This is a genomic window from Roseomonas gilardii subsp. gilardii (assembly GCF_023078375.1).
GTDB lineage: Bacteria > Pseudomonadota > Alphaproteobacteria > Acetobacterales > Acetobacteraceae > Roseomonas > Roseomonas gilardii.
Map to the genome: position 1 here is coordinate 1,662,501 of NZ_CP095554.1, position 57,358 is coordinate 1,719,858.

The 57,358-nt window shown below is 69.6% G+C and carries 44 protein-coding genes, 2 rRNA genes and 4 pseudogenes (2 of these 50 only partly in view); 23 read left to right on the forward strand and 27 right to left on the reverse strand.

Going from position 1 to position 57,358, the window contains the following annotated elements:
- The 3 genes from MVG78_RS07470 to MVG78_RS07480 form a co-directional block, all read left to right on the forward strand.
- Nucleotides 1-2,276, forward strand: a 23S ribosomal RNA gene (locus MVG78_RS07470) (it extends 466 nt beyond the left edge of the window).
- A 196-nt stretch (nt 2,277-2,472) separates the two neighbouring features.
- Nucleotides 2,473-2,587, forward strand: a 5S ribosomal RNA gene (gene rrf, locus MVG78_RS07475).
- A gap of 208 nt (nt 2,588-2,795) precedes the next feature.
- Entirely contained in the window at nt 2,796-3,704 is a 909-nt protein-coding gene (locus tag MVG78_RS07480) for an IclR family transcriptional regulator (protein WP_247559577.1), read from the forward strand.
- Here the strand turns inward: MVG78_RS07480 and MVG78_RS07485 are convergent.
- From MVG78_RS07485 to MVG78_RS07495, 3 genes are read right to left on the reverse strand one after another with little or no spacing between them, the layout of a single operon-like run.
- Nucleotides 3,628-4,350: an ABC transporter ATP-binding protein gene (locus MVG78_RS07485; RefSeq protein WP_247559579.1), complete on the reverse strand. Its 723-nt coding sequence runs from the start codon at nt 4,348-4,350 to the stop codon at nt 3,628-3,630. The genes MVG78_RS07480 and MVG78_RS07485 overlap by 77 nt on opposite strands.
- A complete protein-coding gene (locus MVG78_RS07490; RefSeq protein ID WP_247559582.1) occupies nt 4,347-6,155 on the reverse strand; it encodes a branched-chain amino acid ABC transporter ATP-binding protein/permease in 1,809 nt (602 codons plus the stop codon). The genes MVG78_RS07485 and MVG78_RS07490 overlap by 4 nt, the downstream gene beginning before the upstream one ends.
- A gap of 5 nt (nt 6,156-6,160) precedes the next feature.
- Nucleotides 6,161-8,386 (reverse strand): ABC transporter substrate-binding protein, encoded by a 2,226-nt coding sequence (locus MVG78_RS07495; RefSeq protein ID WP_247559584.1) that lies wholly within the window; start codon nt 8,384-8,386, stop codon nt 6,161-6,163.
- Nucleotides 8,387-8,687: 301 nt separating this feature from the next.
- Between MVG78_RS07495 and MVG78_RS07500 the strand changes: the two genes are divergently transcribed.
- Nucleotides 8,688-9,500: an SDR family NAD(P)-dependent oxidoreductase gene (locus MVG78_RS07500; protein ID WP_247559587.1), complete on the forward strand. Its 813-nt coding sequence runs from the start codon at nt 8,688-8,690 to the stop codon at nt 9,498-9,500.
- Here the strand turns inward: MVG78_RS07500 and MVG78_RS07505 are convergent.
- Nucleotides 9,445-9,825, reverse strand: a pseudogene (locus tag MVG78_RS07505) (IS701 family transposase); the annotation flags it as partial. The gene MVG78_RS07500 and the pseudogene MVG78_RS07505 sit on opposite strands and share 56 nt — an antisense overlap.
- A gap of 26 nt (nt 9,826-9,851) precedes the next feature.
- Here MVG78_RS07505 and MVG78_RS07510 point away from each other — a divergent pair.
- The 3 genes from MVG78_RS07510 to MVG78_RS07520 are packed head-to-tail and all read left to right on the forward strand — an operon-like array spanning nt 9,852 to nt 13,473.
- Nucleotides 9,852-10,544, forward strand: a complete 693-nt coding sequence (locus tag MVG78_RS07510) for an EthD family reductase (RefSeq protein ID WP_247559589.1) — start codon at nt 9,852-9,854, stop codon at nt 10,542-10,544.
- On the forward strand, nt 10,544-11,728 hold the full coding sequence (locus tag MVG78_RS07515) for an NADH:flavin oxidoreductase/NADH oxidase (RefSeq protein WP_247559591.1): 1,185 nt from the start codon (nt 10,544-10,546) through the stop codon (nt 11,726-11,728). Before MVG78_RS07510 ends, MVG78_RS07515 begins: the two co-directional genes overlap by 1 nt.
- On the forward strand, nt 11,725-13,473 hold the full coding sequence (locus MVG78_RS07520; protein WP_247559593.1) for an FAD-dependent oxidoreductase: 1,749 nt from the start codon (nt 11,725-11,727) through the stop codon (nt 13,471-13,473). The genes MVG78_RS07515 and MVG78_RS07520 overlap by 4 nt, the downstream gene beginning before the upstream one ends.
- 396 nt (nt 13,474-13,869) lie before the next feature.
- Here MVG78_RS07520 and MVG78_RS07525 read toward each other — a convergent pair whose 3' ends face one another.
- Together MVG78_RS07525 and MVG78_RS07530 are read right to left on the reverse strand one after the other, a co-directional pair.
- The gene (locus MVG78_RS07525; RefSeq protein WP_247559595.1) at nt 13,870-15,105 is read right to left on the reverse strand and encodes an MFS transporter; all 1,236 of its coding nucleotides are present in this window, start codon (nt 15,103-15,105) and stop codon (nt 13,870-13,872) included.
- Between the two features lie 235 nt (nt 15,106-15,340).
- A complete protein-coding gene (locus MVG78_RS07530; RefSeq protein ID WP_247559598.1) occupies nt 15,341-16,054 on the reverse strand; it encodes a pyridoxamine 5'-phosphate oxidase family protein in 714 nt (237 codons plus the stop codon).
- Between the two features lie 75 nt (nt 16,055-16,129).
- On the opposite strand from MVG78_RS07530, the gene pdxR reads away from it, so the two are divergent.
- A complete protein-coding gene (gene pdxR / locus MVG78_RS07535; RefSeq protein WP_247559600.1) occupies nt 16,130-17,563 on the forward strand; it encodes a MocR-like pyridoxine biosynthesis transcription factor PdxR in 1,434 nt (477 codons plus the stop codon).
- A gap of 72 nt (nt 17,564-17,635) precedes the next feature.
- On the opposite strand, the gene MVG78_RS07540 is transcribed toward pdxR, so the two are convergent.
- The 4 genes from MVG78_RS07540 to MVG78_RS07555 form a co-directional block, all read right to left on the reverse strand.
- Complete coding sequence (locus MVG78_RS07540; protein ID WP_247559602.1) at nt 17,636-17,848, reverse strand: hypothetical protein; 213 nt, start codon at nt 17,846-17,848, stop codon at nt 17,636-17,638.
- Nucleotides 17,845-19,569 carry an acetate and sugar kinases/Hsc70/actin family protein gene (locus tag MVG78_RS07545; protein ID WP_247559604.1) on the reverse strand — a complete coding sequence of 575 codons (1,725 nt, stop codon included), beginning with the start codon at nt 19,567-19,569 and terminating at the stop codon, nt 17,845-17,847. The genes MVG78_RS07540 and MVG78_RS07545 overlap by 4 nt, the downstream gene beginning before the upstream one ends.
- Before the next feature lie 4 nt (nt 19,570-19,573).
- Nucleotides 19,574-19,897 (reverse strand): L-rhamnose mutarotase, encoded by a 324-nt coding sequence (locus MVG78_RS07550; protein WP_247559606.1) that lies wholly within the window; start codon nt 19,895-19,897, stop codon nt 19,574-19,576.
- Nucleotides 19,898-20,022: 125 nt separating this feature from the next.
- A complete protein-coding gene (locus MVG78_RS07555) occupies nt 20,023-20,826 on the reverse strand; it encodes a DeoR/GlpR family DNA-binding transcription regulator (protein ID WP_247559608.1) in 804 nt (267 codons plus the stop codon).
- Nucleotides 20,827-21,022: 196 nt separating this feature from the next.
- On the opposite strand from MVG78_RS07555, the gene MVG78_RS07560 reads away from it, so the two are divergent.
- From MVG78_RS07560 to MVG78_RS21715, 4 genes and pseudogenes are all read left to right on the forward strand, one after another.
- Entirely contained in the window at nt 21,023-23,149 is a 2,127-nt protein-coding gene (locus tag MVG78_RS07560) for a bifunctional rhamnulose-1-phosphate aldolase/short-chain dehydrogenase (protein ID WP_247559610.1), read from the forward strand.
- A 30-nt stretch (nt 23,150-23,179) separates the two neighbouring features.
- Nucleotides 23,180-24,496: an L-rhamnose catabolism isomerase gene (rhaI, locus tag MVG78_RS07565; protein WP_247559612.1), complete on the forward strand. Its 1,317-nt coding sequence runs from the start codon at nt 23,180-23,182 to the stop codon at nt 24,494-24,496.
- Between the two features lie 145 nt (nt 24,497-24,641).
- Nucleotides 24,642-24,734 (forward strand): annotated as a pseudogene (locus MVG78_RS07570) (thiamine pyrophosphate-binding protein); the annotation flags it as partial.
- Nucleotides 24,711-24,956 (forward strand): GMC oxidoreductase, encoded by a 246-nt coding sequence (locus MVG78_RS21715; protein ID WP_345892879.1) that lies wholly within the window; start codon nt 24,711-24,713, stop codon nt 24,954-24,956. The pseudogene MVG78_RS07570 and the gene MVG78_RS21715, both read left to right, overlap by 24 nt.
- A 39-nt stretch (nt 24,957-24,995) precedes the next feature.
- On the opposite strand, the gene putA is transcribed toward MVG78_RS21715, so the two are convergent.
- Entirely contained in the window at nt 24,996-28,670 is a 3,675-nt protein-coding gene (gene putA, locus MVG78_RS07580) for a trifunctional transcriptional regulator/proline dehydrogenase/L-glutamate gamma-semialdehyde dehydrogenase (RefSeq protein ID WP_247559614.1), read from the reverse strand.
- Nucleotides 28,671-28,932: 262 nt separating this feature from the next.
- Here putA and MVG78_RS07585 point away from each other — a divergent pair.
- The 6 genes and pseudogenes from MVG78_RS07585 to MVG78_RS07610 all read left to right on the forward strand — a co-directional run bounded on the left by MVG78_RS07585 (nt 28,933) and on the right by MVG78_RS07610 (nt 37,390).
- Nucleotides 28,933-30,083: pseudogene (locus MVG78_RS07585) on the forward strand (mandelate racemase/muconate lactonizing enzyme family protein).
- Between the two features lie 273 nt (nt 30,084-30,356).
- Nucleotides 30,357-31,385, forward strand: coding sequence for a mannonate dehydratase (locus MVG78_RS07590; RefSeq protein ID WP_247559616.1), 1,029 nt, complete (start codon nt 30,357-30,359; stop codon nt 31,383-31,385).
- A 156-nt stretch (nt 31,386-31,541) separates the two neighbouring features.
- Nucleotides 31,542-33,509 carry an ABC transporter substrate-binding protein gene (locus MVG78_RS07595; protein ID WP_247559618.1) on the forward strand — a complete coding sequence of 656 codons (1,968 nt, stop codon included), beginning with the start codon at nt 31,542-31,544 and terminating at the stop codon, nt 33,507-33,509.
- Nucleotides 33,510-33,556: 47 nt separating this feature from the next.
- On the forward strand, nt 33,557-34,543 hold the full coding sequence (locus MVG78_RS07600) for an ABC transporter permease (protein WP_247559620.1): 987 nt from the start codon (nt 33,557-33,559) through the stop codon (nt 34,541-34,543).
- 7 nt (nt 34,544-34,550) lie between these two features.
- Nucleotides 34,551-35,666 carry an ABC transporter permease gene (locus MVG78_RS07605; protein ID WP_247559623.1) on the forward strand — a complete coding sequence of 372 codons (1,116 nt, stop codon included), beginning with the start codon at nt 34,551-34,553 and terminating at the stop codon, nt 35,664-35,666.
- Nucleotides 35,663-37,390 (forward strand): ABC transporter ATP-binding protein, encoded by a 1,728-nt coding sequence (locus MVG78_RS07610; protein ID WP_247559624.1) that lies wholly within the window; start codon nt 35,663-35,665, stop codon nt 37,388-37,390. The genes MVG78_RS07605 and MVG78_RS07610 overlap by 4 nt, the downstream gene beginning before the upstream one ends.
- A 51-nt stretch (nt 37,391-37,441) precedes the next feature.
- Here MVG78_RS07610 and MVG78_RS07615 read toward each other — a convergent pair whose 3' ends face one another.
- The 10 genes and pseudogenes from MVG78_RS07615 to mdcA form a co-directional block, all read right to left on the reverse strand.
- The gene (locus tag MVG78_RS07615) at nt 37,442-38,977 is read right to left on the reverse strand and encodes a tripartite tricarboxylate transporter permease (RefSeq protein WP_247559626.1); all 1,536 of its coding nucleotides are present in this window, start codon (nt 38,975-38,977) and stop codon (nt 37,442-37,444) included.
- The gene (locus tag MVG78_RS07620; RefSeq protein ID WP_247559628.1) at nt 38,977-39,462 is read right to left on the reverse strand and encodes a tripartite tricarboxylate transporter TctB family protein; all 486 of its coding nucleotides are present in this window, start codon (nt 39,460-39,462) and stop codon (nt 38,977-38,979) included. The genes MVG78_RS07615 and MVG78_RS07620 overlap by 1 nt, the downstream gene beginning before the upstream one ends.
- 361 nt (nt 39,463-39,823) lie before the next feature.
- Nucleotides 39,824-40,756, reverse strand: coding sequence for an acyltransferase domain-containing protein (locus MVG78_RS07625; protein WP_247559630.1), 933 nt, complete (start codon nt 40,754-40,756; stop codon nt 39,824-39,826).
- Nucleotides 40,753-41,595 (reverse strand): triphosphoribosyl-dephospho-CoA synthase MdcB, encoded by an 843-nt coding sequence (gene mdcB / locus MVG78_RS07630; protein WP_247559632.1) that lies wholly within the window; start codon nt 41,593-41,595, stop codon nt 40,753-40,755. Before mdcB ends, MVG78_RS07625 begins: the two co-directional genes overlap by 4 nt.
- Nucleotides 41,592-42,101, reverse strand: coding sequence for a malonate decarboxylase holo-[acyl-carrier-protein] synthase (mdcG, locus tag MVG78_RS07635; RefSeq protein WP_247559634.1), 510 nt, complete (start codon nt 42,099-42,101; stop codon nt 41,592-41,594). The genes mdcB and mdcG overlap by 4 nt, the downstream gene beginning before the upstream one ends.
- Nucleotides 42,050-42,250, reverse strand: a pseudogene (locus MVG78_RS21995) (hypothetical protein); the annotation flags it as partial. The pseudogene MVG78_RS21995 and the gene mdcG, both read right to left, overlap by 52 nt.
- Nucleotides 42,243-42,971: a biotin-independent malonate decarboxylase subunit gamma gene (gene mdcE / locus MVG78_RS07640; RefSeq protein WP_247559636.1), complete on the reverse strand. Its 729-nt coding sequence runs from the start codon at nt 42,969-42,971 to the stop codon at nt 42,243-42,245. The gene mdcE and the pseudogene MVG78_RS21995, both read right to left, overlap by 8 nt.
- A complete protein-coding gene (locus tag MVG78_RS07645; RefSeq protein ID WP_247559638.1) occupies nt 42,958-43,884 on the reverse strand; it encodes a biotin-independent malonate decarboxylase subunit beta in 927 nt (308 codons plus the stop codon). Before MVG78_RS07645 ends, mdcE begins: the two co-directional genes overlap by 14 nt.
- On the reverse strand, nt 43,881-44,198 hold the full coding sequence (mdcC, locus tag MVG78_RS07650) for a malonate decarboxylase acyl carrier protein (RefSeq protein WP_247559640.1): 318 nt from the start codon (nt 44,196-44,198) through the stop codon (nt 43,881-43,883). The genes MVG78_RS07645 and mdcC overlap by 4 nt, the downstream gene beginning before the upstream one ends.
- Before the next feature lie 12 nt (nt 44,199-44,210).
- Nucleotides 44,211-45,857, reverse strand: a complete 1,647-nt coding sequence (gene mdcA / locus MVG78_RS07655; protein WP_247559643.1) for a malonate decarboxylase subunit alpha — start codon at nt 45,855-45,857, stop codon at nt 44,211-44,213.
- A 257-nt stretch (nt 45,858-46,114) separates the two neighbouring features.
- Between mdcA and madL the strand changes: the two genes are divergently transcribed.
- The 5 genes from madL to MVG78_RS07680 all read left to right on the forward strand — a co-directional run bounded on the left by madL (nt 46,115) and on the right by MVG78_RS07680 (nt 50,616).
- A complete protein-coding gene (madL, locus tag MVG78_RS07660) occupies nt 46,115-46,525 on the forward strand; it encodes a malonate transporter subunit MadL (protein ID WP_247559646.1) in 411 nt (136 codons plus the stop codon).
- Nucleotides 46,518-47,285, forward strand: a complete 768-nt coding sequence (gene madM, locus MVG78_RS07665) for a malonate transporter subunit MadM (protein WP_247559648.1) — start codon at nt 46,518-46,520, stop codon at nt 47,283-47,285. Before madL ends, madM begins: the two co-directional genes overlap by 8 nt.
- Nucleotides 47,286-47,287: 2 nt before the next feature.
- Entirely contained in the window at nt 47,288-47,998 is a 711-nt protein-coding gene (locus MVG78_RS07670; RefSeq protein ID WP_247559650.1) for a GntR family transcriptional regulator, read from the forward strand.
- A 399-nt stretch (nt 47,999-48,397) separates the two neighbouring features.
- Nucleotides 48,398-50,404, forward strand: coding sequence for a sensor histidine kinase (locus tag MVG78_RS07675; RefSeq protein WP_247559651.1), 2,007 nt, complete (start codon nt 48,398-48,400; stop codon nt 50,402-50,404).
- A complete protein-coding gene (locus MVG78_RS07680) occupies nt 50,290-50,616 on the forward strand; it encodes a response regulator (protein ID WP_247560345.1) in 327 nt (108 codons plus the stop codon). The genes MVG78_RS07675 and MVG78_RS07680 overlap by 115 nt, the downstream gene beginning before the upstream one ends.
- A gap of 7 nt (nt 50,617-50,623) precedes the next feature.
- On the opposite strand, the gene def is transcribed toward MVG78_RS07680, so the two are convergent.
- The 6 genes from def to MVG78_RS07710 all read right to left on the reverse strand — a co-directional run.
- On the reverse strand, nt 50,624-51,184 hold the full coding sequence (gene def / locus MVG78_RS07685) for a peptide deformylase (protein ID WP_247559653.1): 561 nt from the start codon (nt 51,182-51,184) through the stop codon (nt 50,624-50,626).
- Between the two features lie 102 nt (nt 51,185-51,286).
- A complete protein-coding gene (locus tag MVG78_RS07690) occupies nt 51,287-52,759 on the reverse strand; it encodes a M81 family metallopeptidase (RefSeq protein ID WP_247559655.1) in 1,473 nt (490 codons plus the stop codon).
- Between the two features lie 11 nt (nt 52,760-52,770).
- Complete coding sequence (locus MVG78_RS07695; RefSeq protein ID WP_247559657.1) at nt 52,771-54,375, reverse strand: ABC transporter substrate-binding protein; 1,605 nt, start codon at nt 54,373-54,375, stop codon at nt 52,771-52,773.
- 76 nt (nt 54,376-54,451) lie between these two features.
- Nucleotides 54,452-55,465, reverse strand: coding sequence for an amino acid ABC transporter substrate-binding protein (locus MVG78_RS07700; RefSeq protein ID WP_247559659.1), 1,014 nt, complete (start codon nt 55,463-55,465; stop codon nt 54,452-54,454).
- Between the two features lie 35 nt (nt 55,466-55,500).
- A complete protein-coding gene (locus MVG78_RS07705; protein ID WP_428480775.1) occupies nt 55,501-56,829 on the reverse strand; it encodes an aspartate aminotransferase family protein in 1,329 nt (442 codons plus the stop codon).
- Between the two features lie 44 nt (nt 56,830-56,873).
- Nucleotides 56,874-57,358, reverse strand: the 3' portion of a protein-coding gene (locus MVG78_RS07710; protein WP_247559663.1) for a MurR/RpiR family transcriptional regulator. Its footprint extends 400 nt past the window's final position; only the last 485 of its 885 coding nucleotides appear in the window; its start codon lies beyond the right edge, outside the window — the gene reads right to left on this strand; it ends in the stop codon at nt 56,874-56,876.

The window sequence follows — 57,358 nt, forward strand, 5'->3', positions numbered from 1 at the left end:
ACCCCGACGAGGGGAGTGAAAGAGACCTGAAACCGAGCGCCTACAAGCAGTCGGAGCACCCTTGAGGTGTGACGGCGTACCTTTTGTATAATGGGTCCGCGAGTTTCTGTTGGCAGCAAGCTTAAGCCGAGAGGTGTAGGCGCAGCGAAAGCGAGTCTGATAAGGGCGCTTGAGTTGCCGGCAGAAGACCCGAAACCGAGTGATCTAGCCATGGCCAGGTTGAAGGTGGGGTAACACCCACTGGAGGACCGAACCCACGCCTGTTGAAAAAGTCGGGGATGAGCTGTGGCTAGGGGTGAAAGGCCAATCAAACTCGGAAATAGCTGGTTCTCCGCGAAATCTATTGAGGTAGATCGTCGTCCGATTACCTTCGGAGGTAGAGCACCGGAAGGGCTAGGGGGGCCCAAAGCCCTACCAAACCCTACCGAACTCCGAATGCCGAAGAGTACAGGACGGCAGACAGACAGTGGGTGCTAAGGTCCATTGTCGAGAGGGAAACAGCCCAGACCACCAGCTAAGGCCCCCAAATCGTGGCTAAGTGGGAAAGCATGTGAGACGGCCAAAACAACCAGGAGGTTGGCTTAGAAGCAGCCATCCTTTAAAGAAAGCGTAATAGCTCACTGGTCTAATAGCTGTCTTGCGGCGAAAATGTAACGGGGCTCAAGCCACGTGCCGAAGCTGTGGATGCATGCGCAAGCATGCGTGGTAGCGGAGCGTTCCGTAGGCCTGCGAAGGCAGACCCGTGAGGGCTGCTGGAGGTATCGGAAGTGCGAATGCGGACATGAGTAGCGATAAACAGGGTGAGAACCCCTGTCGCCGAAAGTCCAAGGGTTCCTGCGCAAGGTCAATCCGCGCAGGGTGAGCCGGCCCCTAAGGCGAGGGCGAAAGCCGTAGTCGATGGGAACCAGGTGAATAGTCCTGGGCCTGACAGACGTGACGGCTGCGAAATTCCGTCATCCCTTATCGGATTGGGATGGCGGCTGGAGCAGCCCAGGAAATAGCGCTGTCGATAAGACCGTACCCGAAACCGACACAGGTGGACTGGTTGAGAATACCGAGGCGCTTGAGAGAACCATGCTGAAGGAACTAGGCAAATTACTCGCGTAACTTCGGGATAAGCGAGACCCGCCGCTGGGCAACCAGAGGCGGGTGGCAAGACCAGGGGGTAGCGACTGTTTAGTAAAAACACAGGGCTCTGCGAAATCGAGAGATGACGTATAGGGTCTGACACCTGCCCGGTGCCGGAAGGTCAAGGGGAGATGTGCAAGCATCGAACCGAAGCCCCGGTAAACGGCGGCCGTAACTATAACGGTCCTAAGGTAGCGAAATTCCTTGTCGGGTAAGTTCCGACCTGCACGAATGGTGTAACGACTTCCCCACTGTCTCCAGCATGGACTCAGCGAAATTGAATTCCCCGTGAAGATGCGGGGTACCCGTGGTCAGACGGAAAGACCCTATGAACCTTTACTGCAGCTTCGCAGTGGTGCCAGGAAGGAACTGTGTAGGATAGGTGGGAGCCATCGAAACCCGGGCGCCAGCTCAGGTGGAGGCAACCTTGAAATACCACCCTGTTTCTTTCTGGCATCTCACTGAGCCCGGTCAGCCCGGGCCAGGACCCTGCGTGGTGGGCAGTTTGACTGGGGCGGTCGCCTCCCAAAGTGTAACGGAGGCGCGCGATGGTGGGCTCAGGCCGGTCGGACATCGGCTGTTGAGTGCAAAGGCATAAGCCCGCCTGACTGCGAGCGCGACAGCGCGAGCAGAGACGAAAGTCGGCCTTAGTGATCCGGTGGTCCCGCGTGGAAGGGCCATCGCTCAACGGATAAAAGGTACTCTAGGGATAACAGGCTGATCTCCCCCAAGAGTCCACATCGACGGGGAGGTTTGGCACCTCGATGTCGGCTCATCGCATCCCGGGGCTGGAGCAGGTCCCAAGGGTTCGGCTGTTCGCCGATTAAAGCGGTACGTGAGCTGGGTTTAGAACGTCGTGAGACAGTTCGGTCCCTATCTGCCATGGGTGTTGGAGACTTGCGAGGATCTGTCCCTAGTACGAGAGGACCGGGATGGACGCACCTCTGGTGCACCGGTTGTGGCGCCAGCCGCATCGCCGGGTAGCTAAGTGCGGAACGGATAACCGCTGAAGGCATCTAAGCGGGAAACCAGCCTCAAAACCAGGTCTCCCCAAGGGCCGTGGAAGACCACCACGTCGATAGGTCGCAGGTGGAAGTGCAGCAATGCATGCAGCCGAGCGATCCTAATCGCCCGATCGAACTCCATCTCCCCCACACCGCAGCCCCCCTCAACAAGGGGACACCGCGCGCAGCACCAAAGCGCACCCGCTCACCACACACACTCACACACCCACCCAACACGCCCCCTCAGAGCAGCCCGCACGCCACAACAGCAGCCTGCCCCAGATCCCCCCATCACCCCAGCATCTGGTCGTACACACTACACCCGGTTCCCATCCGGTGGCCTGGTGGCCCTAGCGAGGCTGCCACACCCGATCCCATCCCGAACTCGGCCGTGAAACGCCTCAGCGCCCATGGTACTGCGTCTCAAGACGCGGGAGAGTCGGTCGCCGCCAGGCCGCCCGATGGGAACCCAATCACAACTTACGACCAGTTCAGCACACTCAGCTCAATGACTCCCCATCCTGTCGGCGGCACCGCCTTCGGGCAGGTAGCTCTCGCCGCAATGCCATGAGCTGTGCCCCGGCCGCAAAGACCTCCCGGACGGTGTATCGGACAGGCCTTCCCATCTATGATGGGGTCTTCGATATCCCGGAAAGGCGCTGCATGCAGGTCGAAGGACGAGGCGTACAGTCCATCGAAGTGGGCGGCCGGCTGTTGCAGGCGCTGGTGACCTTGCCTCAACCGGCCATGCTGCGCGACCTGGCCACAGCGGCGAACCTGACGCCAGCCCAGGCGCACGCCTATCTGGTGAGCTATCGCAAGCTGGGCCTCGTGGAGCAGGACCCGCTGAGCGGGCGCTATGCCCTGGGGCCCTTCGCACTGCAACTCGGCCTCGCCCGCATGCACGCCTCCGATCTGCTGCGCATGGCATCACACGCGGCGGCGGAGATGATGGAGCAGTTGGGGCTGATGGTCACCATCGCCGTCTGGGGCACGCATGGACCTACGATCATCCAGGTCCAGGAATCCAGCATGCCGATCCATGTGAACCTGCGCGCGGGCTCGGTCTATACCATCACCGGCACGGCCACGGGGCGGCTCTTCGCGGCCTTCCTGCCGGCGCGGCAGGTGCGTCCCTTGCTGGAAGAGGAACTCGCCCTCGGCTCGCGCAGCCGCAAGATCGGCCGCGCCACCTCCCAGGCGGAACTGGACCGGCAGATCGCCGAGATCCGCGCACTCGGCTACGCCGTCACGGAAGGCATTCCGGTGCCGGGTATCAATGCGGTGGCCGCGCCGGTCTTCGACCATACCGGGCAGATGCAGTACGCCATCACCGCGATCGGCAATGCCGGCATGCTCGACGCTTCGCCGCGTAGCCAGCAGGCGGAGGCGGTGCTCGCCTTCGCCCGCCGCCTTTCCGCGGAACTGGGCCACTCGTTCACGCGGGAGGCCGAAACATCCCCGGACACGAAGTGCGACACCGGCAAGGAGCCGGTCAGTGCCCCGCGCCGAGGTAGGCCGCGCGCACCTGCGGGTGCCGCAGCAGGGCCGCGCCTGTCCCGGAAAGGGTGACCTGGCCGGTCTCGAGCACATAGGCACGGTCGGCCACGCCGAGAGCAAGGTTGGCCATCTGCTCAACCAATAACACGGTCATGCCACGGCTCCGTAGGTCGCGGATGATGCCGAAGATCTCGCGGATCACCAGCGGCGCCAGGCCCAGCGAGGGCTCGTCGAGCAGGAGCAGGCGCGGCTGGCTCATCAGCGCGCGCGCGATGGCCAGCATCTGCTGCTCCCCGCCCGAAAGCGTCACGGCCATCTGTGATTGCCGCTCGCGCAGGCGTGGGAACAGCGCGAACTGCTCCTCCACCGCCTCCGCCATCCGCGCGGGGGAAAGATCGCGCGACCAGGCGCCGAGCTCCAGGTTGTCGCGCACGCTCTGGTCCGGAAAGACGCGCCGCCCCTCGGGCGACAGCGCGATGCCGGCACCAACGCGGCGATGCGGCGGCAGAGCGGTGATGTCGCGCCCATCGAAGCGGATCATGCCGGACTGCAGCGGCAGCAGCCCCGCGATGGCTTGCAACAGCGTGGTCTTGCCCGCGCCATTGGCGCCGACGATGGCCACGACCTCGCCCGTTTCCACGCGGATGCTGGCATCGCTCACCGCGCGGATGGGGCCATAGCCGATGCAGGCGCCGTCGACCTCCAGCATCGCGCTCATGCCCGCAGCGCCAGGACAGGCTCGCCGGCCTCGATCTCCGGCGCTTCCTCCGTGCCGAGATAGGCAGCGGTGACGCGCGGGTCGGCCTGCACATGCGCGGGCGTGCCCTCGGCGATGGTCTCGCCGTAATCGAGCACGATCACGTGGTCGGAAATGGCCATGACGAGATCCATGTGATGCTCCACGAGGAGGATGGTGATCCCGCGCTCCCGGATGCGCAGCAGGATCTGGCCCAGCTCCGCCGTCTCCTGCGGGTTGAGGCCGGCCGCCGGCTCGTCGAGCAGCAGGAGTTGCGGTTCCGTCGCCAGGGCGCGGGCCAGCTCCGTGCGGCGTTGCAGGCCGTAGGGCAGGGAGCCCGCCGGCTCATCGGCCAGCGGCGACAGGCCAAGGAAGCGCAGGATCTCCTCGACCCGGCGCCGGGCGGCGGCTTCCTCCCGCCAAGCCAGGGGCAGGCCAAGCAGCGAGGACAGGAAGCCGTTGCGCATGCGCGCGTGCTGGCCGAGCAGGACGTTGTCGCGCACCGACAGGTCACGGAACAGGCGCAGGTTCTGGAAGGTCCGGGCGATGCCGCGGTCGCAGATCGCATGCGTCCCCGCCCGGCCGATGCCACGGCCCAGGAAGCGGATCTCGCCGGAATCCGGCTGCACCACGCCGCTGAGCATGTTGATGAAGGTGCTCTTGCCGGCACCGTTCGGGCCGATCAGCGCATGGATATGCCCGCGCGTGAGCCGGACATGGATGTTCCGCGCCGGATGCACGCCGCCATAGGACTTGCTCAACCCCTCGGCCTGCAACAGGGGCACGGAAGCGGCCACCGATTCCGCGTCGCGGATGGGAAGGGGCGCCGAGGCATCGGGCGCGGCGGCACGCCGCTCCCCGGAGCGGGCCGGCTGCCATAGCCCGCCGAGCACACCGGCGAGGCCCTTCGGCATGACGTAGAGGGCGAAGAGCAGCAGCGCGCCCTGCACGAAATGCTCGATCCAACTCCAGCGCGCCACCAGGGCGGAGATCACCGTCAGCGTCACCGCGCCCAGGATCGGCCCGGCCAGAGAACCCGCACCGCCGAAGAGCACCAGCAGCAGGATGAAGATCGACAGGTTGAAGTTGATGAAGTCGGAATTGATGTACTGGTTCTGCTGTGCGACCAGGGCACCGGCGAGGCCGCAGGTGGCAGCAGCGATCACGAAGGCCAGGATCTTGTAGCGATGCACCGGCACGCCCACGGCGCCCGCCGCGACCTCGTCCGCCTGCAGCGACAGGAAGGCGCGGCCGAAGCGCCCCGTGAGCAGGTTGCGCAGCAGCAGGTGCAACCCGAGCCCGAGCAGGATGCAGAGCCAGACCCATTGCCGCATGTCCAGCGCCTCGCCGCCGAAGGTCAGCGGCTTGATGGCATAGATGCCCATGGCCCCGCCGAAGATGTCGGATGCCTCGGTGACCAGTTTCTCCACCACGATGCCGAAGGCGAGCGTGACCATGGCGAGGCTGGGACCGCGCACGCGCAGGGACGGGGCGGCGATCAGCACGCCGGCGGCGGCGGCGATGCCCGTGGCGAGCAGCAGCGACAGCCAGGGGCCGAGGTCCCAGCTCGTGGTCAGCAGCGCCGCGCCATAGGCGCCGGCGGCGAAGAGCCCGGCCTGGCCCAGGGATTTCTGCCCGGCGAAGCCGAGCAGCACGTTCATCCCCGAGGCGCAGAGGAAGTAGATGCCGATGTTGAAGAGGATGCGCAGGTAGAAGTCGTTGGTGACGAAGGCCACGGCGAGTGCCGTCGCGCCCGCCAGCAGGATGGCTGCCAGGACATGCCGCATGGGCGTCACACCTTGTCCAGGGCGCGGGCGCCGAACAGCCCGTTCGGGCGGATGGCGAGCACCAGGATGATCAGGAGGAAGATGACGATCTCGCGCCACTGCGCCTGCCAGAGCGCCACGCCGGCCTCCAGCAGGCCGAGCGCGAAGCCGCCGAAGATGCAGCCGCGCGGGTTGTCGAGCCCGCCCAGGATGGCGCCCGAGAAGGCTTTCAGCGCGATGCCCATGCCCATGAAGAGCGAGGCCGAGGCGATCGGCGCCACCAGCACGCCGCCCAGCCCCGCCAGGCCGCTGGACAGGGCGAAGGCCCCGAGCATCACCGCGCCGACATTGATGCCCATCAGCGCCGCGACCTTCGGGTCATGCGCCACGGCGCGCATCGCCTTGCCCAGGCGCGTGCGGCGCAGCAGCAGGTCGAGCGCGGCCATCAGCAGCACCGCCACCACCAGCACCGCGATCTCCTGCGGCCGCACCCCGGCCCCGCCCAGGCGCAGCACCTCGTCGCCGAAGGGGGAGGGCATGTTGACCGGCGCCGGCCCCCAGACGGCGAGGCCCAGGCTTTGCAGGATGATGCCGAAGCCGATGGTGCTCATCACCCAGGACATGCCCGGCTTGCCGGCGAAGGGCCGGATGGCGGCGATGAAGAGGAGGAGGCCGAGTGCGCCCATCGCCGCGCCCGCTGCCATGGCCGCCGCCGGATAGCGGAATCCCGCCGAGGCCGCCGGCTCCAGCGCGGCGAAGCCGCCGCCATCGTTGCCGGCGAACAGGTAGAGCGCGGTGACGCCGAGGAAGGCGCCGACGCCGATGAACTCGCCCTGGGCGAAGTTCAGCGTGCGGGTGGTGGTGAAGGTGATGCTGAAGCTCAGCGCGATCAGCGCGTAGACGCCGCCGATCGCGAGCCCGCTCACCAGCGCCTGCAGATAGGTCGCCAGCACGGAATTCCTCCCTCTTCCCTTTCCGGGACTCAGCCGCCCGGACTCAGCCCTTGAAGTCGCCTTCCTGAGGTTCTGCACCACCTCGTCGCGATAGGCGGCCAGCTTGCCGTTGCGCCAGCAGGTCCAGCGCTGGTCGGCGGCCGTCAGTCCCTCGTGCTCCGTGCGGCTGAAGGGACGCTCGTAGGTCTTGGCATAGCCTTCGACCTTCTCCTTCAGATCCTCCAGCGCCGCGCGGATGGCGGCGCCGTCGGTCTTGCCCGCCTGCTTCATCGCGGCGGCGAGGAGGACCGTGGAATCATAGCCGTGCACGGCGAAGGAGAAGGCGGAATCCGCGTCCAGCTTCGGGCGGATCCGGTCGAAGAAGGCCTGCTGGTGCGGCGTGCGGTCCTCCGACACGGTCCGCAGGAAGATCGGCTTCTCCGCCAGTTCCGGGCCGGCGGCGTTGATGAAGCTGAGATTGTCGGCCGCCCAGCTCGTCAGCACGGTGGGGAAGTAGCCGATCTTGTCCATGCTGCGCATGAGCTGGCCGATCGGCGTGCCCTGGGCCCAGACCAGCGCCGTCTCCACCCCGGCGGAGCGCAGCTTGGCGAGCTGCGAGGTCATGTCCGTGTCGCCGACGTTGAACTTCTCGCTGGCCACGGCGGTGAGGCCCTGGGCCTGCGCCACCTCCTGGAGGTCCTTCAGCCCGCCCTGGCCATAGCCCGTGGTCTCGGTGAGGAAGCCGATCTTGCCGGTGCGCGGGTTCTTCCTGGCATAGGCCATGAGCGTGACGACCTGGATGCGGTCCACGCTGCCGATGCGGAACATGTAGTTGTCGGCGCCCTCGCGCACCGGCTTGGTGATGTCGGTGGCCGAGCCGATGCAGCCCATGACCGGGATGCGCTTCTGGTTCGGGATATGCCTCCAGGCCAGGGCATTGCCCGAATTGGTCGGCCCGAACACCGCGACGACCTTCTCGTTGTCGATCAGGTCGCTCATGTTCTGGATGGATTTCGGCGGCTGCGAGAGGTCGTCGCGGACCGTCAGGCCCAGCGGGCGCCCGAGCACGCCGCCGGCCTTGTTCACGTCCTCCATCGCCGCCTGGATGCCGACCACGGCGGCGCGGCCGGACTGGGCGGAGGGCGAGGCCGAGAGGTCACCGTTGAAGCCCAGGCGGATCGGCTCCGCCTGCGCCAGCGCGGCGCGGTGCGGCAGGGCCAGGGCGGGGGCGGCGAGCAGTGCCACGGCGGCACGGCCGAAGCCACGGCGCGTGGGGCCTGTGGCCATGGCGGCCTCCGGGCGGGGGGTCTTTCCTGTCATCACGCTCCTCCTCGAGCCTTTGGGCGCAGCGGCCAGGAGGAGGTGCGGAGGACGGCCTGCGCCATCGTCTCCCCGTTTCCGTCCCGCCCGTTCCGTGCCGGGTCTTGCCGACCCTTGCTTGGCCCGGAGGCTATGGCTTGGCGAAGCGTTATGCAATGAACAAATCGTCTCCAACGAGATGATTTGTCCCTTGCGAATGAATTCGTTCCGTGTTTGCCTTTCCGCAACCCCGCCCGGCCCTCACTGGCGCCCCACAGGCGCCCTGGCCCGGAGCGGTCATGGAACAGGTCAGGAAACTCCAGTGCTTCTTGCAGGGCATCTCGCACTCGTCACCGGCGCGGGTCAGGGCAACGGCGCGGCGATCAGCCTGGGGCTTGCCCGGCATGGCGCGGTGGTGGTGGCCATGGATCTCGATGGCGATGCTGCGGCGCACACCGCGGAGCGAATCCGGGCGGCGGGCGGCACGGCCCATGCCCACGCGCTGGATGTCGCCGACCTGCCCGCCTGCCGTGCCCTGGCCACGCGCCTGACGGAGGAGGTGGGCGACGTGTCCGTGCTGGTCAACAATGCCGGCATCTGCCCGCGCCATTCCATCGACGACGAGGCGCTGGATGCTGCCTGGGAGGCCGCCATGGCGGTCAACCTGCGCGGCACGCTGAACGTCACGCGCGCCTTGCTGCCCGCGCTGCGCCGCAGGCGCGGCAGCGTGGTGAACATGGCCTCCATCGCGGCCTTCGTCTCCACCGCCACCTCGGTCAGCTATCCCGTCTCCAAGGCCGGGGTGCGCGCGCTGACGCAGAGCCTGGCGCAGGAACTCGCGCCGGATGGCGTGCGGGTGAACGCCGTCGCGCCCGGCACCTTCGCCACCCGCATGACCGAGGCGACCCGCTCCAACCCCGAGCGTTCGGCCCGCTTCCTGGCCCGCATCCCCATGGGCCGGTATGGCGAGCCGGAGGAACTGGTCGGCCCGGTCGCCTTCCTGGCTTCCGACATGGCGAGCTACGTCACCGGCACGGTGCTGGTGGTCGATGGCGGCTACCTAGCACTACCTGGGCACTTTAGGTTTGATGGGCGGCAGGAATCGTCGTCTGCAATGTGGACATCGCACGGGTGATGCGAGGTGAGCAAACAGCCGTGCGGTGATGGCCTGTCGCACGGCAGGCAGGCTCGGGTGCGGCGGCGGTCCCGGAACGGTGGGCAGCATTTTTCCCCCGGCTCGCCTGGCGGTGCTGGGCGAGGCGCAGGTGCTGCAGGTAGGCGAAGGCGATGCAGGTCATCAGCGCGTGTCGGTGCAGGCCCGTCCACGAGCGGCCCTCAAAGTGGCCCAATCCCAGTTCCTGCTTGAGCTGCTGGTGTGCCTGCTCGCACACCCAGCGCGCCTTGATGGCCGCCGCCAGCCCGCGCAGCGACGTGCGGGGCGCGAGATTGCTCAGGTAGTACTAGCGCTCTGAGGGGGATGCCGGTCATGCTGCGCATGGGTCTCCTCACCCGCCGGCCGGATACGTCGCCGGAGGGCTTCGCCCGCTACTGGCGGGAAACGCACGGCCCGCTCGCTGCACGCCTGCCGGGCCTGCGGGGCTACACACAGAACCTCGTGACCGACCGCTCGCAACTCGCCGTCGACCATGCGCGCGGCGACTGGGCGATCGACGGCATCTCGCAGCTCTGGTTCGACGATACAGCGGCGATGCAGGCGGCGGTGGATTCCCCGGAATTCGCCCCGATCCCGGAAGACAACGATCGCTTCGCCATGCTGCGCGGCGTGCTGCTGGCCACGCCCAATCCGGTGGTGCCGGTGCAGGAGCCCATGCAGGACGGGCAGCTGATCAAGCGCATGTCGCTGCTGCGCCGCCGGCCCGACCTGGATGCAGCGCGGTTCCGCGAGGAATGGTTCGGCTTCCATGCCGAGGCAGTATGGAAGTTCCCCCGCATCGCCGGCTACACGCAGAACCTGGTGGTGCAGCGCGGCGGCGATCCGCGCCACCCGCTGCCCTATGAGGCCCTGCCCGTCGATGGCGTGGTGGAGATGTGGTTCCGCAGCCGCGAGGATCTCGAGGCTGCCTTCGCCTCCCCGGCGGCCGAGGTGTCGCAGCGCCACGCCCTGGACTTCATCGCCGAGATCACGACCTTCCTGGTCGATCCGCGCCGGGTGCTGTGATGGCGCCGCTGCTCTTCTCCCCGCTGCGGCTGCGCGGCCTGACCCTGCCCAACCGCGTGGTGATCTCGCCGATGTGCCAGCATGCGGCGGAGGAAGGCTGCGCCACCGACTGGCATCTGGTGCATCTCGGCAAGTTCGCCCTGGGCGGCGCCGGGCTGATCCTGACGGAAAGCACTGCCGTCTCGCCGGACGGGCGCATTGGCCTCGCCGATCTGGGCCTCTGGGCGGATCATCAGGTGGAGCCGCTGCGCCGCGTGGTGCGCTTCGTCCACGAACAGGGCGGCGCCATCGGCGTGCAACTCGCCCATGCCGGGCGCAAGGCCGGCAGCGCGCCGCTCTGGGAAGGGGGCCATGCGCTGGGCGAGGCGGATCTGGCGGCGCATGGCTGGCGGCGCCTGGGCCCGAGCGCCATCGCCGCCGGCCCCGCCTGGAGCCACCCCGAGGCGCTCGACACGGATGGCATCGCGCGCATCACCGGGGATTTCATCGCCGCGGCCCGGCGTGCCGAGGCCGCCGGCTTCGATGTGCTGGAATTGCACTTCGGCCATGGCTACCTGGTCGCGAGCTTTCTCTCCCCGCTCTCCAACCGGCGCGAGGATGCCTATGGCGGCGACCTGGAAGGCCGCATGCGCCTGGCGCTGGAGATCGCGGCACGGGTGCGCGAGGCCTGGCCCGCCACGAAGCCCCTCTTCTGCCGCCTCTCCGCCGTGGACGGGGCCGAGGGAGGCTGGGGCCTGGAGGATTCCGTCATCCTGGCCCGGCGGCTCAAGGCGCTCGGCGTCGATGTGATCGACGTCTCCTCGGGCGGGCTGACCGAGGAGACACGGCGCCTGGCCGTGCCGCGCGGCCCCGGCTTCCAGTGCGGCTTCGCCGAAGCCATCCGGCAGGGCGCGGCCATCCCCACCCAGGCGGTCGGCATGATCCTGGACGGGCCACAGGCCGAGGCGGTGCTGCAAGCCGGGCAGGCGGATCTCATCGCCATCGCGCGCGAGGCGCTGCGCGACCCCTACTGGCCCCGCCGGGCGGCGGAGCAACTGGGACTGGACGAGGACTATGCGGGCTGGCCGGAACGCCATGGCGTCTGGCTGGCCAAGCGGGAGCAGAACATGGGCGGCCTCCTGCGCCGGCGGCGCGCCGAACTGGCGCGGGCCATGGCTGCCACGGTGGGAGGAGAACAGGAATGAGCGACATGATGGAATGCGACGTGCTGGTGGTCGGCTCCGGCGCGGGCGGCCTCTCGGCGGCGGTCAGCGCGGCGGCGCGCGGCCTCTCGGTGATCGTGGCGGAGAAGGAGCCCTGGGTCGGCGGCACCACGGCCCTCTCCGGCGGCTTCCTCTGGGTGCCCAACAACCCCGTCTCGCGCCGCGACGGCATCGAGGACAGCATCGAGGCCGCCCGCACCTATCTGCGGCATGAGGCGGGGAACCACTTCAACGCACCGGCGGTGGATGCCTTCCTGGAAACCGGCGCGGAAGCCGTCGCCTTCTTCGAGCGCGAGACGGCGCTGCAGTTCGAGGCTGCCTCCGCCTTCTCCGACTACCACCCCACGGCGCCGGGCGGACGTCCGGGCGGGCGCTCGATCAAGGCGCGCGACTTCCGCGCGCAGGAACTGGGCAGCGAGCTGAAGCGCCTCCGCCCACCTTTGCCGGAACTGACCTTCGCCGGGCTGATGGTGGGATCGGGGCCGGAGCTGAAGCACTTCTTCAACGCCACGCGCTCCCTGACTTCCGCCGCCTATGTGGCGCGGCGGCTCAGCGCGCATGCGCGGGACCTCGCGCTGAACGGGCGCGGCATGCTGCTGACCAATGGCAATGCCCTGGCGGCACGCCTCTTCCGCAGCGCATTGGACCGTGGCGTGCAGGTCTGGACGGAGGCACCCGTCCTCCGGCTGGACCGGGTGGATGGCGCGGTGCGCGGTGCCGTCCTCCGCCGTGGCGGGCAGGAGCAGCACCTGCGCGTCCGCCGGGGCGTGGTCCTCGCCGCGGGCGGCTTCCCGCAGGACCTGGACCGGCGCCGGGCGATGTTCCCGCATGACGGCACCAACCAGGGACATTTCTCCCCGGCCCCGAAGGGCAACACGGGCGACGGGCTGCGCCTCGGCGAGCAGGCCGGCGGGGCGGTGGAGGAAGGCTATCCGAACGCGGCGGCCTGGGTCCCGGTCTCCCGCGTGCCGCGCAAGGATGGCGGCTGGGGTGTCTTCCCGCATTTCATCGACCGGGCCAAGCCGGGCCTGATCGCCGTGCTGCCGAACGGACGGCGCTTCGTGAACGAGGCGAATTCCTATCACGACTTCATCCAGGCGCTCTTCGCCGCGACGCCGCCGGGCGAGCGGGTGCGGGCCTTCCTGGTGGTGGACCAGCCCTTCCTGCGCCGCTTCGGCCTGGGCTTCGTGAAGCCCTTCCTGGTGCCGGTGGGGCCGCAGATCCGCTCCGGCTACCTGAAGGCCGGGCGCAGCCTGGCCGATCTGGCGCAGAAGGCCGGGATCGACCCGCGCGGGCTGGAGGCGACGGTGGCGGAATGGAACCGCGACGTCGCCACGGGCGAGGACCGGGCCTTCGGCAAGGGCTCGACCGCCTACAACCGCTTCAACGGCGACCCGGAATTCCAGCCCAACCCCTGCCTGGCTCCGATCGCCAAGGGGCCCTTCTACGCCGTGGAGGTGGTGGTGGGCGATCTCGGCACCTTCGCCGGACTGCGCACCGACGGCGACGCGCGGGTGCTGGACGAGGATGGGCGGCCCATCCCCGGCCTCTATGCCTCGGGCAACGACATGGCCAGCATCATGGGTGGCAACTATCCGGGGGGCGGCATCACCCTCGGGCCCGCTTTGGTCTTCGGCTATATCGCCGCGCGGCATCTGGCGGAGGGGCGGGCGGAAACCCGGCGGCCCGAGGTGGCCCTGGCCGGTGGTGCGGCCGGGTTGCCCTGAGCGTTCCGCTTCGTGGCGGCCCGCCGTGGGAGAGGCGCCGCCTCTCCCACACCCACTCCGCCCATGACCAGGATGGGGGACCGAAGCCGGTCCCCGGACCCCGGGCTTTCGTTGGCGCCTGTGGTTACCGTTGCTCCGCAGCCCGATCCCTGGGGCGGGTGGATCAGCGGGGCTCCCGAAGAAGATGAAAACCCTGCCCGTGCTGGTGGTGCCCGCAGTCGCCGGAGAGCCATGTTCTCCGGCGCGATCCGGCCGCAGCAGGCGCCAACGAATGGGGGCCAGGGCGCCCCATGGGACCCTTGGGCGTCCTGGCGGATAGGGGGCGCGGGGGGTCGACGCACTGCGTCGACGGCGGAGCCTTGTCCCCCGAGGATAGCGGGACGTCGGACGTAACGCTCAGGCCAGTTCCGCTCCCCGGCGTTCCGGGATGAGGAACCACATGGCCAGGATGTCGAGGATGTAGAGCAGCGCCAGCAGGGCGATGGCGGTCTCGAAGCCATAGGCGGCTGCCACGGCGCCGACGGCCACCGGGCCGAAGCCGCCCACCGCGCGGCCGATGTTGAACAGCACGTTCTGCGCCGTGGCGCGTGCGGCGGTGGGGTAGAGCTCGCTCATCAGCGCGCCATAGCCGCCCAGCATGCCGTTGACGAAGAAGCCCATCACCGCCCCGCCGATCAGCAGCGCCGCCGGGTCGGTCAGCTTCGAATAGACGACGACCATGATCGCCGCGCCCAGCATCCAGCCGAAGAAGGCCGGCTTGCGCCCGACGCGGTCGGCCACCTGCCCGAAGGCATAGATGCCCACCGCCATGCCCAGGATGGTCACCGCGGTCCAGGTCGCGGACTGGGTGAGGCCGAAGCCGAACCGGCTGGACAGGTAGTTCGGCAGCCAGATCATGACGCCGTAATAGCCGAAATTCTGCACCGAGCAGAGGATCACCAGCCCGAGGCTGCTGCGCCGGGCCTGGGTATCCGCCACCAGCAGCCGCAGCGGCGAGGCGGCTGGGGCCTTGGCCGAGCGCTCCACGAAGACATCCGGCTCATGCAGGCTGCGGCGGATGAAATAGGCAGCAACGGCCGGAAACAGGCCGACCGCGAACATCCCCCGCCAGCCGATGACCGGCAGCAGCATCGGCGTCACCACCGCCGCGAGCAGCACGCCGGCCTGCCAGCCCAGCCCGACATAGGAGGAGGCGCGGGCGCGTTTCGAGGCAGGCCAGGCCTCCGCCACCAGGGCCATGCCGATGCCGAACTCGCCGCCCAGGCCGATGCCCGCGATGGTGCGGTAGATCAGCAGGTCCCAGTATCCCTGGGCCAGGGCGCAGAGGCCGGTGAAGACGGCGAAGAGCATGATGGTCCAGGTCAGCACCCGCACCCGGCCCAGCCGGTCGGACAGCATGCCGAAGCCCACGCCGCCGACCACCGCGCCGACCAGCGTGGCCGTGACCAGGGAGGCGGCCTGGGCCGGGCTCAGCCCGAGATCGGCCGAGATGGCCCGCAGCATGAAGCCCAGGATCAGAAGGTCGAAGCCATCCATGGCATAGCCCAGGGCGGAGCCCCACAGCGCCTTCCGCGCGGCGGGCGTGATCCTGTCCTGCTCCGATGTTGCGAAGGCTTTGGCTGGTTCCGCCATAGGGCCACCCCGTTCCCGAAAAATCCGGCGGCTTGTGTCACCTTGTCGCGGGCCATGCCAGACGGTTCCGGCCGGACGGAGCCAGGGAAATGACGCGGGCGGGACGATTTTTCCCGGCTGTTTCCTTCCGGCGATCTCCCGGGATGGGATGCGGACGGCCGGGGCTGCGCGCAACGTGCCGGGCGGAAGAGGGAATCCCGCCCGTGCCCATGCCCACCCGTAGCCCAGGGGAGCGTCAGTCGCGATAGACCTCCGCATGCGCCTCGGCCAAAGCCTCCTCCAGCGGCCGCCCGGCGCGGTAGCCTGACAGGTCCTCCGGCCGCCCGACGCCCGGCTGCAGGCGGGGGCAGGGTTCCGGCGCGCCGATCACCGTGCGGATGGGCAGGCGCTCGGCATAGATCGGCAGGTCGTAATCCTCCTCGTCATCGGCCACGCCCTTGGCGCGGATCTTGGCCGAGGCGGTCTCGATCTCCATGACGACGACGGCGGTGGCCTTGATCTCCTGCTCCGTGCTCTGGCGCAGCCCGGCGGTGCGATGGGGGAAGAAGCGGTCCACCATCATCACCAGGGCCTGGCGCTTCTCCTCCGGGTCGGTCACCAGCCTCGCCTGGCCGAAGGCCATCACGGAGCGGTAGTCGGCGGAATGGTTGAAGCCGCAGCGCGCCAGGACGAGGCTGTCGAAATGTGTGACGGTCAGGCAGGCCGGCTGCCCCTCGGACAGGTTGCGCAGCATGCGGCTGGCGCTGCTGCCATGCCAGTAGAGCCGCGTGCCCTCGCGCCAGAACAGGGTCGGCGTGCAATAGGGCTGCCCATCCACGACATAGGCGACATGGCAGAGGGCCGCGGCATCGAGCAGGCGGTGGACGGTCTCGTGGTCGTAGAAGCCGCGGTCGTGCCGCCGCTTGACGCGGTTGCGCGCTTCCACGGGATAGGTCTGGGTCTCGGACATCGGAAGGGCCTCGATTGACGCCGCCATCATGGAGGCACGAGATTGGTTGCCGCGAGGGCCAATCCGGAGCGCGAGATGCCAACCAATTCCCGGCACAAGCCCGGGCTGCTGGACATGCCCCTGCTGCTGGACGGGGCGGGCAGCCAATCGGGCCGGCTGCATGCCGGGCTGCGCGCCGCGATCCTGGGCGGGCGGCTGGCGCCCGGGCTGCGCCTGCCCTCCAGCCGGGACCTCGCCGCCCAGCTCGGCTTGCGGCGCAATGCCGTGGTCACCGCCTATGAGCAGCTTCTGAGCGACGGGCTGGCCGAGGCCAGGGTCGGGGCGGGCACCTTCGTGGCCGCCCGGGTGCCGCGCGGGCCGGGGGCCGCGGCGCCGGCCCGGGCCAGCATCCCCTTGCCGGGGCAGGCGCCCTTCGCGCTGGGCCGCACCCAGGCGGACCCGGCGCTGCTGCGCCGGTTCGGGCGCCTCATCCGGCGCCATCTCGCGGCCGATGCGGCGCATTTCGGCTATGGCGACCCGCGCGGCGGCGAGGCGCTGCGCGAGGCCATCGCGGCGCATCTGGCGGCCACGCGCGGCATCGCCTGCGATCCGGGGCAGGTGCTCGTCACCAGCGGCACGCAGCAGGCGCTGCGCCTTTGCGCCGAGGTGCTGCTGCGCCCTGGCGATGCGGTCTGGATGGAGGACCCGGGCTATCCCTCGGCGCGCCGCATCCTGGAGGCCCGCGGCGCCCGGCTGGTGCCCGTTCCGGTGGACCGTCATGGGCTGGATGCGGAAGAGGGGCGGCGCATGGCCCCTGCGGCGCGGCTGGCCTATGTCACGCCCTCCCACCAGTTCCCGACCGGCGTGACGATGAGCATGGAGCGGCGCCTTGCCCTGCTCGACTGGGCGCGGGAGGCGGGAAGCTGGGTGGTGGAGGATGATTACGACAGCGAGTTCCGCTACGCCGGCCCGCCGCTGACCGCCCTGGCCGGGATCGATGCGCGGGAACGGGTCATCTACCTCGGCACCTTCTCCAAGACACTGTTTCCCGGGCTGCGGACGGGGTTCGCGGTGCTGCCGGGGGAGCTCCTGGAACGGGTCACCGCCGCGCGGCTGGTCAGCGACCGCTTCCCGCCCAGCCTGACCGGCGGGGCCCTGGCCGAGTTGATCCGGGAGGGCGGCTTCGCCGTGCATGTGCGGCGCATGCGCTCCCGCTACCGGATCGCCCGGGACCTTCTGGCAGACCTCCTGCCGCGCGCCTCCGGTGGCCTGCTGCGCGTGGCGGTGCCGGATCAGGGGCTTTCCCTGTTGGCCCTGCTGCCGGAGGACTGGCCGCCCGGAACGGCGGCGCGCATCCGGGCGGCAGCCGGGATCGAGGGCTGGCTGCTGTCGGAAACCAGGCTGGTGCAGAAGGGGCCGGATGGCTTCGTGCTGGGTTTCTCCGGCCATTCCCTGCCGGCGCTGCGGCGCGCGGCAGAGCGGCTGGGCGAGGCGGTGCGGGCCTGCGCCCCCGGTGCCTTGGCCGCCTGAACCCCCAGCGGGATCGGCGGTCGGGCATGATCCGCGGGCGGAGGCCGGCGGATCATGCCCTGGTGCTCCGGCTCAGTGCTGCCGGCTGTCCCGTTCCGCCGCCGTGTCCGCCTCGTCCTGTCGCGGCCAGAGCGTCCGGTTGACGGAGTGCATCAGGCGCTGGACCCGGCCGAGGCGGCCCTGGTTGACGCTCAGATTGGCGCGCCCCATGACGCTGGCGGCCGTATGGGCCCGGGCTTGCCGGAGATTCTGGCGCAGAACGCGAAGATTGTCGGTCGCGGTCAAGTCTTCCTCCTTTGTTTGGTGCGGTGGAGGATCGTGCGCGGCCGCAGGAAGTCCTGATCCGGCGGCGTCCCCCATTCTTGTTGACCGCGGAGGTCCGTGCGGAACCGCCACGGCGCGGGTTGCCCCCCACCTGCGGGGGAAGCTAGGCAGTTGGGAGCGGGGTGCCAAGCCGGGGTGCACGAATTCCTCCCATGCCACCGCTTCCAGGGGGGCGGGTCAGGCCATCCCGCCCGGTGCCGTGGGAGGGGCGGATTCGGGCAGGATGCTGGCGATGCCGTGCCCGGTGGGAATGGCCACATTTCCCGGCCCGGTCGCCGGGATGGCCGCCAGGGCCCGCCGCCAGTGCCGGCGCGCCATGCGGACCCGGATCGCCCAGGCGGGGGAGGGATCTCGTCCAGGACGGGCGGTGGCGCCTTCCGGCCGAGGACAAGGCAGCGCGCCCCCGCGACCGGCCCCGCGCTGTCCCGGCAGCGCAGGAGGCGCGATCCCGGCCGCAGCGCGGCGAGAAGGGCCGGGTAGAGCGGATTCCGCGCCAGGGGGCCATCCACCACCACATCCCCGGCGGCGCGCAGCAGGTCCAGCGACAGGTCCGTCAGCAGGGCCAGATAGAGGCTGGCCAGGGCGCTGCGGCCCGCGCCATCCAGCCCCTCGGCCCGCAGGATTACGCCATGGCGCCCCGGAAAGGCACCGCCCCCGGCGAAGCCCGGCAACACGCAGGCCCCTTCATCAAGGGCCTGGAACAGGCCCTCCTCGCCAGGCGGCGGGGCATCCGGGCCGGCCACGGCGCGGTATTCCCGCCCGCCCATGAAACGGGCGGTGCCGACCAGCCCGCCCCACACATCGACATTGGCCAGCATGTCCCGTTCCGGCCGCAGGGCCGAGGCCGGGGTGCCGCGTGCCATCAGCACCGTCCAGGTGCCGGAGGACACGACGGCGAAGGGTTCCGCCGCCGCGCGATGCGTCAGATGGGCCAGGTAGGAGGCATTGGAATCATGGAGGCCGCAAAGCACCGCGCAATCCCCCGGCAAGCCGCAGCGGGCGGCGAGGGCGGGCCGCAGCCGGCCCAGCACGGCACCGGCGGGCCGCAGCGGGGGGAAGAGCCTTTCCCAGCCCTGGCGGAGGGCCATCCCGGAGAAGCGGGCCTGCGCCGGTTGCCACAGATCCGTGTGGCAGCCGAGCGAGGTGACCTCGCTGGCCGCGACGCCGCAGAGGCGGTGGGCCCAGTATTGCGGATAGGGCAGGATCGCGGCGGTGCGCGCGAAGACCCCGGGCAGGCGGCGCTGCACGAAGTGGATCTGGCGCCCCAGGTTGAGCCCCGCCGGCAGGGCCGGGGAGAGGGTGGCGCCGAAGGGGGCGCGCAGGGCCTCGTAGGCGGCATCCTCCTCCGACAGGACCGGGTCCTCGTAGTCGGGCGCGAGGAGGGGCTCACCGTCATCATCGAGCAGCACGGCCGCCGCGCCATGGGCCACCGGGAGGATGGCGGCGATGCGGCTGCGTTCCGGCAGTCCGGCGAGCGTTCGCAGCAGCCAATCCTCCAGACCGGGCAGGTCGAGCTGGCGCAGCGGGCCATCCTCGCGCGGCGCGTTCGGCTTCTGCCGGAGGGCGAGTTCCTCGCCGCTCAGCGGATCGAGCAGCAACAGCTTGGCATTGCTCTTGCCGATATCGAGCACGGCCAGCAGCCGGCCCGGGGTCCATTCGCCAAGGGGCCATTCACTGGGCATGGGCTCAGTCCATGTGGAACATCAGCGGCAGGGGCTCGGCGAGCGGCGCACCGCTGGCATCCGTGGCCATGATATCGGCCATGTGCCGCCACCAGCGGCGCATCACATCCTCCTCCGGCAGGTGGTCGGCGCGATGCCCCGGCGCGCGGCGCATCACCGCGAAGAGGCTTTGCGTCGGCTCGTGCAGGAAGATGCTGTAGTCGCTGATGCCCGCCGCCCGCAGCAGGGCCGTGAGTTCCGGCCAGATCGCGTCGTGCCGCGCCTTGTAGGACGCCGCCTGTCCGGGATTGAGCTGCATCCGGAAGGCGATCTTCCCGCCACCGCTCATGGCCGCGTCCCGCGCCATCCGGCGTGGCGGATTCCCGCCGCGTCGTCCATCATGGTTCCGTTCCCTCCCCGCCCTGTTTCCCGGGGCGGCCGCTCTGCCGGCGGCCTGCCCCTTCGCCGGTCCCGCTAGGCCACCCGCCTGATCCCGTCCTGTTCGCCCTGTTCCGCCTGGATGACTTCGATGCCCATGGCCCGGAAGGGTTCCAGCTCCTCCGGGCGGGCCTCCCAGTCGGTGATCAGCGTGCCGATCCGCTCCGGCTCCACCACGATCATCGAGGATTGCTGGCGCAGCTTGCGGCTGTCGGCCAGCACCACCACCGTCTCGGCGCTGGCCATCAGCCGGATCTGCGACTGCACGATCAGCGGGTCGTTCTCCATCAGGCCGAAGCGGTTCAGCCCGTAGCAGGAGGTGAACATCCGCTCGCCCCGGAAATGCCGCGCCACGTCGCTCTCGAAGGGGCTGAGCACGATCCCCTGCTCGCGATAGACGGGACCGCCGGGCAGGGTGATGCGGTTGCGGCTCTGGGCGACGAGATGGCTGGCGAGCGGGAAGGAGCTGGTCAGGATGTCGAGGCTCATCCCTTCCAGGAATTCCGCCAGGCAATAGGTGGTGCTGCCGGCGCCGATGATGATGCTCTCGCCGCGCCGCATCATGCCGGCCGCCACGCGCGCGATGGCGCGCTTCTGCGGAGCCTGCACCTCCTGGCTCACGGCGAAGGGGCGGCCGACCAATTGGGGCTGGTAGCGCGGCTCCAGCGCCTCCACGCCGCCCCGCACGCGGCGGATCTCGCCGCGCTCGGCCATGGCCACGATGTCACGGCGGATGGTGGCCTCGGACGCGCCGAGCAGGTCGCAGAGATCGGTGACGCTGACCACGCTGCGCTCTTCCGCGGTCTTGAGGATCAGCCGCTGACGTTCCCGCTCCAGCACCCGCCGGTCCTTCCCTGGGAGGTGGAGCGCACAGCTAAGGGCGCGGCCGGAAGGGCGTCAAGGGAGTTCGATCAAAATCGGTCGGATAAGATTGGACTTGATCGTATCTGATCGATATGGAAGCCTCCCCATGAAGGCGGACCGGCTGGCCCAAGGGCTCGCGCCCGTGATCCGGCCAAGCGTCCAGGGAGGCTCCATGAACACCGTCACCCCCATCATTCCCCTGCTGGAGAACCGCTGGGACGCCGCGCGGGCCGCGACGCTGACGCCGGAGGAACTCCTGCTCTACCGTTCGAACCTCCTCGGTTCCGACAAGCGCGTCACCAACTACGGCGGCGGCAACACCTCCTCGAAGATCCCGATGCGCGATCCGCTGACGGGCGAGGCGGTGACGGTGCTCTGGGTGAAGGGCTCGGGCGGCGATATCGGCACGATGAGGCTCGACGGCTTCGCCACGCTCTACCAGGACCGGCTGCTGCGGCTCCAGGAGCTCTACCGGGGGCCGGAGCAGGAGGATGCGATGGTGGGTCTCTATCCCCACCTGACCTTCAATCTGAATCCGCGCGCCACCTCGATCGACACGCCGCTGCACGGGCTGATCCCCTGGCCGCATGTCGATCACGTCCATCCGGACGCGATCATCGCCATCGCCGCCTCGGCCGACGGCCAGCGTCTGACGCGGGAGATCTTCGGTGACACGATCGGCTGGCTTCCCTGGCGCCGTCCGGGCTTCGAACTGGGCCTGTGGCTGCAACGCTTCGTGTCGGAGAATCCCCAGGCGAAGGGCGTGATCCTGGAGGCGCACGGACTCTTCACCTGGGGCGGGACGCAGCAGGAGTGCTACGAGACCACGATCGGCACGATCAACCGGGCGATCGAATGGCTGGCGCTGCAATCCCAGGGGCGGCCCGCCTTCGGCGGCGAAAAGGTGGCCGCCCTGCCGCGGGAGGAGCGGCGGACCCTGGCGGCGGCGCTGATGCCGTGGATCAGGGGGCTGATCGCGGGGCGCGACCATGGAGGCACCACGACCACCCGCATCGGGCATTTCGACGACAGCCCGGCGGTGCTGGAATTCGTGGGCTCGCAGGCCCTGGCGGAACTGGCGCCGCTGGGCACCTCCTGCCCTGACCATTTCCTGCGCACCAAGATCGCGCCGCTGGTGGTGGCGTTCGATCCGGCGCGCGAGGGGCTGGAGGAGTTGCTGCCACGCCTGGAGCCGGCCATCGCCGCCTATCGCGAAGGCTATGCCGCCTATTACGAACGTTGCAGGCGCCCGGACAGCCCGGCGATGCGCGACCCGAATCCGGTGGTCTATCTGGTGCCGGGCATCGGCATGATCACCTTCGCCGCCGACAAGGCGACGGCGCGCATCGCGGGCGAGTTCTACACCAACGCCATCAACGTGATGCGCGGCGCCTCCACGGTCTCCAGCTATCGCGGCCTGCCGGAGCAGGAGGCCTTCGACATCGAGTACTGGCTGCTGGAGGAGGCGAAGCTCGCGCGCCTGCCGAAGCCGAAGGCGCTGGCCGGCAAGGTGGCGCTGATCACCGGCGGCGCGGGGGGAATCGGCATGGCCACGGCGCGCCGCCTGGCCGATGAGGGCGCCTGCATCGTGCTCTGCGACATCGACCGCGACGCGCTGGCGGAGGCCGAGGCGGCGCTGCGCCGCAGCCATGGCGCCGATGCCGTGGCCTCGGCCTGGGTGGATGTGACGCGGGAGGAAGCGGTCCAGGCACTCTATGCCGAGGCCGCCCTCAGTTTCGGTGGCGTCGATCTCTGCGTTTCCAATGCCGGCATCGCCTCCGCCGCGCCGATCGAGGAGACCAGCCTCGCCCTCTGGGACCGCAACATCTCGATCCTCGCCACCGGCTATTTCCTGGTGACGCGGGAAGCCTTCCGGCTGATGCGGATGCAGGGCACGGGCGGCTCCATCGTGCTGGTGGCTTCCAAGAACGCCATGGTGGCCTCGCCGGGCGCCTCGGCCTATTGCGTCGCCAAGGCCTCGGAACTGCACCTCGCCCGCTGCCTTGCGCTGGAAGGCGCACCGCATGGCATCCGCGCCAATGTGGTGAACCCGGACGCGGTGCTGCGCGGCTCGCGCATCTGGCAGGGGGAATGGGGCGATCAGCGTGCCGCCTCCAACGGGACGACGCGGGAGGATCTGGAGAAGGTCTATATCCAGCGCTCGCTGCTCAAGCGTGGCGTCTATCCCGAGGATATCGCCGAGGCCATCGCCTTCTTCGCCACGGAGGCGCGCTCCGGGAAATCCACCGGCAATATCCTGAACGTGGATGCGGGCCACGCGCCCGCCTTCACCCGCTAGAGCAGGACGGTGTGGAGGGAGGATACGGGCATGAACCAGATCACGAGAATCCGCCCGGTGGACGAGGCGTTCCGGGCGGAGTGCAACCGCGGCCTGGAGGCCGAGACGGCGCGCGACTATGCCTGGCTGGGCGGGAAGCTGGCGGCGCGCGGCATCGACATCGAGGCGGTGGCGGAGCGGGTCGCGGGCTTCGCGGTGGCGCTGCCCTCCTGGGGCACGGGCACGGGCGGCACGCGCTTCGCGCGCTTCCCCGGAGGAGGCGAGCCGGCCAGCCTGCGTGACCGGCTGGAGGATTGCGCGGTGGTGCAGGCGCTGACGGGCGCCACGCCCGGCGTCTCGCTGCACTTCCCCTGGGACGAGGTAACGGACCATGCGGGGCTCCGGGCCGAGGTGGAGGCGCTGGGCCTGTGCTTCGACGCGGTGAACTCGAACACCTTCCAGGACCATCCGGATCATCCCGATCACCCGCTTTCCTACAAGTTCGGCAGCCTGTCGCATACCGATCCGGCGGTGCGCGCCCAGGCCGTGGCGCACAACATCGCCTGCATCCGCGCGGGCGAGGCGCTGGGCAGCAAGGCGCTGACGATCTGGATCGGCGATGGCGCCAACTTCCCCGGGCAGTCGAACCTGCGCGGGGCCTATGAGCGCTATATCGGCAGCGTCCGGCAGATCGCCGCCGCGCTGCCGCCGGACTGGTCGCTTTTCCTGGAGCACAAGCTCTACGAGCCCGCCTTCTATGCCACGGTGATCCAGGACTGGGGCTCCTCGCTGCTGGCGGCGCAGGAGATCGGACCGCAGGCGCGCTGCCTCGTCGATCTCGGCCACCATGCGCCAAACGTGAATATCGAGATGATCGTGGCGCGGCTGGTGCATGCGAAGCGCCTCGCCGGCTTCCATTTCAACGATTCCAAATATGGCGACGACGATCTGGACAGTGGTTCGATCGACCCGTTCCGGCTGTTCCTGGTTTTCAACGAGCTCGTGGATGCCGGGATGGCGCAGGCCTTCGACCGTCCGCCGGCCTATATGATCGACCAGTCGCACAACGTCACCGACCCGATCGAGAGCCTGATCGGCTCGGCCATGGAGATCCAGCGCGCCTATGCCCAGGCCCTGCTGGTGGACCGTGCCGCGCTGGCCGCGCATCAGGAGGCGAATGATGCGCTGATGGCCCATCGCCTGCTGAAGCAGGCCTTCCAGACGGATGTCTCGCCGATCCTGGCCATGGTGCGGCATCGCAAGGGGGCGGCGATCGATCCCATCGTGGCCTATCGCGCCAGCGGCTACCGCCAGGACCGTGCCGCCCGCCGCCCCGCCCGGCGTGGCGGCGGGGGCGGCATCGTCTGAACGGCCCGGATCGTCGCGCTGCGGTGGCGCGGGATGCTGCGCCACCGCATCGATGGCCGCTGGCAGGCAACAGATCCCGCGCCGGCACGTTCAAACGCCGTATTTCGCGGCGTCACCTTCCCGTTTCGCCGCAGAAATTTCCAGAAATCATGCCAAGTTCACCGGCGAGGCCGGCGTCTGCATCGCCACCTCCGGCCCCGGTGCGGTGCATCTGCTGAACGGACTCCACGACGCGCGTGGTCCACCAGCCGGTGCTGGAGCAGAAGACCGATACCTCCTGGCGCGACACGATCGAGAGGGACGTACCCGACGGCGGTGCTGGGACACTCGCAACCTGCGGGTCTGCGACAGCTCGCTCTTCCCCACCAGCGGCGGCGTGAAGCCCTCGCTCACCATCCAGGCCCTGGCCTGCCGGATGGCGGACCGCATCCGTGCCATGGCCCGGCTGGAGCGCGGCTGACGGCCGCGCCTCCTTCGGGCCATCCGCCGGGGCGGCCGCTCAGCCGAGCATCATCAGCTTCGCATTGCCGCCCGCCGCCGCGGTGTTGGTGCTCACCGAGCGTTCCAGCAGCAGGAATTCCGCTGGAGTGCCGCCCTCCGCGCCGATGGCATGGACCGGGACGATGGGGCCATCGAGCGAGGCGAGGTGCCGCGCCAGGGCCTTCAACGCATCCTCCGTCCCGCCGAACAGCACGGCCTGCACCTCCGGGAGCGCGCCGGGACCGGCCTCGCGCACCCAGCCGGCCAGGGCGGGCGGCAGGGGAGCTTCCAGCCTCGCTCCACCGGCGGCGATCAGGGCCTGGTTGCCGGCGGCCAGCGCCGCGGTGATGGCGCGGTGGAGCGTCGCGGCATCGGCCGCATGGCACAGCACCTTGCCGCGCGGCCCGGTGGCATAGGTGTTCCGCTCGCCCACCGGCCCGGGGAGTTCGAGCGAGAGGCCGGCGGGCGTGGCGGCGCAGAGGGCTTCCGCTTCCGCCGCCGCACCGGCCTGCCCCTGCGCAGCCAGCCAGGCCACCCAGGCGCGGGCTGGTTCAGGCACCATGCCCGGCGGCAGACCGGTCGCCACGGGCCGGGCAGCCAGCAGGCGGCGGAGGTAGAGCGGCCCGCCTGCCTTGGGCCCCGTGCCGGAGAGTCCATGCCCGCCGAAGGGCTGCACCCCGACCACGGCGCCGATCAGGTTGCGGTTGACATAGATATTCCCCGCATGAGCCAGGGCGGTGACACGCTGGATGGTCTCGTCGATCCGCGAGTGCACGCCGAAGGTCAGGCCATAGCCGGTGGCATTCACCGCGCGCATCAGCGCCTCGATCCCGTCACGGCGGAAGCGCAGCACATGCAGCACCGGGCCGAAGACCTCCCGCGTCAGGGCCTCCAGGCTGTCGATCTCGATGATGGTGGGCGGCACGAAGGTGCCGTGGCGGCACTCCTCCGACAGTGCCGGCTGGTGCACTGGATGCCCGGCCGCGCGCATCGCCTCGATATGCGCCAGGATGCCGTCCCGCGCCTCGGCGCTGATCACCGGCCCGATATCGGTGGAAAGCCGGTCCGGGTTGCCGGTGGAAAGCTCCGCCAGGGCGCCGCGCAGCATGGCGAGCACACGCTCCGCCACATCCTCCTGCAGGCAGAGCACGCGCAGCGCGGAGCAGCGCTGCCCGGCGCTGTCGAAGGCGGACATCAGCACATCGCCGACCACCTGCTCGGTCAGGGCGGAGGAATCCACGACCAGCGCGTTCTGCCCGCCGGTTTCCGCGATCAGTGGCACCGGCGCGCCGCCGGGGTTCAGGCGCTTCGCCAGTTCCGCCTGGATGCGCTTCGCCACATCGGTGGAGCCGGTGAACATCACGCCACGGATGCGCGCATCCGCGACCAGGGCCGCCCCCACCGTGCCATCGCCCGGCAGCAGTTGCAGCGCCCCGGCGGGGATTCCGGCCTCGTGCAGGATGGCCACGGCCTGCGCGGCGATCAGTGGCGTTTCCTCCGCCGGCTTGGCGATCACCGGATTGCCCGCGGCGAGCGCCGCCGCGACCTGGCCGGTGAAGATGGCGAGCGGGAAGTTCCAGGGGCTGATGCAGAGCACCGGGCCGAGCGCGCGATGCGTGTCGTTGCGGAAGTCCCGCCGCACCTGCGCGCCGTAGTAGCGCAGGAAATCCACCGCCTCCCGCACCTCCGCCACCGCATTGGCGAAGGACTTGCCGGCCTCGCGCACCAGCAGGCCGAGCAGCACCGGCATCCGCTGTTCCAGCAGGTCGGCGGCACGGAACAGGCAGGCGGCACGGCTTTCCGGCGATTCCGCGGCCCAGGGTCCGGCGGCCCCGGCGGCGATGCGCAGAGCGCTCTCGATCGCCTCCGGCGAGGCTTCCACCACCATGCCGACCCGGTCGCGATGGTCGGCCGGATTGGCCACCGGGCGCGGCGTGCCGTGGCCCGCCGCACCGGCCAGGAGCGGTGCTGCGCGCCAGTCCCACGCCGCGCTCTCGCGCAGCGCCGTGGCGAGCCGGGCCAGTTCGGCCTCGTTGCTCAGGTTCAGCCCGGCGGAATTCGGCCGTTCCGCGCCGAAGAGGTCGCGCGGCAGGGCGATGCGCGGGTTCGGCGCACCGGCCGGTGCCTCCGCCGCCACCTGTGCGGCTGGATCGGCGACCAGATCCGCCAGCGTGACGGCGGGGTCCTGGATACGGTTCACGAAGGAGGAATTGGCGCCGTTCTCCAGCAGGCGGCGCACGAGATAGGCGAGCAGCGTCTCATGCGTGCCGACCGGTGCGTAGATGCGGCAGGGGCGGTCCAGCTTCCCCGGCCCCACCACCTCCTCGTAGAGCGGCTCGCCCATGCCGTGCAGGCACTGGAACTCATGGTCGCCGATGCGGAAGGAATCGCCGGACAGGGCGTGGATGCTGGCCAGGGTCTGGGCATTGTGCGTGGCGAATTGCGGGAAGACGGCGTCGCGCGCCTCCAGCAGCTTCCGCGCGCAGGCGAGATAGGAGACATCCGTGTGCCGCTTGCGCGTGAAGACGGGGAAATCCTCCAGCCCGTCGATCTGGGCACGCTTGATCTCGCTGTCCCAATAGGCGCCCTTCACCAGCCGGATCATCAGCCTATGGCCGGAACGCCGCGCGAGGTCGATCACGAAGTCCAGCACGAAGGGCGCGCGCTTCTGGTAGGCCTGCACCACGAAGCCGATTCCGTCCCATCCGGCAAGCGCGGGGTCGAAGCAGAGGGCCTCCAGGATGTCCAGTGAGAGGTCGAGCCGGTCAGCCTCCTCGGCATCGATGTTCAGCCCGATCTCGTAGCGCTTCGCCAGGCCCGCCAGCATGGCCACGCGCGGCAGCAGCTCCGCCATCACCCTGTCCCGCTGCGCGCGCGAATAGCGCGGGTGCAGCGCCGAGAGCTTGATGGAGATGCCCGGCCCCTCATAGATCCCGCGCCCCGCCGCCGCCTGCCCGATCGCGTGGATCGCCGTCTCGTAGTCGCGGGAATAGCGTTCCGCATCCGCCGCGGTGGTCGCGGCCTCGCCGAGCATGTCGTAGGAATAGCGGAAGCCCTTCGCCTCCATCTTCCGGGCGCGGGCCAGGGCCTCGGCGATGGTCTGGCCGGTGACGAACTGCTCTCCCATCATCCGCATCGCCAGATCGACGCCCTTGCGGATCACCGGCTCACCCCCGCGCGCGATCAGGCGCGTCAGCGCGTGGGACAGCCCCGTCTCGCTGCTGGTGGTGGCGAGCCTGCCGGTGACCACCAGCCCCCAGGTGGCGGCGTTCACGAAGAGCGAGGGCGAATGCCCCAGATGCGAACGCCAGTCCCCACCGCCGATCTTGTCGCGGATCAGCGCGTCGCGCGTGGCGGTGTCGGGAATGCGCAGCAGTGCCTCCGCCAGGCACATCAGCGCGATGCCTTCCTGCGAGGAAAGCGAGAATTCCTGCACCAGCCCTTCGACCGCCCCGCGCGTGCCCTTGCGGCGCAGCGCTTCCACCAGCCGTGTCGCCGTGGTGGCCGCCTGGGCGGCGAGCGGGGCCGGAAGGGTGGCGTCCGGCAGGAGGCGAGCGATGCAGTCGGGCTCCGCCGCGCGCTCGTGCCGGGTGATGGCGGCGCGAAGCGGGCTCTGCGTCTGGACCGAGGCGGCGAAGGCGCCGAAGGGGGCTGGCACGGCAGGTGGCATATCGAGGCTGGCAGCGAGCGACATGGGGTGGAGGTTTCCGTCGTATCGGTATGATCGACGGGATATCAGTTTTTTCTGCGATGATGATTCGGTAATGATACCTTATTACAGAATTTAAGAAGGTGATACCGCAGGTTCCCTTTCCGGTTCGGACACGCGGCTGCCGGTCTGTCCGACGAGCCCATTGCAGTCCCCCGCGCCGCATTGTTTCCTGCGCCGGAAAGAAGCCGGAGCGGCGGGTGTTCACCCGCCGCGGCGAGACCGGTCAGGCGAAGGGGAGGGAAGGGTGCGGATCGAACGGCTGCGCGCCTTCATGACACGCGACAGGAACCGTCCGCGCGTGCTGCTGGCCATGGACACGGATGCCGGGATCACCGGCTGGGGCGAATGCTACAACCACGGCCCGGACAAGGCCCTGCCGCCGCTGCTGGACTACCTCTCCACCTTCCTGGCGGGGCAGGACCCGCGGCGCATCGAGTACCTGGTCCAGTTCCTGATGCAGCAGTCCCGCTTCCCGCCCGGGGCGCTGGGACTCGCCGCCATCTCGGCCATCGACCACTGCCTCTGGGACATCTCGGCCAAGGCCCTGGGCGTGCCCGTCTATATGCTTCTGGGCGGGCACGCGCGCGACCGCGTGCGGGTCTATGCCGGCGTCTACACCGCCCCGGATCCGCCGGAGGCCCGGGCGGAAATGGAGGCGCTGCACGCGGCATGGGGCTTCACCGCCTTCAAGCTCAGCCCCTATCGCATCGACCTGCACGCGCATCGCTGGGGGGAGGTGGTGCGGAGCAGCGCGGAATACTTCCGCCAGTTGCGGGAAACGCTGCCCTCCGGCTTCGAGATCGCCTTCGACGCCCATGGCAAGATCTTCGAGCCGCGCCAGGCGATGCAACTGGGCAACGCCCTGGCCCCCTATGATCCGCTTTTCTTCGAGGAGCCGATCCGGCCGGAGAATGTCGAGGCCTGGGGCGCCTTGCGGCGCGGCCTGGACTGCACCCTGGCGACGGGGAATCCCTCTACAGCCGCTTCGAGTTCCTGCGTCTCCTGCAGGCCCAGGGCTGCGACATCATCCAGCCGGACATCTGTGCCGTGGGCGGGGTGCTGGAGATGCGCAAGATCGCCGCCATCGCGGAGGCGTATTACGTCACGGTCGCACCGCACAATCCGATGGGGCCGCTCGCCACGGCGGTGAACCTGCATTTCTGCGCGTCACAGCCGAACTTCCGTATCCTGGAATACCGCCTGCCACCAATGGAGGAGGGAGAGGGCTGCTATGTCCGCGATCCCTACCTGCCACGGGACGGGTATCTCGAACTCCGCCCGGAACGGCCGGGCTGGGGCGTGGAGATCGACGAGGCTTATCTGCATCAGGACGGCTACATCCACTGGGAGCGCAAGGTGCCACGCCGCCCCGACGGTTCGACCGCCTTCCCCTGAAGGAGCCTGATTGATCATACCATTCGCGCCGGGCCGGATGCATGGCCGGAAAGGTTGCTAACCCGGTGGGAGGCCGTGTGCGGAACCTTCCCGCGGTCGCGCGGGAACCTTGCCGGAAGCCTGGGAATCCGCTTGTGGAACGGCCCATTTTGGCCCTACTCATATGACAAATATAAGAGCCGTGGTGTCTTTTCGGACATCTGGAATGGGAGAGCGGGCCTTGGCGCGAGAATCATGCCCCGAATCATGCCCCCGGGTGATGGATGCGGCCGCTTGCGCCGCCATGGCCGCTGGCCGGGGCAGGAACTGACCATGCATCTCGGCACCCAGGTTCCTGCCCGCGACGACGACGACTACCGGGTGATGGCGCAACTCGGCATCCGCCATGTCTGCGCCGACCCACCGGGCAACCCGCATGACTGGACGCTCGACACGCTGCTGCGCTTCCGCGACAAGATCGCGGGCTTCGGCCTTTCGCTCGACATGGTGCAGTTGCCGCTGTCCTCACGCCCGATCGAGCAGCAGCACAGCCCCGACATCCTGTCCGCCGGACCGGACCGAGACCGGCAGATCGACAGCATCTGCCGCCTGATCGAGCGCCTGGCCCAGGCGGGCATCCCGGCCGCCAAGTACAACCTCAACATCATCGGCATCCCGCGCACCCCGATGGAGCCGAGCCGGGGCGGCGCGATGAGCGAGGCCTTCCGTTGGGAAAAGGCCGATCACGATGCGCCGCCCACCCTGGCGGGCATCCTGCCGGAGGAGGAGAACTGGGCGCGCATCGACTACTTCCTCGAACGCGTCGTGCCGGTGGCGGAGAGCAACCGCGTCCGCCTCGCCTGCCATCCGCACGATCCCTACACGCCGCCGGGCTATCGTGGCGTGACGCGCGTACTGGGCACGGTGGAAGGGCTGAAGCGCTTCGTGCAGATGCGCGAGAGCCCTTACCACGGCCTCAACTTCTGTCAGGGCACGGTGGGCGAGATGCTGGACGACCCGCGGCGCGAGGTCGGCGAGGTCATCCGCTGGTTCGGTGAGCGGAAGAAGATCTTCAACGTCCATTTCCGCAACATCCGCGGTGGCAGGCTCTCCTTCATGGAGACCTTCCCGGAGGATGGCGACATGGACATGTGGGAGTCGCTGAGGATCTATGGCGAGGTCGGCTATGAACACATGATCATGCCCGATCACGTGCCGACCATCAGCGGACGCGATCCCCGGGATACCGCCTTCGCCTTCTGCTACGGCTATATCACCGGGCTTTTGCAGGCGATGGGGCGGCTGGACCGCAAAGATGATTGACTTTGATCGATGATGATTATTACCCTGTCATGAACTTCGATTGAACCAGCGCGGCCCTGGTTTCCACCGGCCTGCAAGTAAAAACCCGCCAAAGAGCGGAAACAAAAGCGCGAAGCGCAACCGACGGGGAACAGCCCTGGCGGTCTGGAGGAAGAGATGTCCGAGTACGAGGAAAGCCGCTCCCGGGCGGTCCCTGAATCCTGCCGGCTGGAGCGCCGCCGCCTGTTGCAGGGCGCCGTCGGCGCCACGGTGGCCATGGCCCTGCCGGGCATCGCTTCCGCACAGGGCGCGGCGAAGGAGGCACCGGACCTGGCCAAGCTGGTGGCGGACAAGAAGCTGCCGCCGCTGGCCGAACGCCTGCCGCGCAACCCGCTGGTGATCCAGGTCGAGAAGGTCGGCAAGTATGGCGGCGCGCTGCGCCGCGGCCTGCGTGGCTCGGCCGATCACAACGGCATCCTGCGCATCGTCGGCAACCAGGGGCTGGTGCGCTGGAACCTGGACTTCACCCAGGTGCTGCCCAGTGTCGCGGATCGCTGGGAGGTCAACGACAACGCCACCGAGTTCACCTTCCATCTGCGCCCAGGCATGCGCTGGTCGGACGGGCATCCCTTCACCGCCGACGACATCGTCTTCGCCATCGAGGATTGCTGCAAGAACAGCGAGCTCTACCGCTCGCCTCCCAGCTCGATCGTCATCGACAACAAGCCGGGCACGGCGACCAAGATCGACGACAGCACGGTGAAGTTCACCTTCGCCGCGCCCTATGCCCTGTTCCTGGAGACGCTGGCCACGCCGCTGGGGCAGCAGCCAACGCTCTTCCCCAAGCACTACGCCTCGCAGTTCCATCCGAAGCACAACCCGGACGTGGCGAAGCTGGTGCAGCAGGCCAACCTGTCCGACTGGCCCTCCCTGTTCCGGGTGAAGCTGGGCGATGTGGAGATCCCCTCGCGCTGGGGCAATCCGGACAAGCCGGTCCTCGACCCCTGGGTGATCAAGGAACCGTATACGGGCGGCGCCTCCCGCGTGGTGCTGGAGCGCAACCCGTATTTCTGGCAGGTGGATCAGGCGGGCAACCAACTCCCCTATATCGACCGGCTGACGCTCGGCATCTCCCAGGATGTCGAGAGCCTGATGATCGACGCCGTTTCCGGACGGCTGGACCTGCAGGACCGGCACATCGACGCGTTGCAGAACAAGCCGACCCTGTCGCGTTCCGCGCAGCGCGGCGGCTACCGCCTCGTGGAGCTGGTCGCCTCCGGCGCGCAGCAGATGCAGATCTACCCGAACATCACCCACAAGGATCCCGGCATGCGGGCGATGCTGGCGAACAAGGAGTTCCGGCAGGCGCTGTCGCTCGGCATCAACCGCGCCGAGATCATCGAACTGATCTATCTCGGCCAGTCGGAGCCCTACCAGATGGGGCCGCGCCCCGGGCATCCCTGGTACCATGAGAAGCTGGCGCGGCAATTCACCCAGTTCGATCAGGCGCAGGCCAATGCCATCCTGGACAGGCTGGGCTACAACCGCCGCGACTCGCAGAACTTCCGCCTGCGCCCGGATGGGCAGAAGGTGTTCTTCGCGGTCGACGTGATCCCCGTGCTCTATCCGGATCAGGTGGACGCGCTGGAACTGGTGAAGCGCCACTGGGCGGCGATCGGCGTGGACATGAAGGTCAACACCATCGAACGCGCGCTCTACTACACGCGCGGCGACAACAACGACCATGACGCGGCGGTCTGGCCGGGGCCGGGTGGGCTCGACCCCATGCTCGATCCGCGTGATGCCTTCGCGCAGCACCCCCAGGGCACCCGCTACGCCATCCCCTGGGCGCAGTGGTACGTCTCGAGCGGCAAGGAGGGGCAGGAGCCGCCGGAGCACCAGAAGACGCGCATGCAGCTCTTCGATCAGGCCCGCGGCACCGCGGACCTGGGGAAACGCGCGGCGATCATGAAGCAGATCTACGACATCGCGGCCGAACAGTTCGAGCCGATCGGCATCTGCCTCGCCGTCAACACCTTCGGCGTCTGCAGGAACGAACTGCAGAACGTGCCGGCGAAGTATCCGAACTCCTGGGCATGGCCGAATCCCGGCCCGGCCCTGCCGCAACAGTTCTTCTTCTCCTGACAGGGGGCGCCCGGCCGGCGCGGTGAGCACCGGCCGGGCGGCATGCCATGCTCCGCTTCATCCTCAGACGCCTGGCCTGGATGGTCCCATCGCTGCTGGTGGTGTCCTTCCTTGCCTTCGTGCTGATCCAGCTTCCGCCCGGCGACTACGTCACAACCTACATCGCCACCCTCGCCGCCTCCAACGAGGTGGTGGACCAGAACACCGCCGCCGAGCTGCGCTCCCGCTTCGGGCTCGATCAGCCGATGATCGTCCAGTACTGGAAGTGGATCAGCAACATCGTCTTCCGCGGTGATTTCGGCCTCTCCTTCGAATGGCAGCAGCCGGTCAGCGGGCTGATCTGGGAGCGCATGGCGCTGACCCTGGTCCTGACCTTCGCCTCCCTGCTCGTCACCTGGGCGATCGCCCTGCCGCTCGGCGTCTTCTCCGCGGTGAAGAAGTACTCCATCGCCGACTATGTGCTGACCTTCATCAGCTTCGTCGGGCTGGCGGTGCCCTCCTTTCTGCTCGCCGTCGTGCTGATGTACGTCGCCGCCGTCGAATGGGGCCAGGAGGTCGGCGGCCTCTTCTCCAACGCCTATGTCAACGAGCCCTGGAGCATGGGCAAGGTCTGGGATCTGCTCGCGCATCTCTGGATCCCCGTCATCATCCTGGCCGTCTCCGGCACGGCGAGCCTGGTGCGTGTGATGCGGGCGAACATGCTGGATGAGTTGCACCGCCCCTATGTCACCACCGCCCGGGCCAAGGGGCTCTCGGAGTTCCACCTGCTGGTGAAATACCCCATGCGGGTGGCGCTGAACCCCTTCATCTCCACCATCGCCTGGCTGCTGCCCAACCTCGTCTCCGGTTCCATCATCGTGGCCATCGTGCTGAACCTGCCGACGGCGGGGCCGATGCTGCTGCAATCGCTGATGAGCCAGGACATGTACCTGGCCGGCGCCTTCGTGCTGCTGATCTGCGTGCTGACCCTGCTGGGCTCCCTGATCAGCGATATCCTCCTCGCCATCGCCGATCCGCGCATCCGGCTGGAGTAGGGACCCCATGTCAGACGCCGTCCTCGGAACCGTCGATCGCCAGAGCCTCGCCGTCGCCTCGCAGTGGCAGTTGGTCTGGTGGGCCTTCCGCCGCCACCGCCTGGCCATGATCGGGCTGGTGATCACGGCCATCTTCTACATCATCGCGCTGGTGCCCGGCTTCTTCGCGATCAACGATCCTGAGCAGCAGAACACCCGCGCCGCCTACCACCCGCCGCAGATGATCCGTTTCGTCGCGCCGGATGGCAGCTTCGGCCCCTTCGTCCACCCCTCGATCCTCAAGCGCGATCCCGAGACACTGGAGATGCGCTACGTGCCGGACGAGACACGCGCGGTGCGTCTGCGCCTGTTCGGCCAGGGCTACGAATACAGGTTCCTGGGCCTTTTCCCCACCCGTGTGCACCTGCTGGCCCCGGCCGAGCCAGGGCAGGTGGTGATGCCGCTGGGTGCCGACCGGCTCGGGCGCTGCGTCTATTCCCGCATCATGCAGGGCGCGCAGATCTCGCTCTCGGTGGGCCTCGTCGGCGTCTTCCTGTCGCTGACGCTGGGCATCATCCTGGGTGGCGTCTCCGGCTATTACGGCGGCTGGGTGGATTCCGCCGTGCAGCGCGCGGTGGAATTCGTGCTCTCGCTGCCTTCCATCCCCATCTGGCTCGCCGCCTCGGCGGCGCTGCCGCATGACTGGCCGGCGACGCTCAACTACTTCATGATCACGCTGATCCTTTCCCTCACCGGCTGGGCGCAACTCGCCCGCGTGGTGCGCGGCCGCTTCCTCAGCCTGCGGACGGAGGATTTCGTGGCGGCCGCCCGGCTGGACGGAGCCTCGGAGAAGCGGGTCATCTTCCGCCACATGCTGCCCTCCTTCGCCAGCCACATCATCGCCTCGGTGACGTTGGCCATCCCGGCGATGATCCTGTCGGAAACCTCGCTCTCCTTCCTGGGCCTCGGATTGCAGCCGCCGACCATCTCCTGGGGCGTGCTGCTGCGGGAGGCCCAGAACATCCGCTCCATCGCCACCGCGCCCTGGCTCTTCGCCCCGGGCGTCGCCGTGGTGCTGGCCGTGATCGCCCTCAACTTCCTGGGAGACGGTCTGCGCGACGCCGCGGACCCGTACAACAAATGAGCGCCACGATCCTGGAGGCCCGGCCGGCGGCTTCGATGCCGGCACCCTCCGACACCGTGCTGGAGGTGCGCGACCTCGTCACGCATTTCCCGACCCGGGCAGGGGTGGTGAAGGCGGTGGACGGCGTCTCCTTCACCCTGCGGCGCGGCCGCACGCTCTGTGTGGTGGGGGAAAGCGGCTCGGGCAAGAGCGTCACCGCGCGTTCCATCCTGCAGATCGTGGATGCGCCAGGGCGGATCGTCGGCGGTTCCATGGTGCTGCACCGGCCGGATGGCAGCACGGTGGACCTCGCGAAGCTGCATCCGCGCAGCCGGCAGATCCGCGCGGTGCGGGGGCGGGAGATCGCGATGATCTTCCAGGAGCCCATGTCCTCGCTGTCCCCGGTGCATACGGTGGGGGACCAGATCACCGAGGTGCTGCGCCTGCATCTCGGCATGAGCAAGGCTCAGGCGCGGGCACGCTGCATCGAGCTGCTGGGGCAGGTGGAGATTCCCCACCCCGAACGGGCGATCGACCGCTACACCTTCGAGTTCTCCGGCGGCATGCGGCAGCGCGTGATGATCGCCATGTCGCTGGCCTGCAATCCGTCGCTGCTGATCGCGGACGAGCCGACCACCGCGCTCGACGTCACCACCCAGGCGGAGATCCTCGACCTCATCAAGCGCCTCCAGGCACAGCACGGCATGGCGGTGATGTTCATCACCCATGACATGGGCGTGGTGGCCGAGATCGCCGACGAGGTGCTGGTGATGTACCACGGCAAGGTCGTGGAAGGTGGTCCCGTGGACCAGGTCTTCCATGCACCGCAGAACGCGTACACGAAGATGCTGATCGGCTCCGTGCTCAAGCTGGAGCATGAGGCGGAGATCCGCCAGCACCGCAAGCCCATCCCGGCTGAGGCGCCGCCGGTGCTGGACGTGCGCGGCCTCACCATGATTTTCGGCAACGCGAAGAACCCGGTCCTGGCGGTGGACGACGTTTCGCTCCAGCTCCGCCCGGGGGAGACGCTGGGCATCGTGGGGGAATCCGGCTCCGGCAAGACCACGATGGGCCGCTGCCTGCTGCGGATGTACCAGCCGACCGCCGGCGCCATCCGCTACCGCCGCTCCGATGGCGGGATCGTCGATCTCGCCACCGCGAACAAGGAGGTGCTGGCCGCCGCGCGGCGGGAGATCCGCATGGTCTTCCAGGACCCCGTCTCCTCGTTGAACCCGCGCATGACCGTGGCGCAGATCGTGGGCGAGCCGCTTCTGGTGAACCGCATCGCCAAGGGACGGGAACTCGACGGGCGCGTGGCCGATTTGCTGAAGCAGGTCGGGCTGAACCCTGACTGGCGGGAGCGCTACCCCCATGCCTTCTCCGGCGGGCAGCGGCAGCGCATCGGCATCGCGCGCGCCATCGCGCTGAACCCCCGCGTGATCGTGGCGGATGAGGCGACCTCTGCGCTGGACGTGTCGCTGCGGGCGCAGATGCTGGACCTGCTGATGGGGCTGCAGGACCGGCTGGGCCTGTCCTATGTCTTCATCAGCCATGACCTCGGCGTGATCCGCTACATGTGCGACCGGGTGGCGGTGATGTATCGTGGCAGGGTGGTGGAGACGGGACCGGCGCGGCAGGTCTGCGACCATCCGACCCATGCCTATACCCAGGCCCTGCTTTCGGCCATCCCGCGCCCCGATCCGCGGGCGCGGCGGATGCACCAGCGCTTCCGCTACGTGGCCTGAGACCGGGCAGGCGCTTCAGGGCGGGAGGGGCGAGCCCTCCCGCCATGCCGTTCAGGCAACCACGTCGGAAGGCGGGATAGGGAGGCTATCGCCCCCCTTGCCCATGCGCTTGCGGATGGCGAAGAAAGCCTGTCCGGCCAGGAGCAGCACGATGATGCCCAGGATCGTGCCGCTGATCGGATGCGTGACGAAGGTGGAGAGCTGCCCACGGGAGAGCAGCATGGCGCGCCGGAAGTTCTCCTCCACCATCGGCCCCAGCACATAGCCCAGCAGGATCGGGGCGATGGGGAAGTCCAGCGCCATGAAGACCGCGCCGAAGACGCCGAAGGCCAGGACCTCGTAGACCGCGAAGATGTCGTTGTTCACGGAATAGGCGCCGATCGCGATGAAGAAGACCGCGGAGGGGAAAAGGAAGCGGTAGGGGACCTGGAGCAGCTTCACCCAGACCCCGATCAGCGGCACGTTGAGCACCATCAGCATGACGTTGCCGACCCAGAAGCTGGCGATCAGCCCCCAGAAGACATCCGGATGCTCGGTCAGCAGGCGCGGGCCGGGCTGGATGCCGTGGATCAGCAGGGCGCCCAGCAGCAGGGCCATCACCGCGTCGCCCGGGATGCCCAGGCTCATGGTCGGGATGAAATCGACCTGGGTCTTGGAATGCGAGGCAGCCTCGGGCGCCGCCACGCCGGCGATCATGCCGGTGCCGAACTTCTGCGGCGTGCGGGAGATCTTCTGTTCCAGCGCATAGGCGATGAAGGTGGTGATGGTCGGCCCGGTGCCTGGCATGGCGCCGAACAGGGTACCGACCAGGGTGCCGCGCAGCATGGGGAAGAAGGCTTCCCGGGCCTCGGCGCGGCTGGGGCGCATGTCCCGCAGGCTCACGGAACCGGGGCTGTTGATGTGCTTCATGCGGTTCACGTGCCGCAGGAAGTCGGCGATGCCGAAGACGCCCATGGCGATCGAGACCAGCTCGATCCCATCGCTGAGCTGCGGCATGCCGAAGGTGAAGCGCTGCGTGCCCGTCTGGACGTCGGTGCCGATGGTGCTGATCAGCATGCCGATCACCGTCATGGCGAAGCCCTTGATCGGCGAACCGCGGGACATGGTGGAGCCCGCGATCAGCCCGAGCAGCATGATCGAGAAGAGCTCCGTCGGGCCGAACTTGAAGGCGACCGTGACCAGCAGCGGCGAGGCGAAGATCATGACGATGATGCCGAAGGAGGCGGCGAAGAAGGAGGACATCATGGTCAGGCCGAGCGCCGTGCCGCCCTTGCCCTTCTGCGTCATCGGATAGCCGTCGAGGCAGGTGACGGCATGCGGCGGATGCGAGGGCAGGTTCAGCAGGATGGCGCCGATCGCCCCGCCATACTGGGAGCCGTAGAAGATGCCCGCCAGCATCATGATCGCGGGAACCGGCTGCATGGGATAGGTCAGCGGCATCAGCATCGAGATGGCGGTGAGCGCGCCCGTGCCCGGCAGCACGCCGATCAGATTGCCGACCAGGACGCCGACGAAGCACCAGAACAGGTTATAGGGCTCGAGGGCCAGGCCGAAACCGAAGCCGAGATCCTGCAGGGATTGCCACATCAGATGAAATCCCGGCTGAAGAGCGGAAAGAGGATGCCGAGCCCCCACCAGAAGACGAGGACGCCGGCGATGGTGACGCCGGTGGCGAGCAGGAGGATCTCATGCAGCCGGTTCTCGCGGTCGCCGAGGGCCGCGATGAAGACGCAGGCGAAGGTCGCCGGCACCAGCCCGGTTTCCTCGCCGAGCACCGCGAAGGCGACGACGGAAAGGCAGATACAGATCCAGCCGCGCCATTCGGCGGGCAGCCGCGCGGCCTTGGCCCGGGCCTGGGCCGGGTCCATTTTCCGCAGGAAGGTGGCACCCAGCAACGCGGCGCCCGTGAGGGCGAGGATCAGCCCCAGGGCCAGCGGGAAGAAACCCGGCCCCATGCGGGTGAAGCTGCCGATCTGGTAGCTCTGCGCGTGGTAGGCCGAAGCAAGGCCGACTGCGAGTAGTATGAAGCTGCCGCAATAATCCCGATATTGTGGAGATGTCAGTTTGTTCATTGAACATTCCCAGGGAATTTATTGATTCGCGATAGCGTATTTCCAAGTAAATCCCCTCGCAAGGACTTGCGGTGCTGAATGGTGCAGACGGTTGGTTGCTGACATGCGGCGCTGGATGGGGGTGGGATTCCCCTTTTCCATCAGTTGGTTGGAATTTTCCTGCACACGGACAACCGGCTCCAGGCCAGCAGGAGGGGCTCCAGGACGGCCAGAGGAAGGAATATCCGAGACCATGAAGGCTGTCAGCGAAGTAAAGAAAAAGTAATGGCGAAATTGAAACAAGGGCGCTCAACCTGTCGCCAGACTGTCCGGCAAGTGACGTCGTGTACGTGTCCCGCCCACCTCCGGGCGATGCGATCCGTCAGGCGGCGAAACCCGCCAGCCAGTGCCGCACCCCGTCGAGGCCGCGGAAATCCTCCAGGCTGCGCGCGGGGATGCCGGGGCAGGCTTCCGCCGCCATGGCCGAAAGGGCCCGGCCCGGCCCGAGTTCCAGGAAAACGCTGGCTCCGGCCTCGTCACAGGCCTGCAGGCAGGCGGCCCATTCGATGGTCTGCGCCAGTTGCGCCGCCAGCTTCTCCGCGCCTTGCACCCCGCTGAGCACCGGGGCCGCGTCGATGCCGCTCAGCAGCCGGCATCCGGGGGCCGGGCGCTTCGCGGGCCGGGCCTCCTCGATGGCGGCACGGAAGGGGGCGACGGCACCGGCCAGGAAGCGCGTGTGGGAGGCGACATGGACGGGCAGGGGTTCGGCCCGCAGGGCACCGGCCGCGCGGGCGGCGTCGCACAGCGCGGCCAGGGCGGCTTCCGGGCCGCCGACCACATGCAGCAGCCCCGGATTGACGATGGCCAGGGCCACGCCATGCCCGGCGCAGAGGGCCTCGACCCGCCGACGCTCCAGGCCGCGGATATAGGCCAGTCCTTCCCCGGGGCCGCCCGCATCGTCCATGGCGCCGGCCCGGCGCGCGATCAGCGGCAGCACCCGCTCCGGCGGCAGCAGTCCGGCGCAGCCCCAGGCGGAAACCTCGCCGAGACTGTAGCCGGCCAGGATCAGCCGTCCTCCCAATGCCTCGCGCAGCGCCAGAAAGGCGGCGAGTTGCTGCGTGCCGCACAGGATCTGCGCCATGCGGTTTCCGTGCAGGGTGGCGGCATCCGCCTGCCGGACGAGGCGGCGCGGGTCCTCGCCCAGAAGCGCCGCGGCGGCGGCGAAGACCGGCGTGGCCTCCGGTGCCGCTTCGGTCAGCGCGAACATCCGGGCATGCTGCGTGCCCTGGCCGGGGCAGAGCAGGGCGAGGGTCACGGTGCCTCCATCGCCCGCAGGAAAAGGCTCATGGCGAGAAGATCGGCCGAGCCGCCCGGGCTGAGGCGCCGGGCCACGAATGCCGCGCTGATCCCGGCTGCCGCCGCGCGCCAGCCCGGCCGGCCTACGCCACCGGCCTCCAGGAAACCACGGGCGGCCGCCTGCGCGAAGGCAAGGCCCTCCGCCCCGCCCCGGTGCAGCAGGTTGGTGTCGCCCAGCGTGGCGATCAAGGCGAAGCAGGACTGGACGCGGGCCGCCTCGTCATCCCCCGGCGCCAGGATCGCACCCTGGTGCAGGGCGGGAAGGCCAGCGCGGTAGAGGGTGGGGAAACCCTCCGCCGCCTCCTGCCGCGCGCCGCCCGCGCCATAGCGGTGGGCGGCGCGGCCGCCATGGCTGTCGGGGGCGGGCGGCGTGCCGAGGATCTCCCCGCCCCAGAGACGTTCCACCACATCGCCCAGCCTGCCCCGGGCGCCCACCAACCGGGCCCCGGCGGCGGCGCAGAGCAGGCCCAGGCCGAAGATCGCGCCGCGATGCGTGTTCACCCCCGCCGTGGCGAGGAGCATGGCCCGCTCCGCCTCCAGCCCGATGGCGCGAAGCCGGGGCATGGTGGCGCCCTCGCTGCCGGCCAGGGCGAGGCGGGCGAGGAAAGGTTCAATGGCCGCCGCGCTGCGCCGGAAGCTGTCCGCATCCATGTCCGTGTGGCTGCCATTGTCCACATGGCTGACCAGGCCGGGCTTGGGCCAGGTCTCGACCTCCAGGACCAGGCAGCGCGCGGCGAGGCCGCCGATCCGCGTGGCCTCGGTCCGCAGTGCATGGGGCAGGGGGCGGATGAAGCTCACGCGGCCTCCGCCGCACCGAGGAAAGCCGCGCGCGGATGCAGCGCCACGTCGCCGGTGCCCTTCACCAGGATCTCCGCGCCGCCGGCCTGGAGCTCGCGCCAGTTCGCGCCGCTGCCATCGGGCAGCAGCACCTCGCCATCCAGCCGCATCGGCGCCCGGGCCTCGATCCGCGCCAGGGCGGCGAGCAGGGCCTCCATCCGGACGGGCGGCAGGACGGGCCAGAGCAGGTCGAGGTCGGAGGCGGGGCCGAGATAGTCCAGCCCCGTCAGCGCTGTCCAGCCCAGGCTGCCGAAGACGCGCGGCGTGGCATGGTGTTCCGCACCCAGGGCAAGCAGCGCCTCCAGCACGGGCCGCCAGCCCGGGGGGCGGAGGGCAGCGCATCGGCCAAGGGCAAAGGCGGGCGGATCTCCGTCACCGTGCCCCTGGGCAGCAGCACGGCGAGGCGCCGCTTGCCCGCGGAGGGTGGCAAGGGCAGCCCGGCCGCGACCCCGCCGCCGGCCTCGCATTCGCCGCGCCGCCGCGCCACCAACGGCCAGCCACGTTCCGCCCAATGGGCGAGAAGCGGCTCCGCTTGCCATTCCGGCCGGGCCTCCAGCACGGCGGCCCAAGCTGCGGGCGAGACCCGTAGCAGGGCGTGGCGCGGCGCCTCAGCCATGGCGCAGGGCCAGTTCCTGCACCCGTGCCGCGATCTCCGCCGCCTTGGGCCGGCCGCCGCGTTCCTGGCCCAGCGCGGCGCGCGTGTCGCGTTCCGGCAGGCCACGCGCCAGCAGGGCCTGCAACTGCCCCGCCAGCGGGGCCGCCGGGTTCCAGCTTTCCAGCACCGCGCCGGTCTGGGCCAGGTTGTCCAGGCCGGGGGCGAAGACCGGGGTGGACTTCGCCTTCTCCTGCAACACTTCCAGCGGCAGCTTGGTCACCCGCGCCATGGAGGGCAGGTCCATCACCGCCGGCTCCGCCCCGGGCAGGGCCACCAGCACGCGCGTTGCCAGGGCGGTGGCGATGAAGGCGCCCGCCGCCGTGTGGCCGTAGAGGAGGCCGATGGTCGGCCGCCCGCGCAGATCGGCGAGGACGAGGCACTTCGCCAGATGCGCCAGGAACTCGTTCAGCCCCAGCAGCTCGTCCCGCCGGCTCATCCGCTGGCTGTCGCTGTCCACCAGCACCAGCACCGGGCCGTTCCCACCGCGCTCCAGCGCCGCGAGGACATGGCCGGACAGTGCCAGCGCCCCCTCCACGCCCAGCGCCGCGCGGCGCGCCACGCCGATCACCACGGCCTCCTGTCCATCCGGCAGCGTGCCGCCACCGGCGATCAGCCCGTCCTCGCCGATGCGGACCGCATGGCCGGCGGGGAAGAGGGAGGCGAGGATGTCAGCGGGCGTCATCGGCGCTCTCCGCGATGCGGGTGGCGAGGTCCGCGAAAGCCTTGTCATCCAGGTCGGGCACGCTGTCCGGCGCCTCGGCCCCCACATCGGCTCCCAGGGCGCGCCAGATCTCGCGCGCATCGGTGCTGTTGCCGAAGCGTTGCAGCCGCGCCTCCAGCCGCTTCTGCTCCGCCTGCATCGCGGCGAGGTCGAAGCCGCCCGCCTCGCGCAGCGCCCGCAGCGCGGCCTCGCGGAACGCTCCCATCGTATCGGCGCAATAGGCATCGGCCCCGCCCAGCAGGCGGCGGTGCCTGCCGCCCATGGTCCGCCAGATCAGCGGCCGGTCGCGGGAGTCGAATTCCTCCACGCCCTTGTTGGTCTCGATCACCTCCGGGCCGGAAACGCTGATGCGCCCCTGTTCCGAGACAACGAGGCGCGAGCAGCAGCCGGCGATCAGCCCGCCGCCGCCATAGCAGCCGTTGCGGCCGCCGATCAGCCCGACGACGCGCGCCCCGGCGGCGCGGGCCTCCAGCAGCGCACGCATGATCTCCGCGATGGCGAGCTCCCCGGCATTGGCCTCCTGCAAGCGCACGCCGCCCGTGTCGAAGAGGATCAGAACGCGGCCCGCCGCGCCCCGCTCGCGCGCGGCGCGCAGCAACCCGGTCAGCTTGGCGCCATGCACCTCGCCGAAGGCGCCGCCCATGAAGCGGCCTTCCTGCGCCGCCACCAGCACGGACTGTCCCTCGATCCGCCCGGCGCCCGCCACCATGCCGTCGTCGAACTGGCGCGGCAGGTCGAAGAGCGGCAGATGCGGGCTCAGCTCGCGCGTTTCGGGGCCGAGGAACTCGGTGAAGCTGCCGGGGTCCAGCAGCCCCTGGAGGCGCTGCCGGGCGCTCGCCTCGTACCAGCTCGCCTTGAGGAGATCGAGGCTCACGGCGCGTCCTCCTCGATCATGCGTTGTGCCTGGGCGAGACGCAGCGCCACCGTGTCCGGCCGTGCCCCGCCGTCATTCACCGAAAGGCGCAGGCCCCCGGGTGAGCGGCGCGCGACGAAATCCGCCACCACCGCCTCCCAGACCGGGCCGAAGCCATGCGCCGCGGTGGCGATCTCCACCACGCATTCCGTGCCGGGCAGCGCGCGCTCCACCAGCACTTCGAGATTGCCGGACGCGACCACGCCGGCGATCGCCGTCTTCCGCGTGCCGCCGGCCGGCTTCGCGGCCTGGTGGCGGAAGGTCAGATTCTCCATGGGATCGTCTCCTCACCAGTTCCGGAAGCGCGCGGGCGGCTGGTAGAGCCCGCCCGACCAATGCGCCAGATCCTTGATCGAGCGCGCCGCCAGCAGGCCGCGATCGGCATCCAGCGGGTCGATGCCCAGATCCTCCGGCCGCCGGATCACGCCGCGTTCGCGCAGCCGCGCCACCAGCTTCGCATCGCGCCCGCGCCCGAGCGGGGTATAGCCCGCGACGCCGCGGATCGCCTGTTCGCGCTCGTCCCTGTCGCGGCAGAGCAGCAGGTTGGCGATGCCTTCCTCGGTGACGATATGCGTCACGTCATCGGCATAGACCATGACCGGCGCCAGATCGAGCTTCAGCTTCTCCGCCAGCAGCAGCGCGTCGAGCTGTTCCACGAAGAGCGGCGCGTTCTTGTCGCCGAAGGTCTCGCCGATCTGCACCACCAGCTTGCGCCCGCGCCGCAGCGCGGCGGCACCGTCCGGATCGGCCTCCCGCCCCGCGCGCAGCCAGGGCTCGCTGGGATGCCGCCGTCCGCGCGCGTCGGAGCCCATGTTCGGCGCGCCGCCGAAGCCCGCGATACGCGACTGTGTGACGGTGGAGGAATGCCCCTCCAGGTCGATCTGCAGCGTGGAGCCGATGAACATGTCGCAGGCATAGAGGCCCGCGGTCTGGCAGAAGGCGCGGTTGGAGCGCAGCGAGCCGTCCGCGCCGGTGAAGAAGACATCGGGCCGCGCCGCGATGTAGCGGTCCATCCCGACCTCGGAGCCGAAGCAGTGCACCTGCTCCACCCAGCCGCTCTCGATGGCCGGGATCAATGTCGGATGCGGGTTCAGCGCCCAGTGGGTGGCGACCTTGCCCTTGAGGCCGAGGCGCTCGCCATAGGTCGGCAGCAGCAGCTCGATGGCGGCGGTGTTGAAGCCGATGCCATGGTTCAGCCGGCGCACGCCGTATTCGGCATAGATCCCCTTGAGCGCCAGCATGGCGGTGAGGATCTGCGTCTCGGTGATCGCGGCCGGGTCGCGGGTGAAGAGCGGCTCGACATAGAAGGGCCTGCCCGCCTCCACCACGAAATGCACGCGGTCGCCGGGGATGTCCACGCGGGGGACCTTGTCCACCACCTCGTTCACCTGCGCCACCACCACCCCGTTCTTGAAGGCAGTGGCCTCCACCACGGTCGGCGTGTCCTCGGTGTTGGGGCCGGTGTAGAGATTGCCCTCGCGATCCGCGCTCACCGCCGCGATCAGCGCCACATGCGGCGTCAGGTCGATGAAGTAGCGGGCGAAGAGCTCCAGATAGGTGTGCACCGCCCCCAGTTCGATCTGTCCGCCATAGAGCATCCGGGCGATGCGGGCCGATTGCGGACCGGAATAGGCGAAGTCCAGCTTCCGGGCGATGCCCGTCTCGAAGATGTCTAGATGCTCGGGCAGCACCACGCCCGACTGCACCATGTGCAGGTCGTGCACCTTGTCCGGGTCGAGCCCGGCCAGGGAGCGGGCCAGCAGGTCCGCCTGCTTCTGGTTGTCACCCTCCAGGCAGACGCGGTCGCCGGGGCGCAGCACGGCCTCCAGCAGGGCACCCGCCCTGGCCGCGGGCACCACCTTGCCCTGCGCCAGGGGCGCCCCCGCGGCGATGCGGGCCTCCCGCGCTTCCTGTTCCTGGCGCCATTGGGCCATGCCTTCCCTCCCAGGCTCGTGGCAGGGCTCGCCGGACGTGGCGGCCCCGTTGCCGGCAGAGTGGCGCATCCGGCATTTCGTGTACAGGGCAAGTTTGTTGTCGGTTCATTGCATACTTTGTTGCTTCATGGATGGAGTTCCGCATACATGAACTCAGGCCGGCACCAGACCGGCCCACCATTCGGGAACATCCAGGAAGGATTTCGGCCCATGCCACGTTCCAGCGCCCCGCCCCCTTTCGCCCCGGGGTCCTGCCCATGACCGTCTTCGGTGTCGCGCTCCTCGCGGCCTGCACCCTGGTCGGCGTCTATCTGGGGGATCTGCTGGGCTTCGCGCTCGGGGTGAAGGCCAATGTCGGCGGGGTCGGCCTCGCCATGATGCTGCTGATCGCGGCCCGGCTCTGGCTGGCGCGGCGCGGCAAGCTCACCCCCGGGCTGAAGCTCGGCGTCGAGTTCTGGGCCACCATGTACATCCCCATCGTGGTCGCCATGGCGGCGCAGCAGAACGTGGTGACGGCGCTGCGCGGCGGGCCGCTGGTGCTGGTGGCGGGTGTCGGGGCGACCGTGGTCTGCCTCGCCGCGACGGCGCTGCTCAGCCGCATCGGCCGCCCGCGCGATGCCGGGGGGCGCTTCGCTCCGCTGAAGCCGGAGAGCGGCCACCATGCCTGAGAGCCTGCATCACCTCTTCGTCGAGCAGAGCCTCGTCACCGCCTTCGCCCTGGTCGGCGCGGTGATGTGGGTCTCCTACCTGATCTCCCGCCACCTGACCCTGGGCCGCGTCCACGGTTCGGCCATCGCCATCGTGATCGGCCTGGTGCTGGCCTATGCCGGCGGCCTGGCCACCGGAGGGCAGAAGGGCATCGCCGACCTGCCCATCTTCGCCGGGATCGGGCTGATGGGTGGCGCCATGCTGCGCGACTTCGCCATCGTCGCCACCGCCTTCGAGGTGGATGTGGTCGAGGCGCGCAAGGCCGGGCTGCTCGGTGTCGTCGCGCTCGGGCTGGGGACGGTACTGCCCTTCATCTTCGGCGTCTGTGTCGCGCTGGCCTTCGGCTACACGGACTCCGTCAGCCTCACCACCATCGGCGCCGGGGCGATCACCTATATCGTCGGCCCGGTGACGGGCGCCGCGCTGGGGGCGGATTCGGCGGTGATCGCGCTGTCCATCGCCACCGGCGTGCTGAAGGCGGTGCTGGTGATGATTGGCACGCCCTTCGTCGCCAGCTTCATCGGCCTGGACAACCCGCGCTCCGCCATGGCCTTCGGCGGGCTGATGGGCACGGTGAGCGGCGTCACCGGCGGCCTCGCCGCCACCGATCCGCGGCTGGTGCCCTATGGCGCGCTGACCGCCACCTTCCACACCGGCCTGGGCTGCCTCGTGGCGCCATCCGTGCTCTATCTGGCCGTTCGCGCCCTGATGGGGGGCTGATCATGGGTGGCATGGAGGCGAAATCGGTGCTGGAGCCGGTGGAGGTGCTGTCGGAGGAGCGGGTTCTCCTGTCCGAGCGCATCCGCAATGCGCTGACCGACGAGATCGCCTCCGGCGCCCTGGCCGCCGGCACGGCGCTGGACGAGCAGCTTCTGGCCGACCGCTTCGGCGCCTCCCGCACCCCGGTGCGGGAGGCGCTGCGGCAGCTCGCGGTGAGCGGGCTGGTGGAACTGCGCCCGCGCCGGGGCGTGGTCGTGACCCGCGTGACCGCGACACGGATCATGGACATGTTCGAGGCATCGGCGGAGATGGAGGCGCTCTGCGTCCGCCTCGCCACCTATCGCATGACGCCGCTGGAACGAAGCCAGTTGATGGACCTGCACGAGGCCTCGGCGGAGATGGTGCGGCGCGGCGACGTCGATGCCTATGACGGCTTCAACCGGGATTTCCACGACGCCATCTACCGTGCCACCCATAACGGTTTCCTGGCGGAGCAGGCGATGGCACTGCGCGGACGGCTCGCGGCCTTCCGGCGCACGCAGCTTCGCCACGGCGACCGCATCCACCGCTCGCGCGAGGAGCATGGGCAGGTGATGGCGGCGATCGCGCGGGGGGATGGGGAGGAGGCGGCGCGCTGCATGCGGGCGCATATGCTCAATGCCGCCGGGGCGCTGCGCGGCTACATCGCCGCCCATGCGGCGGAGCAGGGTTAGAACAGACCGCGGAGAACCCGCGAAGCACAGGCAGGCGCCAGCAGGCTTCGCCGCCGCCGCGACGGGGATAGGGGGGCACGAAGCGGCGGCTGTCGGGCGATGGGTGCGTGTCCGTCCTGGACCAGGGGCCGGGTTGCGGAGGAACGGCCCGGCCAGGATGAACGCGTCATCATGTGCTCCCGCCATCAACCCGGTTGCAGGACCGGCGCCTAAGCGGGATGGTGCGTGTATGGCCGTGCAAAGGCAGCATAAAGGGGGAAGGGCGAGCCGTGACAGGGAGCGGCGAGGGCCCGGCCATGCACCCGGTCCGGCTGGCGCGCGGCATGCCGCGCCGCTTCCCCGCGCCGCGTGGGGCCGAACTTGAGAAGCCCGTCCTCCTTTCTCGGCCGGTCCGGCGGCATGGTCCGTTTCGTCCGCGTGACCGGGCTGCTGGTGGCACTGGCCATCCTGGCCGGTGCCGTCCTGGCGGCGACCCATCTGCGCACCAGCGCGCTGACGACGGCGAAGTCGAATCTGGCCGCGCTCGACACCCTGCTGGCGGAACAGTCGGACCGTGCCCTCCAGAGCGTGGAACTCGTCGTGAATGGCGTGGCCGAGGATCTGCAGGACGGCCGCCTGCGGAGCGCCGAGGAATTCAATGCCCGTGCCACGGCCCCGGAGGTCTTCGGAATGCTGGTGGCGCGGATCTCGGGCATCCCGCAGCTCGATGCCGTGACCATCATCGCCCGGGACGGCCGGTTGCTGAATTTCTCCCGCTACCAGCCGGTGCCCCCGGTCAATGTCGCCGACCGCGACTACTTCAAGGTGTTGAGCACCGATCCCTCGCGGCTGACCTTCATCGGCCTGCCGGTCGAGAACCGCGGGAATGGCAACACCACCATCTACCTGGCCCGCCGGATCTCCTCGGCGGACGGACGGTTCCTGGGGCTGGTGCTCGGCGCCATGAACCTGCAGTACTTCCAGCGCCTCTATGCCGATCTGAGGATGCCCAAGGACACGGGTATCGCCCTGTGGCGCGATGACGGCGCCCTCCTGCTGCGGCATCCGCCGCTTCCCGCCGGCGCGCCGCGGCCGGAACTGGCGATGGAGATGCGGCCGGGCGAGCGGCAGGTGGTGGAGTCGCGCAGCCGGGAGGACGGCCACCACCGCATCGAGGCCGCCACCCGGCTTCAGACACAGCCCGTGGTGGTCAGCATCAGCCGCTCCACGGAGGCGGTGCTGTCCCGCTGGCGGATCGATGCCGGCATCCTGATCGGCTCGGCGCTGCTGATCGCCGTCGCACTCCTGCTCATCGCCAGTTTCATCGCCGGGCGCTTCCGCCTCTATGTCCGGATGGCCGAGGCCATGGCGGCGCGCGAGGCGGCCGAACGTGGGCGGCGCAGCGCCGAGGAGCAGTTGCGGCAGGCGCAGAAGCTCGAGGCGCTGGGCCAGCTCGCCGGCGGCGTGGCGCACGATTTCAACAACGTGCTGCAGGCCATCGCCGGGGGCGCGAACCTCATCCGCCGCCGGGCCGGCGACCCGCAGGCGGTGGAAAGGCTGGCGGCGATGATGGGCGAGGCCGCCGGGCGCGGAGCGGCCGTGACGCGCCGCCTGCTCGCCTTCGCCCGCAAGGATGAGCTTCGCAGCGAGAAGGTGGTGGTCGAGGCCCTGCTGAACGACCTCGTCGAGATCCTGCGGCATACGCTGGGACCGGGCCTGCACATCCGCGTGGAGGTGGACCCCGGCCTGCCGGTGCTGAACACGGACCGTTCGCAGCTCGAGGCGGTGCTGATCAACCTGGCCACCAATGCGCGGGATGCGATGCCCGAGGGCGGGACGATCCGCTTCGCTGCCTCCTGGCCCCCGGCGGGCGAGGCGCCGCCTTTCCCCGCATCGCGCCAGGGCCGGGACGATGGCCGGCAGGCGCCGGGCCAGGGGGTGGCGGCGTCCTATCTGCGCCTGACCGTCTCCGATACAGGGAGCGGCATGGACCCGGCGACGCTGTCACGGGCGACGGAGCCCTTCTTCACCACCAAGCCGAAGGGGCAGGGGACCGGCCTGGGCCTGTCCATGGCCAAGGGTTTCGCGGAGCAGTCCGGGGAGGGCTCGTCATCGCCAGCACTCCGGGCCAGGGCACCACGGTCACGCTCTGGCTGCCCCTGCCGGTCCGGGACGCGGCTGATCCGCTCTCGGCCCCGGCGGCGCGGACCGGGGCCGGGCCAGTTCGCGAGACCCCCGGCGGACCGGCCGGAGGCCGTTCCGTTCTGCTGGTGGAGGACGAGGCGGCGCTCCGCGAACTCCTTTCCGACGCACTGGCGGAATGCGGATTCCGGATCAGCACGGCCGGCAGCGGTGCCGAGGCGCTGGCCTGCCCGGCACTGCCACGGGTGGAACTGCTGGTCACCGACCTGGCCATGCCCGGCATGAACGGGCTGGAACTGGCGCGCCAGGTCCGGCAGCGGCGCCCGGGGCTGGGGGTTCTCCTGATCACCGGCTTCGTCGGCGAGGCCGCGGAAGCCGATCTGGCGGAAGCGAGGGCGGGCGGCCCCTTCGCCATCCTGCGCAAGCCCGTCACCGTGGAGCAGATCACCGCCGCCATCGCCAGCCTGCTCGCCGCCCAGCCGGAAACCGCACCCTGATCGAGCGCTACCGGGGAGCCGGAGGCGGGGCGGCGCCCGGCTGATCCGAGAAGCGGGCGATCTCCTCGTTGAAACCCATCAGGCCGAAATCCGTCATCCGCATCGGATAGAGGATGCCGTCCAGGTGGTCGTTCTCGTGCTGGACGACGCCGGCATGGAAGCCCTCCACCTCGGCGGTGACGGTGCGGCCGTCGCAATCCGTGCCGGTGTAGCGCACGCGCCTGTAGCGGGGCACCGCGGCGCGCAAGCCGGGGATGGAAAGGCAGCCTTCCCAGCGCAGGTGCTTCTCCTCGCCCACCGGTTCCACCACCGGGTTGATCAGCACGGTGTTGCCGACCACCCTGTCATCCGGCGCCCCGCTGCTGCGGGAAGGCAGCACCCGGAAGACGAAGAGGCGCAGCGGCACATGCACCTGCGGCGCGGCAAGGCCGGCGCCCGGCGCGTCCTCCATCGTCTCGAACATGTCCCGCACCAGGCGGCGGATGTCCGGAGCCCCGGGATCGGGCACGGGTTCGCAGCGTTCGAGCAGGACAGGATGGCCCATGCGGGCGATCTTCAGGATGGCCAAGGCCGGTCTCCCTTCCGGGGGATGGGGCCGGGGACGGAATCACCGGCCGGGGACCAGGCCGTGATGGCCCCGCATGCCGTCGGATGCAAGGCGGCGTGGTGTTCAGTCCGGCAACTCGCTGAACGGGAAGACGTGCTCCCGAGGCACCTGGCGGTAGGGCAGGGTGGTCAGGTCCGCCGGCCCCCAGTCGGGCGTGTCCACGATCAGGATCGACTTGGCGATGGGCTCGTAGGCGGCGCGGAAATGCGTCTTCGAACGCAGCACGATGATGCCGAAATCCCGTGCCCGCATGCCGAACTGGGTGAAGACATCCTCATCCACCGTCATGGTCGGGCGGCTGACCAGGCTGACCATCAGCCCGTCCACATCCAGTACCGCCGCAGTGCCGAGCTGCACCAGCCGGCCATGCATGTAGGCGCCAGTGGTGCGGTACGTCTTCTCCCCCACCCAGGTGACGCGCCCGGTCAGCCGCACTGGACCGCCGGCGCGGCCGGAGGAATGGCCGCCGACCTCCAGCGTCACCTCGGCCCCGGCGCCCGCCGCGAGGCAGGCGGCCGCGGCCTTCGCATCCCAGATGTAGGGCACGGCCACGCGCTTCACCTTCCGCTCCAGCAGCGCCCGCAGCAGATAGGTGCTGTCGTTGCAGCGGTCGGCATGTTCCAGCAGCACCACGGGGCGGTCCGCGCCCGCGGCGAGGGCGATGGCGCGCTCCACCGCCGTCGGGACGTCGAGGACGAGGTCGCCATGCAGCAGGTCCCGCCTCCGCCGCCGGATCTCGCCATCCAGGCGTGCCACCGCCTCCCCGGCGGCGGCAGGATCGGCCGCCACGGCCAGGACGGAGAAGCCGCAATTCGGCACGTCGGCGTAGGAGAAGCCGGCGAAGACCGTGACGTCGAGATAGCCCTCGCCGCCACGCGCCATCCCCACCGATTCCGCCACGATGCCGGAAAGCGGGGCCAGGCCGGTGGCGCTGAAGATGCTGGGGACCATCACCCCCGGCTTGCGCAGTGCCATGGCGGGGCGGAACCCTTCGCGCAGCATCCGCATCAGGCAGTCCGCCGCGCGCTCCCCGGTCGCGGCGATGTCGGTATGCGGCGAGTAGTGGTAGCCGAAGATCGCATCCGCCAGATCCAGCCAGGAGGCATCGAGATTGGCGTGGTAGTCGAGCCCGACGCAGACGGGCACGTCGCGCCCGACCACCGCGCGCACGCGTTCCAGGATCTCGCGATCCGGATCGAGGCGCGTCGGCGTGGTCAGCGCGCCGTGCACGGCCAGCAGCACGCCGTCCAGCGGCCCGGCCTCCGCCAGGGCGGCGCAGATGCGGTCGGCATAGTGCAGGAAGGCCTCGTCCGTCGCCGGGCCGGCGGCTCCGGCATCGAGAAAGACGATGGGCAGGACCTCCGCCCCCTCGCGCTCGCAGACCGAGAGGAAGCCGCCGCAGAGCGTGTTGGTACCGCGGTAGCGGGCGAGCATGGCCTCGCCCGTGGCCTCCATCGCCTGGAATTCCTCCAGCGTGACGGGGTTGGGCAGGAAGCTGACGGATTCGAGCATGAAGCCCGCGACGGCGATGCGCATCCCCGTGCCCCTCAGCCGCGCCTGACGTTCCAGGGGAAGGCCGCCGGGCCCGGCAGGATGCCCCGCAGGTCAGCGCGGAAGGCCGTTTTCTGCAGGAACTGGCCGAGCGGCACGACGGGGGCCTGCTCGAAGGCCATGGCCTGGATCGCGTCAAGCAGGCGCTGCTGCTCCGCCTCGTCCTGCGCATCGAGCCATTCGCGTGTCAGCCGCTCGATCTCCGGGCTGTCGAACCAGCCGAACCAGCCCTTGGCACCCTGGCCGCGGATATTGGTGTTCAGCGCCGGGTTGGCGATGGAGGTGCTCTTCCAGGTGGTGTGGAAGATGTTCCATCCGCCCTTCTCCACCGGTTCGCGCGAGGTGCGGCGCTGCACCACCGTGCCCCAGTCCATCACCTGGAGGTCGACATTCATGCCGAGGCGACGCAGCAGCTCCGCGGTGACCTCGGCCAGCGGGGCGATGGAAGCCATGTCGCTGGGGCTGAGGATCACCACCTTCTCGCTCTGGTAGCCCGCCTCCTTCACGGCGCGGCGCAGCTTGTCCCAGTCCTTCGGGCCGGCCATCGCTTCGGCTCCTGCTTCCTTCACGCCCGGCAGGCCCATGGGGAACATGCTGCGGGCCTGGCGCCAAGCCTCGGGATCGCCGCCGGTGATCAGCGCCATATAGTCGGCCTGCTCCACCGACTGCAGCACCACATGGCGCAGGCGTGGATTGTCGAAGGGCGGCACCAGCGTGTTGAAGCGCAGGAAGGCCATGAAGCCGAGCGGGTCATAGGGCTGCACGCGGATGCCGCGGCTGCGGGCGAGCATCGGCGCGAGGTCGGCATCGGCGAATTCCCACCAGTCCACCTCGCCGGATTGCAGCGCGCTGGCGGCCGTGGAGGAATCCGGGATGATCTGCCACTCGATGCGCTCGAAATGCGCCTGCTTGCCGCCGGCGTTCAGCGCCGGCGCCTCGGCGCGCGGCCGGTAGCCGTCGAAGCGGGCATAGGCGGCGCGGCTGCCGGACACGAATTCGTCGGCCAGGAAGCGGTAGGGACCCGAGCCGATCATTTCCGTCACTGGCTTATAGGGATCGGTCTTCGCCAGACGCTCCGGCATGATGAAGGCGGGGATCGGCCCGACAAAGGCCAGGGCCGAAAGCAGGCGGGGGAAGGGGCGGGTCAGCCGGATGCGCAACTCGCGGTCGCCCGGGGCCTCCCAGGCCTCGACGGCGGCGGCCAGGGTCTGGCCGAAACTGTCCCGCTTGCTCCAACGCGCGAGGCTGGCGGCGCAGTCCACCGCCCGCACCGGCTCCCCGTCATGGAAGCGCAGCCCCTCGCGCAGCCGGATGGTCCAGGTGCGGCCATCCGCAGAGACCTCGTGCCCTTCCGCCATCTGTGGCGTCGGGCGGAAATCCGCGTCCGTGCCGTAGAGCGTGTCGAAGACGGCATAGCCATGATCCGCCGTCACACCCGCCGTGGTGAGGATCGGGTCCAGCACGGTGAGATTGGCCTGCGGCACGAAGCGCAGCGTGCGTGCCCGCCGGTCCTGCGCCAGCGCGGGCCGGGCCAGGACAGAGGGAGCCAAGCCGCCCAGTGGCAGGAGGGCGGCGGATCGGAGAAAGCTTCGGCGCTGCATCGGGGGACTCCCGGCGGGGGGGGGGCGGCGGACATGGAAAGGGCCGGTCCCTCGCGGGACCGGCCCTTTCAGCGGCTCAGCGGAAGGGGATGGCGTACATCAGCCCACCCTTGCTCCAGAGCCCGTTCAGGCCCCGTTGCAGCTTGAGCTGGCTGCCGCCGCCGACATTGCGCTCGAAGACCTCGCCGTAATTGCCCACGGCCTTGATGGCGTTCAGCATCCAGGCATTGTCCAGGCCGATGCGCGAGCCGAACTCGCCCGCGCCGCCCAGCAGGCGCTGCGCCGTCGGGTTGGCGCCCTTGGCCTGGGCTTCGGCATTGGCCTGGGTGACGCCCAGCTCCTCCGCCTCGATCAGCCCGTAATGCACCCAGGAGACGATGGTGGACCACTGGTCGTCGCCGTTGCGGGTGAAGGGGCCGAGCGGCTCCTTCGAGATGGTCTCGGCCAGCACCATGTAGTCGTCCGGCTTGGGCGCGGTGGCGACGGCGCCGGCGAGCGCCGAGGCATCCTGCGTCATGGCGTCGCAGCGGCCGGCGAAGAAGGCCTGGTACATCGTGTCCACCCGCTCGAAGACCACGGGCTGGAAGGTGATATTGTGGGCGCGGGCATAGTCGCCCAGCGTCACCTCATGCGTGGTGCCCTGGGCGACGCAGACCGTGGCGCCGTTCAGCTCGGTCACCTTGCTGACGCCGGCCTCACGCTTCACCGCGAAGCCCTGGCCGTCATAGAAGTTCACCGGCCCGGCGCGCAGGCCGATCGTGGCGTCGCGCAGGAAGGTCTGGGTGGAGTTGCGCAGCAGCACGTCCACCTCCCCTGATTGCAGTGCGGTGAAGCGGTTCTGCGCCGTCAGCCCGATGAAGCCGACCTTCGTGGCGTCGCCCAGCACGGCGGCGGCGATGGCGCGGCAGTAATCCGCGTCGATGCCGCGGAACTGCCCCTGGCTGTCCGGCAGGGAGAAGCCGGCGAAGCCGGTGCTGACGCCGCAGACCAGTTGGCCGCGCTGCTTCACCGTGTCGAGCGTGGCGGCCTGGGCCGCCTGCGCGGCACCGAGGCCGAGCAGGGCGAGGCCGGCGAGGAGGAGTTTCTTCATTCTGTCGTTCTTCCCGGAACGTGTGGCTGGAAGGCTCAGCGTGGCAGGCTGGCCAGGGCGGTGTCCACCGCCTCGCCGAGGCGTTCGACGATCAGGTCGATCTCGGCGGGGGAGACGATATAGGGCGGCGCCAGCAGCACATGGTCGCCGCTGCGGCCATCCGCCGTGCCGCCGCCCGGATAGCAGGCGAGGCCGCGCGCGAAGGCCTCGCGCTTGATGCGGGCATTGAGCTGCTTCGCGGGGTCGAAGGGCGCCTTGGTGGCGCGGTCCTCGACCAGTTCGATCGCGCGGAACAGTCCGCGGCCGCGAATGTCGCCGATATGCGCGTGGTTGCCGAAGCGCTCCAGCAGCCGGCTTTCCAGCCGTTCGCCCATGGCGGCCACATTCTCCAGCAGCCGCTCCTCGCGGATCACCCGCTGCACCTCCAGCGCGGCCGCTGCCGCCATGGGATGGGCGAGATAGGTGTGGCCGTGCTGGAAGGCGCCGGAACCCCGCTCCACCGCCTCGGCGATACGGCCGGACAGCAGCGTGGCACCGATCGGCTGGTAGCCGCCGCCCAGCCCCTTGGCGATGGCCTGGATGTCCGGGGCGATGCCCTCCTGCTCCCAGGCATGGCGGGTGCCGGTGCGGCCCATGCCGCTCATCACCTCGTCCAGGATCAGCAGCGCGCCGTGGCGGTCGCAGATCTCCCGCACCGCCTGGAAGTACCCGGCCGGGGCGGGCACGCAGCCCGCCGTGGCGCCGACCACCGGCTCGGCGATGAAGGCGGCCACCGTATCGGGGCCGAGGCGCTGGAACTCCGCCTCCAGCTCGGCGGCGAGGCGGGCGACGAAGCCGGCCTCGTCCTCCTCCGCGCGCTGCTCGCGATAGCGGAAGGCGGGTGAGACATGGCTGAAGGCCGGGGACAGCAGCGGCGCATAGGGTGCGCGGCGCCAGGCATTGCCCCCCGCCGAGAGCGCGCCCAGCGTGTTGCCGTGATAGCTCTGGCGGCGGGCGATGAAGCGCACGCGCTTTTCCTGCCCGATCTCCAGGAAATACTGCCGCGCCAGCTTGATCGCGGCCTCCACCGCCTCGGAGCCGCCGGAGACGAAATAGGCCTGGGCGAGGCCGCCGGGCTCGTGCCCGACCAGCTCCTCCGCCAGCGCCTCGGCGGGTTCGTTGGAGAAGAAGCCGGTATGGGCGTAGCAGAGCCTGTCCGCCTGCCGCTTGATCGCCTCCACGATGCGCGGATGCTGGTGGCCGAGGCAGGAGACGGCGGCGCCCCCCGAGGCATCGAGCACCTCGCGCCCGCCTTCCTCCACCAGCCAGACGCCATGGCCGCCGACCGCGAGGGGTGGTGTGGCACGGGAGGACCGATGCAGCACGCGGCTGCGCCGGGTGGTTGGGGCTGGGGCTGGGGCTGGAGCGTTCATCGCAGGGTTTCCGGGTCGGGGACGTATTCGGCGAGGGCGGCGAGCCGGGCCTCGGTCTCGCGCAGCCGCACCAGCGCCGCCTCCCCGCCCAGGGCGAAGCAGGCGGCGGCCAGGGCCTGGGCCGTGGCGAGGGCGCCGGTCAGGCTGGGAAAGAAGCCCGGGCCGGCGGCGGCGTCGAAGAGCAGGCGATGCGCCGCCCGTTCGGCCATCGGCGCGTCGGCACGGTCGGCGAGGGCGATGGCGGTGCAGCGGCTTTCCCGCGCCATGCGTGCGGTCAGCGCGATGGAGCGGGAATAGGGTGCGAAGCTGATCAGCACCACGGCATCGCCGGGGGCGAAGGCGCCGAGATCCAGGTCCTCCGGCCCTGCTCCACCCACCAGCCGCACATCGCCGGGCCGGAAGAGGCGGAGCTGGTAGTGCAGGAGCTGCGCCACGCCCCGGCAGGAGCGGAAGCCCGCCACCCAGATGCGCGGGGCGTCAT

Bases quoted from the DNA above. Each gene is read 5' to 3' on its own strand.
- MVG78_RS07480 (WP_247559577.1), top strand. From the start codon at position 2,796: ATGCAGGTCGAAGGACGAGGCGTACAGTCCATCGAAGTGGGCGGCCGG.
- MVG78_RS07485 (WP_247559579.1), bottom strand. From the start codon at position 4,350: ATGAGCGCGATGCTGGAGGTCGACGGCGCCTGCATCGGCTATGGCCCC.
- MVG78_RS07490 (WP_247559582.1), bottom strand. From the start codon at position 6,155: ATGCGGCATGTCCTGGCAGCCATCCTGCTGGCGGGCGCGACGGCACTC.
- MVG78_RS07495 (WP_247559584.1), bottom strand. From the start codon at position 8,386: ATGACAGGAAAGACCCCCCGCCCGGAGGCCGCCATGGCCACAGGCCCC.
- MVG78_RS07510 (WP_247559589.1), top strand. From the start codon at position 9,852: ATGCTGCGCATGGGTCTCCTCACCCGCCGGCCGGATACGTCGCCGGAG.
- MVG78_RS07515 (WP_247559591.1), top strand. From the start codon at position 10,544: ATGGCGCCGCTGCTCTTCTCCCCGCTGCGGCTGCGCGGCCTGACCCTG.
- MVG78_RS07520 (WP_247559593.1), top strand. From the start codon at position 11,725: ATGAGCGACATGATGGAATGCGACGTGCTGGTGGTCGGCTCCGGCGCG.
- MVG78_RS07525 (WP_247559595.1), bottom strand. From the start codon at position 15,105: ATGGCGGAACCAGCCAAAGCCTTCGCAACATCGGAGCAGGACAGGATC.
- MVG78_RS07530 (WP_247559598.1), bottom strand. From the start codon at position 16,054: ATGTCCGAGACCCAGACCTATCCCGTGGAAGCGCGCAACCGCGTCAAG.
- pdxR (WP_247559600.1), top strand. From the start codon at position 16,130: ATGCCAACCAATTCCCGGCACAAGCCCGGGCTGCTGGACATGCCCCTG.
- MVG78_RS07545 (WP_247559604.1), bottom strand. From the start codon at position 19,569: ATGCCCAGTGAATGGCCCCTTGGCGAATGGACCCCGGGCCGGCTGCTG.
- MVG78_RS07550 (WP_247559606.1), bottom strand. From the start codon at position 19,897: ATGAGCGGTGGCGGGAAGATCGCCTTCCGGATGCAGCTCAATCCCGGA.
- MVG78_RS07560 (WP_247559610.1), top strand. From the start codon at position 21,023: ATGAACACCGTCACCCCCATCATTCCCCTGCTGGAGAACCGCTGGGAC.
- rhaI (WP_247559612.1), top strand. From the start codon at position 23,180: ATGAACCAGATCACGAGAATCCGCCCGGTGGACGAGGCGTTCCGGGCG.
- putA (WP_247559614.1), bottom strand. From the start codon at position 28,670: ATGTCGCTCGCTGCCAGCCTCGATATGCCACCTGCCGTGCCAGCCCCC.
- MVG78_RS07595 (WP_247559618.1), top strand. From the start codon at position 31,542: ATGTCCGAGTACGAGGAAAGCCGCTCCCGGGCGGTCCCTGAATCCTGC.
- MVG78_RS07600 (WP_247559620.1), top strand. From the start codon at position 33,557: ATGCTCCGCTTCATCCTCAGACGCCTGGCCTGGATGGTCCCATCGCTG.
- MVG78_RS07605 (WP_247559623.1), top strand. From the start codon at position 34,551: ATGTCAGACGCCGTCCTCGGAACCGTCGATCGCCAGAGCCTCGCCGTC.
- MVG78_RS07610 (WP_247559624.1), top strand. From the start codon at position 35,663: ATGAGCGCCACGATCCTGGAGGCCCGGCCGGCGGCTTCGATGCCGGCA.
- MVG78_RS07615 (WP_247559626.1), bottom strand. From the start codon at position 38,977: ATGTGGCAATCCCTGCAGGATCTCGGCTTCGGTTTCGGCCTGGCCCTC.
- MVG78_RS07620 (WP_247559628.1), bottom strand. From the start codon at position 39,462: ATGAACAAACTGACATCTCCACAATATCGGGATTATTGCGGCAGCTTC.
- mdcG (WP_247559634.1), bottom strand. From the start codon at position 42,101: ATGCGAGGCCGGCGGCGGGGTCGCGGCCGGGCTGCCCTTGCCACCCTC.
- mdcE (WP_247559636.1), bottom strand. From the start codon at position 42,971: ATGACGCCCGCTGACATCCTCGCCTCCCTCTTCCCCGCCGGCCATGCG.
- mdcC (WP_247559640.1), bottom strand. From the start codon at position 44,198: ATGGAGAATCTGACCTTCCGCCACCAGGCCGCGAAGCCGGCCGGCGGC.
- mdcA (WP_247559643.1), bottom strand. From the start codon at position 45,857: ATGGCCCAATGGCGCCAGGAACAGGAAGCGCGGGAGGCCCGCATCGCC.
- madL (WP_247559646.1), top strand. From the start codon at position 46,115: ATGACCGTCTTCGGTGTCGCGCTCCTCGCGGCCTGCACCCTGGTCGGC.
- madM (WP_247559648.1), top strand. From the start codon at position 46,518: ATGCCTGAGAGCCTGCATCACCTCTTCGTCGAGCAGAGCCTCGTCACC.
- MVG78_RS07670 (WP_247559650.1), top strand. From the start codon at position 47,288: ATGGGTGGCATGGAGGCGAAATCGGTGCTGGAGCCGGTGGAGGTGCTG.
- MVG78_RS07675 (WP_247559651.1), top strand. From the start codon at position 48,398: ATGGTCCGTTTCGTCCGCGTGACCGGGCTGCTGGTGGCACTGGCCATC.
- MVG78_RS07690 (WP_247559655.1), bottom strand. From the start codon at position 52,759: ATGCGCATCGCCGTCGCGGGCTTCATGCTCGAATCCGTCAGCTTCCTG.
- MVG78_RS07695 (WP_247559657.1), bottom strand. From the start codon at position 54,375: ATGCAGCGCCGAAGCTTTCTCCGATCCGCCGCCCTCCTGCCACTGGGC.
- MVG78_RS07700 (WP_247559659.1), bottom strand. From the start codon at position 55,465: ATGAAGAAACTCCTCCTCGCCGGCCTCGCCCTGCTCGGCCTCGGTGCC.